General features: G+C 63.5%; 63 protein-coding genes (1 of these 63 running past the window's edge). 23 read left to right on the top strand and 40 right to left on the bottom strand.

Annotation, left to right across the window (positions count from 1 at the left end; all coding sequences use genetic code 11):
- The 4 genes from B3098_RS22910 to B3098_RS22895 all read left to right on the top strand — a co-directional run.
- Window positions 1–145: the 3' portion of an ABC transporter ATP-binding protein gene (locus tag B3098_RS22910; RefSeq protein WP_286899143.1), read on the top strand. The gene continues 761 nt to the left of window position 1, outside the view; the window shows 145 of its 906 coding nt (coding positions 762–906); the start codon falls outside the window, past its left edge; its stop codon occupies window positions 143–145.
- Complete coding sequence (locus B3098_RS22905; protein ID WP_239215712.1) at window positions 142–972, top strand: ABC transporter permease; 831 nt, start codon at window positions 142–144, stop codon at window positions 970–972. Before B3098_RS22910 ends, B3098_RS22905 begins: the two co-directional genes overlap by 4 nt.
- Entirely contained in the window at window positions 969–1478 is a 510-nt protein-coding gene (locus B3098_RS22900; protein ID WP_286899139.1) for a nitrous oxide reductase accessory protein NosL, read from the top strand. Before B3098_RS22905 ends, B3098_RS22900 begins: the two co-directional genes overlap by 4 nt.
- Window positions 1479–1542: 64 nt before the next feature.
- A complete protein-coding gene (locus B3098_RS22895; protein WP_286899137.1) occupies window positions 1543–2541 on the top strand; it encodes an FAD:protein FMN transferase in 999 nt (332 codons plus the stop codon).
- Window positions 2542–2674: 133 nt separating this feature from the next.
- Here B3098_RS22895 and B3098_RS22890 read toward each other — a convergent pair whose 3' ends face one another.
- Complete coding sequence (locus B3098_RS22890) at window positions 2675–3460, bottom strand: inositol monophosphatase family protein (RefSeq protein WP_105239790.1); 786 nt, start codon at window positions 3458–3460, stop codon at window positions 2675–2677.
- Window positions 3461–3589: 129 nt separating this feature from the next.
- Here B3098_RS22890 and B3098_RS22885 point away from each other — a divergent pair, with 129 nt between their 5' ends.
- Window positions 3590–4366: an RNA methyltransferase gene (locus B3098_RS22885; RefSeq protein WP_279976018.1), complete on the top strand. Its 777-nt coding sequence runs from the start codon at window positions 3590–3592 to the stop codon at window positions 4364–4366.
- A gap of 116 nt (window positions 4367–4482) precedes the next feature.
- On the opposite strand, the gene B3098_RS22880 is transcribed toward B3098_RS22885, so the two are convergent.
- The gene (locus B3098_RS22880) at window positions 4483–5472 is read right to left on the bottom strand and encodes a Bug family tripartite tricarboxylate transporter substrate binding protein (RefSeq protein ID WP_376784655.1); all 990 of its coding nucleotides are present in this window, start codon (window positions 5470–5472) and stop codon (window positions 4483–4485) included.
- 161 nt (window positions 5473–5633) lie between these two features.
- On the opposite strand from B3098_RS22880, the gene B3098_RS22875 reads away from it, so the two are divergent.
- Window positions 5634–6395 (top strand): IclR family transcriptional regulator, encoded by a 762-nt coding sequence (locus tag B3098_RS22875; RefSeq protein ID WP_105239793.1) that lies wholly within the window; start codon window positions 5634–5636, stop codon window positions 6393–6395.
- A gap of 184 nt (window positions 6396–6579) precedes the next feature.
- Here the strand turns inward: B3098_RS22875 and B3098_RS22870 are convergent, their stop codons facing one another.
- The 5 genes from B3098_RS22870 to B3098_RS22850 all read right to left on the bottom strand — a co-directional run bounded on the left by B3098_RS22870 (window position 6580) and on the right by B3098_RS22850 (window position 12623).
- The gene (locus B3098_RS22870; RefSeq protein WP_175124253.1) at window positions 6580–7416 is read right to left on the bottom strand and encodes a mechanosensitive ion channel family protein; all 837 of its coding nucleotides are present in this window, start codon (window positions 7414–7416) and stop codon (window positions 6580–6582) included.
- Between the two features lie 207 nt (window positions 7417–7623).
- Complete coding sequence (locus B3098_RS22865) at window positions 7624–8733, bottom strand: DUF1513 domain-containing protein (RefSeq protein WP_286899132.1); 1110 nt, start codon at window positions 8731–8733, stop codon at window positions 7624–7626.
- Entirely contained in the window at window positions 8723–9811 is a 1089-nt protein-coding gene (locus tag B3098_RS22860) for an imelysin family protein (RefSeq protein ID WP_414631302.1), read from the bottom strand. Before B3098_RS22860 ends, B3098_RS22865 begins: the two co-directional genes overlap by 11 nt.
- The gene (locus tag B3098_RS22855; RefSeq protein WP_414631301.1) at window positions 9811–11328 is read right to left on the bottom strand and encodes a di-heme oxidoredictase family protein; all 1518 of its coding nucleotides are present in this window, start codon (window positions 11326–11328) and stop codon (window positions 9811–9813) included. Before B3098_RS22855 ends, B3098_RS22860 begins: the two co-directional genes overlap by 1 nt.
- Entirely contained in the window at window positions 11325–12623 is a 1299-nt protein-coding gene (locus tag B3098_RS22850) for an imelysin family protein (RefSeq protein WP_175124257.1), read from the bottom strand. Before B3098_RS22850 ends, B3098_RS22855 begins: the two co-directional genes overlap by 4 nt.
- Window positions 12624–12825: 202 nt before the next feature.
- Between B3098_RS22850 and B3098_RS22845 the strand changes: the two genes are divergently transcribed.
- The 3 genes from B3098_RS22845 to B3098_RS22835 all read left to right on the top strand — a co-directional run bounded on the left by B3098_RS22845 (window position 12826) and on the right by B3098_RS22835 (window position 15717).
- Window positions 12826–13752: a LysR family transcriptional regulator gene (locus B3098_RS22845; protein ID WP_286899130.1), complete on the top strand. Its 927-nt coding sequence runs from the start codon at window positions 12826–12828 to the stop codon at window positions 13750–13752.
- 107 nt (window positions 13753–13859) lie between these two features.
- Window positions 13860–14660: a class II aldolase/adducin family protein gene (locus B3098_RS22840; RefSeq protein WP_175138615.1), complete on the top strand. Its 801-nt coding sequence runs from the start codon at window positions 13860–13862 to the stop codon at window positions 14658–14660.
- 97 nt (window positions 14661–14757) lie between these two features.
- Entirely contained in the window at window positions 14758–15717 is a 960-nt protein-coding gene (locus B3098_RS22835) for a Bug family tripartite tricarboxylate transporter substrate binding protein (protein WP_286899128.1), read from the top strand.
- A gap of 7 nt (window positions 15718–15724) precedes the next feature.
- Here the strand turns inward: B3098_RS22835 and B3098_RS22830 are convergent, their stop codons facing one another.
- Window positions 15725–16636 carry a LysR family transcriptional regulator gene (locus B3098_RS22830; RefSeq protein WP_286899127.1) on the bottom strand — a complete coding sequence of 304 codons (912 nt, stop codon included), beginning with the start codon at window positions 16634–16636 and terminating at the stop codon, window positions 15725–15727.
- Window positions 16637–16893: 257 nt separating this feature from the next.
- Here B3098_RS22830 and B3098_RS22825 point away from each other — a divergent pair, with 257 nt between their 5' ends.
- From B3098_RS22825 to B3098_RS22800, 6 genes are read left to right on the top strand one after another with little or no spacing between them, the layout of a single operon-like run.
- Entirely contained in the window at window positions 16894–17901 is a 1008-nt protein-coding gene (locus B3098_RS22825; protein ID WP_286899125.1) for an ABC transporter substrate-binding protein, read from the top strand.
- A 3-nt stretch (window positions 17902–17904) separates the two neighbouring features.
- Window positions 17905–18774, top strand: coding sequence for an ABC transporter permease (locus B3098_RS22820; RefSeq protein ID WP_376784659.1), 870 nt, complete (start codon window positions 17905–17907; stop codon window positions 18772–18774).
- The gene (locus tag B3098_RS22815) at window positions 18775–19596 is read left to right on the top strand and encodes an ABC transporter ATP-binding protein (protein ID WP_175186462.1); all 822 of its coding nucleotides are present in this window, start codon (window positions 18775–18777) and stop codon (window positions 19594–19596) included.
- A gap of 42 nt (window positions 19597–19638) precedes the next feature.
- Complete coding sequence (locus B3098_RS22810) at window positions 19639–19821, top strand: DUF4089 domain-containing protein (RefSeq protein ID WP_056563598.1); 183 nt, start codon at window positions 19639–19641, stop codon at window positions 19819–19821.
- On the top strand, window positions 19818–21206 hold the full coding sequence (locus B3098_RS22805) for an AtzE family amidohydrolase (protein ID WP_286899122.1): 1389 nt from the start codon (window positions 19818–19820) through the stop codon (window positions 21204–21206). Before B3098_RS22810 ends, B3098_RS22805 begins: the two co-directional genes overlap by 4 nt.
- 33 nt (window positions 21207–21239) lie before the next feature.
- Window positions 21240–21947, top strand: a complete 708-nt coding sequence (locus B3098_RS22800; protein WP_175124264.1) for a GntR family transcriptional regulator — start codon at window positions 21240–21242, stop codon at window positions 21945–21947.
- Between the two features lie 262 nt (window positions 21948–22209).
- Here B3098_RS22800 and B3098_RS22795 read toward each other — a convergent pair whose 3' ends face one another.
- Entirely contained in the window at window positions 22210–22749 is a 540-nt protein-coding gene (locus tag B3098_RS22795) for an antibiotic biosynthesis monooxygenase (RefSeq protein ID WP_191579228.1), read from the bottom strand.
- Between the two features lie 201 nt (window positions 22750–22950).
- On the opposite strand from B3098_RS22795, the gene hpxZ reads away from it, so the two are divergent.
- Complete coding sequence (gene hpxZ / locus B3098_RS22790; RefSeq protein WP_105239804.1) at window positions 22951–23325, top strand: oxalurate catabolism protein HpxZ; 375 nt, start codon at window positions 22951–22953, stop codon at window positions 23323–23325.
- Between the two features lie 127 nt (window positions 23326–23452).
- Complete coding sequence (locus B3098_RS22785) at window positions 23453–24007, top strand: NADPH-dependent FMN reductase (protein WP_286899119.1); 555 nt, start codon at window positions 23453–23455, stop codon at window positions 24005–24007.
- A gap of 50 nt (window positions 24008–24057) precedes the next feature.
- Here the strand turns inward: B3098_RS22785 and B3098_RS22780 are convergent, their stop codons facing one another.
- The 3 genes from B3098_RS22780 to B3098_RS22770 form a co-directional block, all read right to left on the bottom strand.
- Entirely contained in the window at window positions 24058–24882 is an 825-nt protein-coding gene (locus B3098_RS22780; protein WP_286899118.1) for a DUF6708 domain-containing protein, read from the bottom strand.
- 135 nt (window positions 24883–25017) lie between these two features.
- Window positions 25018–28026, bottom strand: a complete 3009-nt coding sequence (locus B3098_RS22775; RefSeq protein ID WP_286899117.1) for a T6SS effector BTH_I2691 family protein — start codon at window positions 28024–28026, stop codon at window positions 25018–25020.
- Window positions 28027–28931: 905 nt separating this feature from the next.
- Entirely contained in the window at window positions 28932–29147 is a 216-nt protein-coding gene (locus B3098_RS22770) for a dodecin (protein ID WP_191579225.1), read from the bottom strand.
- Window positions 29148–29333: 186 nt separating this feature from the next.
- On the opposite strand from B3098_RS22770, the gene B3098_RS22765 reads away from it, so the two are divergent.
- Window positions 29334–29852: a DUF6496 domain-containing protein gene (locus B3098_RS22765; RefSeq protein WP_175138624.1), complete on the top strand. Its 519-nt coding sequence runs from the start codon at window positions 29334–29336 to the stop codon at window positions 29850–29852.
- Between the two features lie 52 nt (window positions 29853–29904).
- Here B3098_RS22765 and B3098_RS22760 read toward each other — a convergent pair whose 3' ends face one another.
- Window positions 29905–30807, bottom strand: coding sequence for a LysR family transcriptional regulator (locus tag B3098_RS22760; RefSeq protein WP_218344540.1), 903 nt, complete (start codon window positions 30805–30807; stop codon window positions 29905–29907).
- A gap of 113 nt (window positions 30808–30920) precedes the next feature.
- Between B3098_RS22760 and B3098_RS22755 the strand changes: the two genes are divergently transcribed.
- Entirely contained in the window at window positions 30921–31715 is a 795-nt protein-coding gene (locus tag B3098_RS22755) for an SDR family NAD(P)-dependent oxidoreductase (RefSeq protein ID WP_279975543.1), read from the top strand.
- A gap of 25 nt (window positions 31716–31740) precedes the next feature.
- Complete coding sequence (locus B3098_RS22750; protein WP_175186469.1) at window positions 31741–32754, top strand: zinc-binding alcohol dehydrogenase family protein; 1014 nt, start codon at window positions 31741–31743, stop codon at window positions 32752–32754.
- Between the two features lie 64 nt (window positions 32755–32818).
- On the opposite strand, the gene B3098_RS22745 is transcribed toward B3098_RS22750, so the two are convergent.
- From B3098_RS22745 to B3098_RS22730, 4 genes are all read right to left on the bottom strand, one after another.
- Window positions 32819–33175 (bottom strand): hypothetical protein, encoded by a 357-nt coding sequence (locus B3098_RS22745; RefSeq protein ID WP_279975540.1) that lies wholly within the window; start codon window positions 33173–33175, stop codon window positions 32819–32821.
- 67 nt (window positions 33176–33242) lie between these two features.
- Window positions 33243–34145 carry an aldose 1-epimerase gene (locus tag B3098_RS22740; protein WP_286899116.1) on the bottom strand — a complete coding sequence of 301 codons (903 nt, stop codon included), beginning with the start codon at window positions 34143–34145 and terminating at the stop codon, window positions 33243–33245.
- A 99-nt stretch (window positions 34146–34244) separates the two neighbouring features.
- Window positions 34245–34637: a YkvA family protein gene (locus B3098_RS22735; RefSeq protein WP_286899115.1), complete on the bottom strand. Its 393-nt coding sequence runs from the start codon at window positions 34635–34637 to the stop codon at window positions 34245–34247.
- 163 nt (window positions 34638–34800) lie between these two features.
- The gene (locus B3098_RS22730; protein ID WP_279975537.1) at window positions 34801–35046 is read right to left on the bottom strand and encodes a hypothetical protein; all 246 of its coding nucleotides are present in this window, start codon (window positions 35044–35046) and stop codon (window positions 34801–34803) included.
- A gap of 570 nt (window positions 35047–35616) precedes the next feature.
- Between B3098_RS22730 and B3098_RS22725 the strand changes: the two genes are divergently transcribed.
- The 3 genes from B3098_RS22725 (at window position 35617) to B3098_RS22715 (ending at window position 37559) form a co-directional block, all read left to right on the top strand.
- On the top strand, window positions 35617–36405 hold the full coding sequence (locus B3098_RS22725; protein WP_286899114.1) for a hypothetical protein: 789 nt from the start codon (window positions 35617–35619) through the stop codon (window positions 36403–36405).
- A complete protein-coding gene (locus tag B3098_RS22720; protein ID WP_286899113.1) occupies window positions 36395–36772 on the top strand; it encodes a hypothetical protein in 378 nt (125 codons plus the stop codon). Before B3098_RS22725 ends, B3098_RS22720 begins: the two co-directional genes overlap by 11 nt.
- A 214-nt stretch (window positions 36773–36986) precedes the next feature.
- Window positions 36987–37559 (top strand): hypothetical protein, encoded by a 573-nt coding sequence (locus B3098_RS22715; protein ID WP_286899112.1) that lies wholly within the window; start codon window positions 36987–36989, stop codon window positions 37557–37559.
- Between the two features lie 3 nt (window positions 37560–37562).
- On the opposite strand, the gene B3098_RS22710 is transcribed toward B3098_RS22715, so the two are convergent.
- The 23 genes from B3098_RS22710 to B3098_RS22600 all read right to left on the bottom strand — a co-directional run bounded on the left by B3098_RS22710 (window position 37563) and on the right by B3098_RS22600 (window position 54596).
- Window positions 37563–38003: a hypothetical protein gene (locus tag B3098_RS22710; RefSeq protein WP_286899110.1), complete on the bottom strand. Its 441-nt coding sequence runs from the start codon at window positions 38001–38003 to the stop codon at window positions 37563–37565.
- A 171-nt stretch (window positions 38004–38174) separates the two neighbouring features.
- Window positions 38175–38441: a hypothetical protein gene (locus B3098_RS22705; protein WP_286899108.1), complete on the bottom strand. Its 267-nt coding sequence runs from the start codon at window positions 38439–38441 to the stop codon at window positions 38175–38177.
- The gene (locus B3098_RS22700; protein WP_286899106.1) at window positions 38425–38967 is read right to left on the bottom strand and encodes a hypothetical protein; all 543 of its coding nucleotides are present in this window, start codon (window positions 38965–38967) and stop codon (window positions 38425–38427) included. Before B3098_RS22700 ends, B3098_RS22705 begins: the two co-directional genes overlap by 17 nt.
- Window positions 38964–39242, bottom strand: coding sequence for a hypothetical protein (locus tag B3098_RS22695; RefSeq protein WP_286899105.1), 279 nt, complete (start codon window positions 39240–39242; stop codon window positions 38964–38966). Before B3098_RS22695 ends, B3098_RS22700 begins: the two co-directional genes overlap by 4 nt.
- A gap of 1 nt (window position 39243) precedes the next feature.
- Complete coding sequence (locus B3098_RS22690; protein WP_286899103.1) at window positions 39244–39552, bottom strand: hypothetical protein; 309 nt, start codon at window positions 39550–39552, stop codon at window positions 39244–39246.
- A 66-nt stretch (window positions 39553–39618) separates the two neighbouring features.
- Entirely contained in the window at window positions 39619–40287 is a 669-nt protein-coding gene (locus tag B3098_RS22685) for a hypothetical protein (protein WP_286899102.1), read from the bottom strand.
- Entirely contained in the window at window positions 40287–40574 is a 288-nt protein-coding gene (locus B3098_RS22680) for a hypothetical protein (RefSeq protein WP_286899100.1), read from the bottom strand. Before B3098_RS22680 ends, B3098_RS22685 begins: the two co-directional genes overlap by 1 nt.
- A gap of 1 nt (window position 40575) precedes the next feature.
- Window positions 40576–43764 carry a host specificity protein J gene (locus tag B3098_RS22675; protein WP_286899098.1) on the bottom strand — a complete coding sequence of 1063 codons (3189 nt, stop codon included), beginning with the start codon at window positions 43762–43764 and terminating at the stop codon, window positions 40576–40578.
- Between the two features lie 8 nt (window positions 43765–43772).
- Window positions 43773–44375, bottom strand: a complete 603-nt coding sequence (locus B3098_RS22670; protein WP_286899096.1) for a tail assembly protein — start codon at window positions 44373–44375, stop codon at window positions 43773–43775.
- The gene (locus tag B3098_RS22665; RefSeq protein ID WP_286899094.1) at window positions 44368–45171 is read right to left on the bottom strand and encodes a C40 family peptidase; all 804 of its coding nucleotides are present in this window, start codon (window positions 45169–45171) and stop codon (window positions 44368–44370) included. The genes B3098_RS22670 and B3098_RS22665 overlap by 8 nt, the downstream gene beginning before the upstream one ends.
- Window position 45172: 1 nt before the next feature.
- On the bottom strand, window positions 45173–45919 hold the full coding sequence (locus tag B3098_RS22660; RefSeq protein ID WP_286899093.1) for a phage minor tail protein L: 747 nt from the start codon (window positions 45917–45919) through the stop codon (window positions 45173–45175).
- Window positions 45920–45948: 29 nt separating this feature from the next.
- Entirely contained in the window at window positions 45949–46380 is a 432-nt protein-coding gene (locus B3098_RS22655; protein WP_286899091.1) for a hypothetical protein, read from the bottom strand.
- A complete protein-coding gene (locus B3098_RS22650) occupies window positions 46380–48143 on the bottom strand; it encodes a hypothetical protein (RefSeq protein WP_286899089.1) in 1764 nt (587 codons plus the stop codon). Before B3098_RS22650 ends, B3098_RS22655 begins: the two co-directional genes overlap by 1 nt.
- Before the next feature lie 20 nt (window positions 48144–48163).
- Window positions 48164–48499: a phage tail protein gene (locus tag B3098_RS22645; protein WP_286899086.1), complete on the bottom strand. Its 336-nt coding sequence runs from the start codon at window positions 48497–48499 to the stop codon at window positions 48164–48166.
- Window positions 48499–51306 carry a phage tail tape measure protein gene (locus B3098_RS22640; RefSeq protein ID WP_286899084.1) on the bottom strand — a complete coding sequence of 936 codons (2808 nt, stop codon included), beginning with the start codon at window positions 51304–51306 and terminating at the stop codon, window positions 48499–48501. The genes B3098_RS22645 and B3098_RS22640 overlap by 1 nt, the downstream gene beginning before the upstream one ends.
- A gap of 2 nt (window positions 51307–51308) precedes the next feature.
- On the bottom strand, window positions 51309–51563 hold the full coding sequence (locus B3098_RS22635; RefSeq protein ID WP_286899083.1) for a DUF1799 domain-containing protein: 255 nt from the start codon (window positions 51561–51563) through the stop codon (window positions 51309–51311).
- 53 nt (window positions 51564–51616) lie between these two features.
- Entirely contained in the window at window positions 51617–51928 is a 312-nt protein-coding gene (locus B3098_RS22630; RefSeq protein WP_286899081.1) for a phage tail assembly chaperone, read from the bottom strand.
- The gene (locus tag B3098_RS22625; RefSeq protein ID WP_286899080.1) at window positions 51928–52581 is read right to left on the bottom strand and encodes a phage tail protein; all 654 of its coding nucleotides are present in this window, start codon (window positions 52579–52581) and stop codon (window positions 51928–51930) included. The genes B3098_RS22630 and B3098_RS22625 overlap by 1 nt, the downstream gene beginning before the upstream one ends.
- Before the next feature lie 62 nt (window positions 52582–52643).
- The gene (locus B3098_RS22620; protein WP_286899078.1) at window positions 52644–53003 is read right to left on the bottom strand and encodes a DUF3168 domain-containing protein; all 360 of its coding nucleotides are present in this window, start codon (window positions 53001–53003) and stop codon (window positions 52644–52646) included.
- Window positions 52993–53424, bottom strand: coding sequence for an HK97 gp10 family phage protein (locus B3098_RS22615; protein WP_286899076.1), 432 nt, complete (start codon window positions 53422–53424; stop codon window positions 52993–52995). The genes B3098_RS22620 and B3098_RS22615 overlap by 11 nt, the downstream gene beginning before the upstream one ends.
- A gap of 88 nt (window positions 53425–53512) precedes the next feature.
- Complete coding sequence (locus tag B3098_RS22610) at window positions 53513–53866, bottom strand: head-tail adaptor protein (RefSeq protein ID WP_286899073.1); 354 nt, start codon at window positions 53864–53866, stop codon at window positions 53513–53515.
- Window positions 53863–54339: a hypothetical protein gene (locus B3098_RS22605; RefSeq protein ID WP_286899071.1), complete on the bottom strand. Its 477-nt coding sequence runs from the start codon at window positions 54337–54339 to the stop codon at window positions 53863–53865. The genes B3098_RS22610 and B3098_RS22605 overlap by 4 nt, the downstream gene beginning before the upstream one ends.
- Before the next feature lie 2 nt (window positions 54340–54341).
- On the bottom strand, window positions 54342–54596 hold the full coding sequence (locus tag B3098_RS22600; protein ID WP_286899069.1) for a hypothetical protein: 255 nt from the start codon (window positions 54594–54596) through the stop codon (window positions 54342–54344).
- Between the last annotated feature and the right edge of the window lie 44 nt (window positions 54597–54640).

Raw genomic sequence — 54640 nt, 5'->3', positions numbered from 1 at the left:
CTACGAACGCCTGTGCCACGAATCGGACAAGGTCGAGACCATCCGTAGCATCGGCGCCATCGGGGCGCCCATCAGCGACCTGGACATCCAGGTCCCGGGGCTGGACGACATCTACGCCCATTTGCTTGAACGGGAAGACGCATGAACGCCGTAAGCACAATCATCGGCAAGGAAATCCGCGACGGCCTGCGCAATCGCTGGGTCCTTGCCACATCGCTCCTGTTGGCCGCACTGGCGCTCGCGCTCGGCCTCTTGGGCAGCGCCCCCACCGGTGCGGTCAAGGTCGATCCGCTGACCGTCACGGTGGTCAGCCTGTCCAGCCTCTCCATCTTCCTGGTGCCGCTCATCGCCATGTTGCTGGCGTATGACGCCATCGTGGGCGAGGTCGACCGAGGCACCATGGCGCTGCTGCTCAGTTATCCGGTGTCGCGCTGGCAGGTCATCATGGGCAAGTTCATCGGGCACCTGGCCATCCTGGCCATCGCGACCGGTGCGGGATATGGGTCGGCAGGGCTGGCTTTGCAATGGGTCTACGGGGGCATGGACGCAGGCGCCTGGCGGCCCTTCGCGATGCTGATCGGGGCCAGCGTCCTGCTGGGCGCCAGCTTTCTGGCAATGGGCTACCTCATCAGCACGCTGGTGCGGGAACGCGCCACGGCAGCGGGCATCGCGCTGGGCGTCTGGCTGTTCTTTGTCGTCATCTACGACATGGGCCTCCTGGGCGTGCTGGCCGCGGACCAGGGTCGCCACGTCACACCGGGCATGCTCAATGCCCTGCTGCTGGCCAATCCGTCCGACGTCTACCGCCTGCTGAACCTGACCGGGTTCGAGAACATTTCCATGTATGCGGGCATGGCCGGCGTCAGCGATCAGGCCCACCTGCCCGTGCCGCTGCTGGTGGCGGCGCAATTGCTGTGGATCGCGGTGCCGTTTCTGCTGGCCGCCTTCTGCTTTCGGAGGAAACAGCTATGACGCTGAAACGTTGGGCCGCAAGGGCGGCCTTCTCCGCCATCGTGCTGGCGGTCTCGGCTTGCAGCGGCGACGACCCCGCCGCACCGCCACCCGCGCCGCAGGCCGTCTCCGCCGACGCCGTCGGCCACTACTGCGGCATGATGCTGCTGGACCATGCCGGGCCGAAGGGCCAGATATTCGTAAAGGGCCGCGCCGCGCCGGTGTGGTTCTCGTCCATCAAGCAGGTCTTCGCCTACACGCTGCTGCCCGAAGAACCTAAAGGCCTGGCCGCCATCTACGTCAACGACATGGCAGCCGCCGGTCCCGATGGCGCGGCGGATCTGAAAGCGTGGGTCGACGCACGGCAAGCCTTCTACGTCATCAACTCCAGCTTCATCGGCGGCATGGGCGCCGAAGACGCCATTCCGTTCTCGGATCAAACGCGCGCGCTGGCCTTCGCCCAGACCCACGGCGGGCGTGTCGTGCGTTTTGCCGACGTGCCCGAGGACTATGTGTTTGCGCAATAGCGCCAAGCCCTCCGACCTGCCTCATGTGCCCGCGCCAATCGCGCCTTAATCAGTTGATATCGCCATGAACCCTCCCGCCCGCCGCCGCTTCCTCGGCATCATCGCCGCGTCTTCCGCGCTGGCCCTCGCTCCCAGCTTCCTGCGCCGCGCGCACGCGGCCATCTCGCCGACGCGTTGGCAAGGCGTGGCGCTAGGCGCGGACGCGGAACTGCGGCTCTACCATCCCGACCGCCAGGCCGCCGAACAGCTCATCGAGCGGGCATTGCAGGAACTGCGTCGCCTCGAGAGCGTGTTCAGCCTGTACCGCGACGACAGTGCGCTGTCGATCCTGAACCGCCAGGGGTTTCTGGTCGATCCCCCCTCCGACCTCGTCCGCCTGCTCAGCGAAAGCCGGCACTACGCGGACCTGACGGGAGGCCTCTTTGATCCGTCCGTGCAGCCGCTGTGGCGCGTGTACGCAGATCACTTCGCGCGGCCTGACGCGTCCCGGGATGGTCCGGCCCAGGCGGACATCGCCCGGGCGCTGCGATGCGTGTCGTACCAGGACATCAAGATCGACCCGCAGCGCATCGACCTGCAGCCGGGCATGGCGCTGACGCTCAACGGCATCGCGCAGGGCTACATCACCGACCGCGTGACGGACCTGTTTCGCAACGCCGGGCTGGAACGCGCACTGGTCGACATGGGCGAGATACGCGGACTGGATGCGACGGCCAACGCAACGGGCTGGCGCGTCGGGCTGGCCGACCCCATGTCGCCGGACCAGATCCTGGCGCAGGTGCCGATCAGCAACCAGGCGCTTGCCACTTCCGGCGGCTACGGCACGCCGCTGGATGCCGCGGGACAGTATTCGCACCTGTTCGATCCGCACTCCGGTCGGGCGCGGCCGCTCTATCGCAGCGTGTCGGTCATGGCACCCACCGCCACAACTGCCGATGCCCTGTCCACGGCGTTCTCGAACATGCCGTTGGAACGCACCGCCGCGCTGGTGCGCAGCTTTGGCGTGCAGGCGTGGATGGTGTTGCCAGATGGACAACTGGTAGCGCAGACCGGCGTAGCCTGATTGCGCGCCGCATGAAAAAACCGGCCGCCAGGGCCGGTTTGCTTTGACCATGAAAAACCGGCCTTCACGGCCGGTTTGCATTGACCACGAAAAACCGGCCTTCAAGGCCGGTTTTTACTGCCCGCCGCGCCGATCAGGCCGCCGAGGGCGGGTTCAGCGTCGAGAGCATCTGCGTGAAGATCTTGGGGCTGGCGGCCAGGACGTTGCCGCTGTCCATCCAGCCTTGTTCGCCGTCGAAGTCAGCGACCAGACCGCCCGCTTCCAGCACCATCAGGCTGCCCGCCGCCACATCCCACGGCTTCAGGCCCACGCCGCAGAACCCATCCAGGCGGCCGGTGGCCACGTAGGCGAGATCCAGCACGGTCGAGCCCAGGCGGCGCACGCCGGTGGCGCCTTCGGCCATCTGGCGGAACCGCTGCGAGCCTTGTTCGGGATCGCCGGCGTTGGGCCAGTGCGCGCCCAGCAGCGCGTCGTGGTAGCGGGTGCGGCCCGAAACGCGCACGCGGCGGTCGTTCAGGAACGTGCCGCTGCCACGGCTGGCGGTGAAGAGTTCGTTGCGCGAGGGATCATAGATGACCGCTTGCGTGACCTGGCCGCGCTGCGTCAGCGCGATCGACACGGCATAGTTGGGCAGGCCGTGGATGAAGTTCGTGGTGCCGTCCAGCGGGTCGATGATCCACTGGAATTCCGCCTGGTCCGGACCCTGCAGACCGAACTCCTCGCCCAGGACGGCGTGGTCCGGGTAGGCAGCGCGCAGCGTTTCGACGATGGACTCTTCCGCGGCCCGATCGACTTCCGTGACATAATCGCGCGGCCCCTTGCGAGCCACGCTGAGTCGTTCCAAATCCATGCTGGCACGGTTGATAATGGTGCCGGCACGCCGGGCCGCCTTGATGGCGATGTTGAGCATCGGGTGCATAAAATTCCGTACGTATGCGATGAGTTGGCTTGATGATAGGCCGCTTGCCGCCCCCCGGCACGCCGTCGCCCCCGCGGGGAAATCGACTCAAAAAACCAGGAAGGCACGAAGCCAAACGTGCCATTTTAAATGACTCAAGCATTTTCACGTGTTCGCTTCGTAATGGTGAACCCCAGCCACCCCGGAAACGTCGGTTCCGCGGCCCGTGCGATCAAGACGATGGGCTTCTCGGAACTGGTTCTGGTGGACCCCAAATTCCCGGATGTAACAAGCCAGCCGGAGGCCGTGGCGCTGGCCAGCGGCGCGCTGGACGTGCTTGAGAACGCCCGCATCTATCCGTCGCTGGAAGAAGCCCTGGCGCCCGTCACGCTGGCATTCGCGCTAACCGCGCGGGTTCGCGACCTGGGTCCCCCGCCCTGCGACATCCGGCAGGCAGCCGACCTCGCCTGCGCCCACCTCGCGGACACGGCCGAGGGCGTGACCGCCGTTGTGCTGGGCACTGAGCGCGCCGGTCTGACGAACGCGCAGATCGCGCTGTGCCACCGCATCTGCCACATCCCTGCCAATCCCGAGTACAGCTCGCTGAACGTCGCCCAGGCGCTGCAATTGGCCGCCTGGGAGTTGCGTTATGCGCTGCTGGTGGACCAGGGCGCCGAACTCCTGCCGCGTTCCACCGCGCAGGAGCCTTCGCGGGGCGCGGAGCCGGCTTCCAGCGAGGCGGTCCAGGCGTTTCTGGCGCACTGGGAGGAAGCGCTGGTCGGCGTGCAGTTCCTCGACCCGGCCCATCCCAAAAAACTGATGCCGCGCATGCGCCACCTGTACTCCCGCCTGGCGCTGACCCGCGACGAAGTCGACATGATGCGCGGGGTCTGCACGGCGATGCTGAACGCGGCCAAGAAGAAATAGCGGGTCCGAAAAACCGGCAGATTCGCCCTTCACGGGCAACGCATGAAAAAGGGACGGTCCATGACCGTCCCTTTTTACTGTGCCAACTGCCGGCGTGTAACCGGCAGAGACGCCGATCAGTCCACCGTGGCGCCCGAAGCCTTGATCACGGGTGCCCAGCCTTCGACTTCCGACTTGATGAATTGGCCGAATTCGGCCGGCGTGGTCTTCACGCCCACGGCGCCCAGCTTTTCAAAGCTGGTCTGCACGGAAGGCTTGTCCAGCGCCTGCTGCATGGCGGCGTTGAGCTTGTTGATGACTTCCGGCGGCGTGCCGGCCGGGGCCAGCAGGCCGAACCACGACGACACGTCGAAGTCCGTGAAGCCCGTTTCCTTCATGGTCGGCAGATCCGGCGCGCTCTTGGAGCGGTCGGCGGTGGTCACGGCCAGCGCCTTCAGCTTGCCCGATTGCGCGTGCGGCCAAGCCGACGGCATGTTGTCGAACATGAACTGCACCTGGCCGCCGATCAGGTCGGTCATGGCCGGGGCGCTGCCCTTGTACGGCACGTGCAGGACGTCGATGCCCGCCTTCATCTTGAAGAGCTCACCCGCCATATGGATGGAGGTGCCGCTGCCGGACGAGGCGAAAGCCAGCTTGCCCGGGTTCTTCTTGGCGTAGTCGACCAGCTCTTGCACGGACTTGACCGGCACCTGGGGATTGACCACCAGGATGTTCGGGACCTTGGCGCCCAGAGCGACCGGAGCAAAGTCCTTCGTCAGGTCGAACGAAACGTTCTTGTACAGGGTCTGGTTGATCGCGCTGGTCACGGCGACGAACAGCAGCGTGTAGCCGTCCGGCGTGGCGCGCTGGACCTGGTCGGTCGCGATGTTGCTGCCGGCGCCCGGCTTGTTTTCAACCACGAAGGACTGGCCGAGCGACTCGGTCAGTTCCTTGGCCATGATGCGGGCGATCACGTCGGTGGTGCCGCCGGCCGAGAAACCGACCACGATGCGGACGGGCTTGTCGGGATAGGCGGCGTGGGCGGAACCCATTGCAAATGCGCTTGCGGCGGTGGCCAGAAGGGTGACGGCCAAACGCCGCATGCCAGGCTTGTGACCTGTAGTCATAGTGTCTCCGTGCAGGTACTGTCCATTAAATGGACGATTTGAATTATTGGATGAACGCATTCTGCGCTATACATGCGGTGGCCATCAAGGTAGAGTCCACCCTACGGACGATGGTTTTCCCTCGTCCGTACATTGATAACCCTTAGTTTTCAGAGATCTGCATGCAAGACAGCGATGCCGCGGCCGCCGGCCCACGTACTCTGCGACGCGGCCTCGCCGTACTGGCCGCCCTGCGCGACCAGGGTCCGGACGGCCTGAGCGTCACCGATATCGCCCGGTTGACCGGCATACAGCGGCCCACCATCTACCGGCTGCTGGCCGCCCTGCTCGACGCGGGTCTCGTGCTGCCGGTTGCGGGCACCAAGAAGTATCGTGCCCAGCTTGCCGTCGATCCGGACACGCGTTCCCGCGATCCGCGGGTGCGCCAACTGCTCCCCGTGCTGCGCCGCCTGGCCGACCGCACCGGCGACGCCGTGTTCCTGGTGGTGCGCGAGGAAGACGATTCGATCAGCCTGCATCGCGAAATCGGCAGTTATCCCGTGCAGATCCTTGCCACCTATGCGGGCAAGCGCCAGCCGCTGGGTGTTGGTTCGGGCGGGATGGCGCTGCTGGCTGCCCTGCCCGACGACATCGCGCGCGGCATCGTCGAACGTAATTCGGGCAGGCTGGACGAGTACGGCGGCATGACGCCCCAGGAAATGTTCCGCCTCATCGAAAACACGCGCGCGCGCGGTTATTCGGTGGTGGGCAACCACGCGGTGCGTGGCGCGCTGGGCGTGGGTTGCGCGCTGCTGGACGCGCAGGGCGCGCCTCTGCTGGCCGTCAGCGTCACCGCCATCATCGACCGCATGCCCGCGCAGCGACAGCGCGAGATCGCGGGCTGGATCAAGACGGAACTGGCGCGGCTTGCGATGCCGGCCTGATTGGCAAGGTGCCGGGGCGCGGCTAGTCGTGGTCACGCATCCAGGCCGTTAAGCCGGGAAGCCGAAGGATCCAGAAGCGGTCATGCCGTCACGCCTTGCTGGTGCACGCCATCTCGCCGCCACATAAAAATGGGCGCCTCCAACGAGGCGCCCATTTTCATGACTGACAAAACAAGGCCCGCAATCAGGTAGCGGCCGCGCCCGTCTTGGGGTTCTGGATCTCGCGCAGCGGGATCGGGGCCTGGAAACCGGCCTCTTCGAGCGAGCGGCGGATCTCCTGGTACAGGCTCCAGCGCAGCTCCCAATACTTGCTCGACTCGGCCCACACGCGCACGTTCACCGTGACGCCGTTTTCCTTGTAGTCGAACACCTTCACCTGCGGCGCCGGGTCCTTCAACGCATCGGGACGCGCGTCCACGATCTGTTGCAGTTTGGCGACCACCGCATCCAGGTCATCGCCATAACGAACCGGCACCGGAATATCCAGGCGGCGCGTCTTGTTGCGGCTGTAGTTGGTGATCGTGGCGTTCCAGACCGTGCTGTTGGGCAGCGTCATGTGGATGCCGTCACCCTGCACGAGGCGCGTCAGAAACAGGCCCACTTCCTCGACCGTGCCGTCCGCGCCGGAGCTGAGCGCGATGTACTCGCCGGCGCGGATCGGACGCAGGATCAGCAGCATGATGCCGGCCGCAATGTTCTGCAGCGTGCCCTGCAAGGCCAGACCGACGGCAAGACCCGCGGCGCCCAGCACGGCGATCAAGCTGGCCGTCTGCACGCCAAAGCGCGCCAGCACCGCGATCACCGTGAAGATGCGCACCGCCCACATCACGGTCGTGGAGAACATGGGCACGATCGTGGGATCGATCTTCGGCGACCGCGTGGCGGCCCGGCGAACCCAGTTGCCCAGCAACGACGACACCCACCAGCCAATACCGAGAATGAGCAAGGCGACGAGCAGATTGATGCCCATATCCATCAGCCTCGGGGCCCAGATATAGAACTCTTTTACGGCCTCATCCATGGAACCTCCTGCGAAAAAAATCGACGGCAGAATGTATCAGAAGCGGCTGGCACAAAGCGGCGCAGCGCCCGACGGGAGTGTCAGGCTTTGTAAAGCGGAGCAGCGCGTGCCGCCGCGGCGTACGGCGTAAGACTGATTCCGGTGTCTGACACCCGAATCGGTCAGACATGCAGCATAGGTCTTGCCGCGCCGGCAGGCAAAGCGGCGTTACGCCGGCACGATGCGGAAATGGTTGTCCCAGGACATGTCATGCGATGGCGGCAGGACCGGCCTTTCCTTGCCTTGCGCGTCAACGCGGATCATCGCGCCCAATCCGCTACTGACCAGAAAGCCCCCTTGCGCGGCGGGCGCGACGCCGCAGCCGTCGGCGAGCGCGGTGACGCCCAGGCATTTGCCGCTGGCGGCGTCCCAGTAGATCACCTGCCCGCCAACCGGGCTGGACGTGGCCACAATGCCGCCGGCGGCGTCGACCGTGACGGAGCCGACGTAGTTGCGCATGTTGCGCAGCGTCTCGGCCGGGCCGTCGAACAGTTCCAGCGCCGCGCCGCGGCGATGGCGGCCGACCAGCGCCGGACGATCCGCGGCCGGGCCCATGTATTGGCAACCGAACCACACCGCGCCATCGGCCGCCAGCGCCAGGTGCCGGATCGACAGCCGATGCAGTGCCGGCGCAAGTTCGACCTTCTCCAGCAGTTGCCCGGAGGCCGCGTCGATATACGCGAGCGACGGCCGCATGGTGTCCAGGTTCAGTTCCAGCTTGCCGTAGTCAGGGTGTGTCAGGATGCCGCCGTTGGCCACGCACAGCGTCTTGCCATCCGGCATCAACACGACCTCGTGCGGTCCGATGCCGCCGGAATCGAACTCGCCCACGCGCCGGTAGCCGCCGCCGGGCGTGGCGTCGTACAGACCCAGCACGCCGCGTCCGCCTTCGAAGTCGTTTTCCGTGGCGGCCAGCAGGCGGCCGCCTTCCACGAAGGCGCCGTGACCGAAAAAATGCCGGTCATCGGGCAGCGGCAAGGCGGCGGGCTCGCCGCCTTCCAGCGAAAAGCCCAGCGCAAAAAAGCCGGGTTGGCGGCCGAACACCACGGCGCGCTGCGCGGTGGCGTCGATCGCAAAGCTGTGGCCGCGCGCAGGCATGGGGATCGAGAGGCGATCGCGGCCCGTCCCGTCCAGCACCACAGCTTCATCGCGGCCGCCGCGCTTGCGCGCGGTCAGGTACAGCGGCCCGCCATCAGCCGGCAGCGCGGCACGCGCCGCAGAAGGCGACAAGCCCAGCGCCGCGGCCAGCGCCAGGAAGCGGCGCCGGTCAATCTCCATCGAGCGCGTTAAAGCCGATGGTGACGCCCAGGGCAGGCGCCAGGTTCTCGTCAACGATGGCCTTGGCGTTCTTGAGCGTCAGCGACGCCAGGACCAGCAGGCGGCGCCCTTCTTCGCCCGCCAGCGCCTGGTCCAGCGGCGCAGGCACCGCACGCAGCGTCTCTGCGGCGCTGGACAATTCGCCGCGCACCGACGCATCCATCCATTCCTCGCCCGCGGGCAAGGGATAGCCGCCTGCCACATAGAACGCCTTCAGCGCGTCCAGGTTGGCCGCCAGCAGGCTCATCGACAGGCCGCTGCGCCAGAACGCCGCGCGCTTCGGACGGGCGGCCTGCGGCGAATCGCCCAACACCGGCTCGATCTTCACGTCGCGCGCGAACTGCAGGCCGGTGGACAGGGCCTTCATGGCTTCGGCGGCAACTTCCTGCGAACTGCGATAGAGGTCATTGCCCGGTTGGGGCTTGGCAAACTGCCGCCCGAATTCGCCCTGCGCATCCCAGGCCTCGCCCAGCTCGCGCGAGATCGTGGCGACATTGGCGGATACGGCCGTGGCGTAGCCGCAGGCATACGCAAAGCTGGGCTCGCCGGTCTGCTTGAGCAGGTCGGGCTCGCCGTACAGCACGTATTCCAGAGCGGGAAGACCCTGCACCGCGACGCTGCGGCCGGCCAGCGCGCCGGGCTTGAGCAGCGCGTCATCCTTGGCCGCGATCAGCGCCTGCACCTGGCGGGGCATCACCCCGCGCGTGTCGGGCCAGAAGGCCAAACGTTCAAAGCGGTTGGCCTGCACCAGCGGGCCGAAGCGCAGGATCTCGACGCCCGACCATGCGTGCGCCAGCGTCTTGAACGCATCGCCGACGCGCCCGGCGCCGGCCGCATCGGGCTTGGCGCACCAGCCGCCCAGCGCGCGTTCCAACGCGGCAGCGGCGTCCGTCATCTTGGCGACCGCCGGCCGGGCGTAATCACGCGCCAGGCGTTCGCCCAGGTCAGCGGGCAACGCGGCCTGTGCCGCAACCACGGCAATCGGCGCCGTCAGCATCAACGCTGCAGCCGCGGCGCGCATGAACAAAAGGCGGGCCATCACAGGGACTCCAGGAAGCGGATCAGGTCCGCGCGTTCGTCGGGCGTCATGTCCACGACGCGGTCGCGCGCGGGCTTGGCCGCGCCGCCATGCCACAGCACGGCTTCCAGCAACGTGCGGGCGCGCCCGTCGTGCAGCCAGGTCGCATTGGGATTGACGGTCTTGGTCAGGCCAATGCCCCACAACGGCGGGGTGCGCCATTCGCGGCCGGTGGCCATGCCGTCGCTCACGCCGTCGGCCAGGTCGTCGCCCATGTCGTGCACCAGCATGTCGGTGTACGGCCAGATCAGCTGGAAACGGTGTTCCGGCTGCTTGGCGTTGCGGCTGGTCACGTATTTGGGCACGTGGCAGGCCACGCAATTGGCCTCGTAGAACAGCTTCTTGCCCGCCAGCACGCGCGCGTCGTCCGCATCGCGCCGCATGGGTACGGCAAGGTTGGTCGAATAGATGGTGACGAAGTCCATCAGCTTGCCCGGCACTTCCTCTGGCCCAAAGCGCGGCTGCGCGCCGTGCGGCATGTCCAGGCATTGCGTCTGCGCAGGCGTGCATTCGCCGGAATGCTTGGGGAACAGCGGCGTGGACAGGCCCATGTCGTTGGAGAACGCGGCAGCGCTCTGCTGCTCGACCGTCGGCTGGCCTGCCTTCAGATTGAAGCGGCCCAGCACGCGCGCGCCGGTGCGCGCATCGGTGACCCAGTTGGCCTTGCCGACGATGCCGTCGCGCTTGTCCGCGCCAACGTTCGCCAGGATGTCGGACTCGTGAATCGATTCCAGCAGGCCCAGCCCGATCATCGGCGGCGCCAGCCGCGGCGAGATCTGCGTGTCCGCGCGCATCGGCCCGTAACCCAGGTTCTCGATGCGATACGTGGGCTTCATCAGCGTGGCGGTCTCGCCGCCGCGCAGCGCCACGGGCACCGCTTCGTATTCGATTTCCATGCGGCCTTCGGCCGGCAGGCCCGCGACCGCGAAATTCTGAAGCTGCACGCCGTAGACGGGTTCGGGCAAGGCCGCGATCTCGTCGGCGCCCAACTTGGGATGCCCGCGATCGGCGCCTTCCGGCACGGCCAGGCGCAGCAGCAGCGCGACCGCATCCGTGCGTTCCAACGGATCGAAGCCCGGCACCGTGCCGCGGCCGTCCTTGGTGTGACAGGCCTGACAGGAGCGCGCGTTGAACAGCGGACCCAGGCCGTCGGACGCCTGCGTGGACGAAGGCGCGGACACCCAATCCTTGCGGAACAGGCCGTTGCCGACGATGAACTCCTGGCGGCCTTCAAAGCTCATGTTGGCCGACGGCTGCGAAAAGATGTCGGCGTTGATGAGCTTGTTGGTCGTCGTGGCGCCGGCCTGCATGGTCTCGAAGGATTCGACCTTCGAAAAATCGCTGGTGGGCGCCGTGATGGCGGTGACGCGTTTCCGGTCTTCGGGCGTCAGATCGTCACGCCCGCCGGGAGCGGCGGGCGCGGCGGCGGCGACGGCATGAACCGACGCCGCCAGTACGGCGGCTAATGCGAGTTTCACTTGAATACGGCGTCAGGTTTATCCAGGCTGTCGGACCCTTCGATGGCGACCTTGCCCAGGTCCAGCAGCGCGATCACGCGTTCCAGGCTGCGCGTCTGCGCGACGAGGCTGTCGATGGCAGCCTGCACCACCGCGTTGCCCTCCTTGTTGCCTTCCGCGATCATCTGGTCATAGGTCTCGACCGTCTCGGCGCGCGTCTTCATGGCCTGCATGGCGGCGACGGTGGCGTCCAGCTTGGCGCGCACTTCGGCGTCCAGCTTGGAATCCTTGGCCTTGACCAGTTCGGACAGGCTGGCGCCGGTCACCTTCTTGCCATCGATGCGCGTGTACGAACCCAGATAGACGTTGCGGATGCCGATCTGGTCGTAATAGTGCGAATTGTGCGTGTTGTCCGAGAAGCAATCGTGCTCTTCCTCGGGATCGTGCAACATCAGGCCCAGCTTCATGCGTTCGCCCGCCAGTTCGCCGTACGACAGGCTGCCCAGCCCGGTCAGCATGGCGATGAGGCCGGCCTTCGGATCCTCTTCAACCGCCTTGCGCGCCGCGCCGTCCTTCTTCCAGTTGCCCACCATTTCTTCGAGATCAGTCACCAGCAAATCCGTTACCGCCTTCAAAAACTCAATGCGGCGTTCGCAATTGCCGCCGGTGCACTGTTTCGGATCGAAATCCGTATGCGGGCGATTGCCCGAGTGACGCTCCTGCGGCGTGCCCTTGCGGTCCGCGGGCGCGGCGCCGGTGCCGTTCAGGTCCTGGCCCCACAGCAGGAACTCGATCGCGTGATAGCCCGTGGCCACGTTGGCCTCGTTGCCGTCGGCCTCGTGCAGCACGTCGGACAGCAGCTCGGGCGTGATCTTGCTGACGTCGACCGTCTTGCCGCCCACCGAGATCTTGGAATTGGCGATGACGTTCACGGCGTAGAACGCGTTCTGGTCGTTTTCCGTGCCGTAGGAGGCGTCGACATAGTCGATCAGGCCTTCATCCAACGGCCACGCGTTCACGCGGCCTTCCCAGTCGTCGACGATGGGGTTGCCGAAGCGGTAGGCCTCGGTCTGCTGATACGGCACGCGCGCCACGATCCATGCCTCGCGCGCGGCCTTCAGGGTTTCCGCGCTGGGCTTGGCGACCAGCGCGTCGATGGCGTCGCGCAGCTTCTTGGCGGCCGTCAGCGAATCCTCGTAGCCGGCCAGCGCCAGGTCGGAGTACGTGGCGACCACGGCCTTGGGTTCGACGGCGGCCTGCGCCACTCCGCCATACACCGCGGCGGCCAGCACCGCACCCAAAAGCAACTTGCGCATCGTCTTTCTCCCGTAATTCGGACGGCCCGCCCCCGCGGCGGCCCGTTCCGGCTTGAATTTTGTGGATGCGAGTGTAAACAATTTTCGTTTGATATTCAGGCGTTGTTCAGATAGCTGACATATTTTTGAACGAAAAAAGTATGCTCCGGCAGGTCACTCGGGGCGCCGCCGGCCCCGTTTTCTTCAGCCTGGAAATCGCCTCATGGAACTGCGCCAACTCCGTTACTTCGTCCGCGTCGCCGAGCTGGGCAGCATCGGCCGCGCCGCGCGCGACCTCGGGGTGGTCGCGTCCGCGCTCAGTCAGCAGATCAGCCGGTTGGAGAGCGAGCTGGCGACGCGGCTGCTGACCCGCAGCCCCACCGGCGTGACCACCACCCCGGCCGGCGCCGCTTTCCTGCGCCAGGCCCAACTGACCCTGCGCCACGCGGAAAGCGCCGTGGCGGCCGCGCGCGAGGCGCGATTGGCCGGCACCGTCAGCGTCGGCTTTGCGCCCACCACCGCGTCGCTGCTGGCCCGCCCGTTCTACGCCGCCATGACCGAGCGCTATCCCAACGTGCGCCTGCATCTGGTCGAGGGGCTGTCGGGCAATCTGGGCGACCTGCTTAACGCCCGCCGACTGGACCTGGCCGTGCTGTTCCAGAACGACACCGCGCAGGGCCGCAGCGTGGTGCCCGTGCTGGACGAGCGTCTGTTCCTGCTGGCGCCGCGCGGCATGGTGGAGCGACCCGATGGCGAGCCGGTCCGTATGACCGATCTGGCCGGATTGCCGCTCGCCGTCACCAGCAAGGCGCATGGGCTGCGCGCCTGGGTCGAAGCGGCCTTCGAGCGGGCCGGCATCGAACCCTGGATCGGCGTCGAGGTCGACGGCCTGACGACGCTGATGGACCTGGTGCAGGCCCATCCGATCGCGACCGTCCAGCCCGGCGCGGCCGTGGCCCGCGTCGAGACCGGCCTGCTCAGCATGCACCCCATCGATGATCCCTATCTGTTCCGCCGCAACCACATCTACTGCATCAGTGACGACGAGCTGTCGCCCGCCGCGCTGGCCGCGCGGGTGGTGCTGCTGGACGCCATGCGCGGACTGGTCCGGCACGGCGGCTGGCCGGGGGCAACCCTTCTGGATTCGTGATGCCCCCATAGCCTCGGGATGCCTAGGCGGTCGGATTTTCTGAAGATAAATTGATCCACATCAAGTCGCAGCGCGGTGCATGCGACCATCAACCTTCACGAAATCCGATGACCACTTCCCCCTCTCGTCCCGGCCGGCTGGGCATTTCCTCCATGCGGGCGCACTGCTCCGAAGCGGAATGGCAGGCCCGGGTGGACCTTGCCGCCTGTTATCGCCTGGTCGAGCTCTACGGCATGGCCGACATGATGGCCAACCATATCTCGTCCCGCGTGCCCGGCGAGGACAACGCCTTCCTCATCAACCCCTACGGGATGATGTACGAGGAAATCACCGCGTCCAGCCTCATCAAGGTCGACGTGGACGGCACCATTCTGTCCAAGCCCGATTTCGGCGATCTGGACTACGGCATCAACAAGGCCGGCTACGTGATCCACAGCGCGGTCCACGCCCACCGCCACGAGGTCGACTGCGTCATCCACACGCACAGCTGGGCATCGATGGCCGTGTCGTCGCTAGAGTGCGGCCTGCTGCCGCTGACGCAAACGGCCATGCGCTTCCTGAAGATCGGTTACCACGACTACCAGGGCGTGGTGCTGGGCACCGAGGAACAGGCGTCGCTGCTCGAGGACCTGGGCCAGGGCGAGGCGCTGATCCTGCGCAATCACGGCGCGCTGACCGTGGGACGCACCGTGGGCGAGGCCTTCAACTGGATGCACCGTCTGGAACTGGCCTGCCGCTCGCAGTTGGCGGCGATGGCGACGGGCGCCCCGCTGCAAGCCGTGCCGCCGCCCGTCCTGGAGGCCACCTGGAACAACTACCAGCCTGGCACGCGCCGCCCGTATGGCGTCATGGAGTGGCCCGCGCTGCTGCGCAAGCTGGACCGCATAGACCCCGGCTACCGGGACTGAGGCCGCGCCCGGAATCCCCCTGAACATTTCCAGCGCCGGCCGGCGTGGCGGCACGGCGCGATATCCCACGCGACAACGACCACGCGAGGAGACATTCATGAACACTGCCCAAGCCCTGCTGGCTTGCGCGGCGCTGGCGGGCGCCTGTATCGCGCCCGCCGCCAGCGCCGCCGGCTACCCCGACAAGCCGGTCAAGGTCATCGTGGCGTTCTCGCCCGGCGGCACCACCGACACGCTTACGCGCAGCGTCACGAACACGCTGACGCAGAAGCTGGGCCAGCCCTTCGTCGTGGAAAACAAGCCCGGCGCGGGCGGCAACATCGGCACTGAATACGTGGTGCGCGCCGCGCCCGACGGGCACACGCTGATCGTGAACTCGGTCGGCCCCATCGCCGTCAATCCCACGCTGAACAAGCTGAACTACGACCCGCTGACCGACCTGATCCCGATGGTGCAGATCGCCACCGTTCCCAACGTGCTGGTAGTGCCACCCTCCTCGCCCGCCAAGGACATCCAGGGCTTCCTGAAATACGTCAAGGGCGCACGGGAACTGAACTACAGTTCGACCGGCGTGGGCACGTCTTCGCACCTGTCCAGCTACATGCTGATGGACGAACTGAAGGTGAACGCCACGCACGTGCCCTACAAGGGCGCGGACGCGGTCAACGATCTGCTGGCCGGCCGCATCGACTTCATGTTCGCCACCATTCCGTCCGTGATCGGCCACATCCGTTCGGGCAAGCTGCGCGCGCTGGCGGTCAGCACGTTGCAGCGGTCCGCCACCCTGCCCGAACTGCCGACCATCGCCGAATCGGGGTATCCAGGCTTTGACGCCGGCTCGTGGTTTGGTTTCTTTGCGCCCAAGGGCACGCCGCAGCAGGTGGTGGAATTGGTCAACCGCGAAGTCAACGCGTCGTTGCCCGCATTGAACGAGCAGATGATTCGCGAAGGCGCCGAGCCTGTCGGCGGCACGCCAGCGCAATTCGCCACGTTCATCAAGGGCGAGCACGACAAGTGGGCCGTGCTGGTACGCAAGTTCGACCCGCAGGCGCATTGACGCTCGGTTAATGGGCTGATCCCATACCCGGGGCCACGACGGCGGCCGTGAACTGATCCGAGGCGCGGCACGCCAGTTCCGCCACCAGCCGGATCGCGTCCGAGCCGCCGCTTTCCAGATAGCTCACCACCAACAGCTGCGGCGGCACCGGCAGATCGGTGCGGATGACCTGGATCTCGCCGCGCGCAACGTACTCGTACATGGGCGGCAACGGCACGAGCGCACGGCCGAAGCCGCTGCGCACCAGCCGCGCCAGCGCCGAGATCGAACTGACGAAATGCACCTTGCCCTGCGGCATGCCGACCTCGCGGTACAGGGCCTTCAGCGCCTCGTGCGGCTGCGATCCCGGGCTCATCGTCAGCACCGGCTCGCCGAGCAGATCGTGCGCCGTCATCGTCTCCTCGCTGCCTGGCGACCCAACCCAGCCCATCTCCATCGGCAGACAGGGCATGCTGATGATGCCCGTGTCGTTCAGCACGTCGGTCTGGAACGCGATATCCAGCGTGCCTTCGCGCAACCCGCGATGCAGGGCGCGCACCGTCTCGGACGTCAGCTGGACCTCGATGCCGGGATACGTGGACCGCAGGTTCGACAGAAAGCCGATCAGCCACGTATGCACCACGGTCTCGATGGCGCCGATCCGCACCAAACCGGCGACCTCGTCGCCGCGCTTGCCCAGCGACAGGATCTGCTGGCGGATCTCGAGCAGACGCTCGCCGTAATCCAGCAGCCGCGTACCGACCGCCGTGAGCTTCAGTTCCTTGGCGTCACGTTCGAACAGGCGCGCGCCGATGTCCTCTTCCAGCGATGCGATGCGGTTGGCCACGGCCGCCTGCGTGATATGCAGGCGATCGCTCGCGGCGCGAAAACTTCCCAGCCGCGCGGACCACAGAAAGGCTTCGACAAAACGCGTGTTCATGCGCCGATGCTACTGCCAACGCGGCCGCGGCGGGACGCGTCGTTGCCGGCGAGCGGACACGGCGAGAGGACACGTTATGTCCCCTTATGTGGTGCGCCCTGCACCAACTTGGTTCACGCCGGGCACCAGCCTGAGGCGGCGTGACCCGGCGTCATGGGAGAAGCCGCCCCGCGCAAAACCTGGCACGGCTATTGCTTGATGACTGGTATGCAAGCTTGTCTACAAGCGCCCCCAATCAAGCAGCCCAGGAGCCTTACATGATCCATCGCAATGCACCCTTCGCCTTCAACGCCACCCGCCGCCGCCTGATCCAGGGCGCCGCCATGGGCGCGGCGGCGCTCGCCGCCCCGGCGCTGGTGCGCGCGCAATCGGGTCCGGTCATCCGCATCGGCTTCTGGCCCGTGGCCGCTGGCCTGCCGTTCTACGCCGCGATCGAGAAAGGCTATTTCAAGGAGGCCGGCCTGAACGTCGAGGCGCTGAAGTTCGCGGGCGCGCAGCAGGTCATGGAAGCCATGCTTGCGGGCCGCGCCGATGGCAGCGCCAACGGCACGGGCTCGGCCAACCTGGCCATCGGCGAGATCGCTTCGCCTGGCCTGTTCAAGATTTTTGCGTCCAATCCCAGCAACGCCAAGAACGTGCTGGATGAGTTCATCGTCGCAAAAGACAGTCCCATCAAATCCATCGCAGACCTCAAGGGGAAAAAGGTCGGTTCTGGTCCCGGCATCCAGAATTCCACGCTGGCCAAAGCAGTCCTGGAGCGCGCCGGCGCAACGGGGGCAACCGTGGTCGAGTTGGCGATCAGCCAGCACGTCGCCGCGGTTGCCGCCGGCCAGTTGGACGCGTGCTACACGCTGGAACCCACGGGCACGGTGGGCCGCCTGAACGGCACGACCCGCGTCCTGGAGACCGGCGTCATCGCCAAATACGTCCTGGGCGATCCGATGGCGCCGTGGTTCGGCGGTTCGGCTTCGCTGACCACCGCCTTCCTGAAGAAGCATCCCGAGGAAAGCAAGAAATTCATCGCCGCGTATGCGCGCGGCATTGAACTGATCCGCACCAAGCCTGAAGAGGCGCGCCCCTTCCTGAAGGGCTACACCGCCATCGAAGGCCCGATGACCGAGGAAGTGCCGCTGGCCGCCTACACGCTGCACAACGAGTTCACGCCCAGCGACGTGCAGTACTTCCAGAAGTTCTTCGACCTGTTCACCGACAAGGGCGTCTTCGCGCAGAAGGTCGACGTCTCGACCATGCTCTACAAGGGTTGATCCATGACCGCAACCACGGCTACGGGCGCCACGCCCGCCCCCTCCCAGGCCTCTGCCCCCGCGTCGGCGAAGACGCAGCCCGCCAAGGCGCAACCGGTTATGTCCAAGCCGCCGCGCAAGTTCGACACCTCGCGCCTGCTGCCGCTGATCGGCCCGCTCGCGCTCTTTGTGGTGTGGGACCTGGTGGTCCGCCTGCAGCTTGTCAGTCCGGTGTTGCTGCCCACGCCCAGCGCGACCATCGTGGCGCTGGTCAAGGGCATGGCGGGCGGCCCGCTGCTGGCTGACTTTCTGTCGTCGCTGAACCGCACCGTCCAGGCCTTCCTGATGGCCGGCGTGATCGGCGTGCCGCTGGGCGTGCTGCTCGGCAGCAATGAAAAGGCCTACCGCAGCGTCGAGTTCCTGGTGGACTTCTTCCGGTCCACGCCGTCCTCCGCCCTGATCCCGCTGTTCCTGATGATCTTCGGCGTGACCGACATGAACAAAATCGCCATCGCCGCCTTCGCGGCCGTGCTGGTGATCCTGTTCAACAGCGCGTACGGCGTCATCAACGCCCGCAAGCAGCGCGTGATGGCAGCGCGCGTGATGGGCGCGTCACGCTGGCAGATCTTCAAGGACGTGCTGATCTGGGAAAGCCTGCAGCCCACGTTTGTCGGCCTGCGCAGCGGCGTGTCGATGGCGCTGGTCATCGTGATCGTGGCCGAGATGTTCATCGGTTCGGACAGCGGCCTGGGCAATCGCATCATCAATGCGCAGCAGGTGCTGAACGTGCGCGAAATGTACGCCGCAATCCTGGCGGCCGGCGCGCTCGGCTATGTGCTCAACATCCTTTTTCTCGTGCTGGAAAAGCGCGTGGTTCATTGGAGCGGCCGATAAATGTCCACCGTCATCAACCCCGTCATCGCCCCCGCGCCAGCCGCCGCGCCCTTCCAGCCCGGCCCGCTGGGCACGCACATCACCATCCGCGGCCTGACCAAGTATTTCGCCGGCTGGCCGCTCTATGAAGACTTCAACCTCGACATCCCCAAGGGCAAGATCGTCTCAGTCTTCGGCCCCAACGGCTGCGGCAAGTCCACGCTGATCAACATGATCGCCGGCCTGATCCCCATCGATGCCGGCGAGATCCTGTTCGACGGCAAATCGCTGGCGCAGACCAAGATCGGCTACGTGTTCCAGAACTACCGCGAAGCCATGTTCCCGTGGCTGCGCACCATCGACAACATCGCCTACCCGCTGCGCCTGGAAGGCCGCAGCAAGGCCCAGGTCGATGCGCGGGTCGAAGAACTGGTGGCGTCGTTCGACGTGAAGTTCGACCTGAACCGCTATCCGTACGAGCTGTCGGGCGGACAGCAGCAGACCGCGTCCATCATGCGCGCGCTGGCCCCCGGACCCGAGGTGCTGTTCCTGGACGAACCGTTTTCCGCGTTGGATTTCGAGATGACGCTGTTCATCCGAGAAAAGCTGCAGGAAGTCTTCCTGCAGACCGGCACGACCATGCTGCTTGTCTCGCATGACCTGGAGGAAGCGGTGTACCTGGCGGATCAGGTACTGCTCTTGACCAAGCGCCCCACGCGCGTCGCGGAGATCCTGGACTACACGGACGCGCGGCCGCGCACGGTCGAGACGCTGTCCGAGCCAAGCTTCATCCAGATGAAGAAACTGAGCCTGGAAATCTTCCAGCGCGAAGTGCGCAAGTGATTCCACGCTATTAATCCCAAGCCAATACCGGGAGCATTCGCCATGACACAGGAAACCATCGACCAATACGTGCGCAGCGCGCTGGCGCTGTCGGGATATGCGTTGCGCGAGTCCGCCGCCGAGCAGGTCGTGCAGCAGTTCTCGCGCATCCACGACATCGCGTCGACCTTCGCCGACGAGCCGCTGCCCGTGGAACTGGAATCCGCTTCGGTGTTCCGTCCGTGACCGGCCCCGCTCACGACATCGCCCGCCAGGTCCGCAGCGGCGAACGCAGCGCCGCCGCCGTGCTGGACGCCACGCTTGCCCGCGTGCGCGAGCGCGATCCCCGCTACAACTGCTTCACGGCCGTCACGGAAAGCCGCGCGCGGCAGGAAGCCCTGGCCATCGACGCGCGCCGCGCACGCGGCGAAACGTTGCCGCCCTTGGCGGGCGTGCCGTACGCCGTGAAGAATCTCTTCGATATCGCCGACGAGGTCACGCTGGCCGGCGGGCGCGTCAACGCCTCCAACCCGCCCGCTCGGCGCGACGCGCTGCTGGTCGAGCGCATGCGTGAGGCGGGCGCCGTGCTGATCGGCGCGCTCAACATGGACGAGCACGCCTACGGCTTCACCACGGAAAACACCCATTACGGCGCCTGCCGCAATCCGCACGACACCTCGCGCATCGCGGGCGGCTCGTCCGGCGGCAGCGCCGCCGCCGTCGCCGGCGGGCTGGTGCCGCTGACCCTGGGATCGGACACCAACGGTTCGATCCGCGTGCCTGCCTCGCTGTGCGGCGTCTTTGGCTTGAAGCCCACCTTTGGCCGCCTGCCGCGCACGGGTTCCTTCCCGTTCGTGGGCAGCCTGGATCATCTGGGTCCGTTTGCAAACAGCGCCAGCGACCTGGCCGCCGCCTACGACGCACTGCAAGGCCCCGATGCCGCGGACGTCGCCTGCGCGCAGCGCCCGGCGGCGCCCACGTTGCCGGCCATCGCGGAAGGCAATGGACGGCTGCGCGTCGCGGTGCTGGGCGGCTACTTTTCGGAATGGGCGGGTCCCCAGGCGCGCCGCGCCGTGGAAATCGCCGCGCGCGCCCTGGGCGCGACCGACGTGGTCGACATGCCGGCCGCCGTGCAGGCGCGCTCCGCCGCCTTCATCATCACCGCGGCGGAAGGCGGCGCGCTGCACCGCCGCCGGCTCGTCACGCATTACGACTACTACGAACCGCACTCGCGCGACCGCCTGGTCGCCGGCAGCCTCGTCCCAGCAGCCTGGGTGCAGCAGGCGCAGCGCGTGCGCCATCGCGCCTACCTCGAGGCGCTGGCCCTTTTCGACCAATACGATGTGCTGATCGCGCCAGCCACGCCCGTCAGCGCCACACCCATCGGCGCGGATTGGCTAACACTCGCGGGCAAGCAACTGCCCGCCCGCGCCAGCATGGGGCTATTGACGCAACCCATTTCCGCCATCGGTCTGCCGGTCTGCACGGCGCCCACGTGGCCGGAACTGGACGAAGACGGCCACCTGCCGCTCGGCGTGCAACTGATCGCCGCGCCCTGGCGCGAAGCCGATTGCCTGCGCGCGGCCTACACGCTGGAGCAGGCTGGCGCGGCACGCACACGGCCAGTCTGACGTTTTCTACACCGCAACGCCTGGAGCTTCGACATGGAATCCGCATTCGCCGCCATCGACATGCCACGCACGCTGGCCGACTCCGCTTACACCACGCTCAAGCGCGACATCCTGGAGTTCCGGCTGGCGCCGGGCGACCGCTTCACCGAAACGGAGATCGCGGACCGGCTTCAGGTCAGCCGGACGCCGGTCCGTGAGGCGCTGTTCCGGCTAGAGCGCGAAGGCTATCTGGAGGTGCGGCAACGCAATGGGTGGCTGGTCAAGCCGCTGGATTTTGAAACGCTGGATCATTTCTATGAGCTGCGCAGCGTGCTGGAAGCGGCAGCGGTTCATGCGCTGTGCACGCCCGGGCAATCGCCCGATCCGCTGCTGGCGCTGCGCCCGCTCGTGGAGACGTGGCTGGTGGATGAGAGCGAGCGGTCCAGCGATTGCGAATGGCTGGCCGACCTGGACGAGCGCTTTCACATCGAATTGGTGGCGGCCGCCGGCAACCCAGAGATCGCACGGGTGCATCGGGCGGCAACCGAGCGGATCCGCATCGTGCGCCGGCTCGACTTCACCCAGCCCGATCGAATCGGCACCACCTACCGGGAACACGCCGCGATCCTGTCCGCCGTACTGGCGCGCGACGGCGCGAGCGCCGCGGCGCTGCTGCGCGCGCATATCAAGGACAGTCAGGAGGCCGTGCGCAAGATTACGTTGCACCGGCTGTACGCGACACGCCGCGCAAAGGCGGCGTGAAGGCGGGCGGGGGGCCTGGGAAGTTGCCAATATTCGGGCTTCGGGCGCGCGGGCTTTCGGGCTTTTGGGCTTTGGAACCTTCGCGCTTTTGGGCTTTTGGGCTCTCGGGCTTTTGGGCTCTCGGGCTTTTGGGCTTTCGCGCTTTTGGGCTTTCGCGCTTTCGGGCTTTCGCGCTTTCGGGCTTTCGCGCTTTCGGGCTTTCACGCTTTCGGGCTTTCGCGCTTTCAGGCCGCGCGTCGGGCGGCCGCCACGCCGGCCCGGTTCAGCTGGCGCGCAACCAGCGGTGCAGCACGCGCGTGATGACGGGTATGCAGACAAACACCATGATGGGCGTCAATATCACGCTCGTGATCAACACACGCCAGAACACCGGCAGGATGCTCAAGTGCTCGCTCACCAACACCGAGAACACCAGCAGCACCGGAAAGTAGGCCAGCCAGATGCTGACCGCCTGCTTCCAGCGCGGCGGCGTGCTGGCTTTCGGCGCAAACCACCCAGCCGTGCCGCTCACCCGATGCTCGTGACTCGCGCGCACCAGCGTTGCGCCGCGCTCCAGCCACATGCGGCGTGGCAAGGACTTTTCCCATCGGTTCAGGCTGGCCTCGTCGGTGAAGCGCAGCACGATCTGATACTCATCGCCGCCTTCCGGCGGCTGCAGCACGCCAGATCCGAGAAACCCCGGAAAACCCGCCGCCAGGATTTCGCCCTGACGCATCCAGGACAGGAAATCGCTATAGCGCTCGGGCGCGATGTGGCGCGTCACCAGCATGGTGACCGGACCGGAAACGGCAGAATGAGACATGGCGGAACTCCTGGGCAGCGTGCAGCGTGTTATGCACGTTAACCCTAGCAATCCGTGTGCCAGCCTTGCGGCGCAGCATTTGCCCCCTTGGCGGTGTCATTCAGCCAGATGGCCCGAGTAATTGCGCACCGCAACACACCCCATATTGGTGATAACCCCTACTCGACGCACCAGTTCGGTGCATATCGGAGATAAGCAGCAATGGACATCAACCTACCCGACGTCTTGGCCGAAGTCACGGCCGCGGTTGAACGCTACGAAGCCGCACTGGTTTCCAACGACGTGCAAGTGCTCGACACCCTGTTCTGGAACAGCCCTCACACCCTGCGTTACGGCGCCGGCGAAAACCTCTACGGTTACGACGAGATCCGCGCCTTCCGCGCACAGCGTTCCCCGCAAGGCCTTGCAAGAGAGGTCCTGCGCACCGCCATCACCACCTATGGCCAGGACTTCGCCACCGCGAACCTGGAATTCCAGCGCGAAGGCAGCACGCGCATCGGACGCCAAAGCCAGACCTGGATGCGCACGCCGCAAGGCTGGCGCGTGGTGGCGGCGCATGTCAGTTTGATGACCTGACGCGGCCATAGGCCTTGGCATGACTCGCGACCGACGACGCCATATGAATATGCGCAATCGGCATTGAGCCTGGCCCCGTGCAGGTCTACACTGGCTGTTCCTTTTTCCCTCGTTGGAGCACACGCTCATGAGCACATACAAGATTGCAGTCTTTGTCGGAAGCCTTCGAGCCGCCTCGATCAATCTGCGCCTGGCGCGTGCGCTGGAAAAGCTGGTTCCGGCCGACTTCAAGTTCGAGTATGTGAGCCTGGGCGACATCCCGCTCTACAACCAGGACAACGAAAACAACCTCCCCGCGCCCGCCGCCAAGCTCAAGCAGCAGATCGCCGACGCGCAAGGCATCCTCTTCGTCTCGCCCGAGCACAACCGCTCGGTCCCGGCCGCCATCAAGAACGGCATCGACTGGGGCTCGCGCCCGTGGGGCCAGAACTCGTGGCCCGGCAAGGCCATCGGCATCGTGGGCGCATCGCCCAGCGCCGCTGGCACCGCCATGATGCAGCAACACCTGCGCAACATCCTGGCCGCCGAAGGCGCCAACGCCCTCACCACGCCGGAAGTCTTCCTGCAGTATTCCGAAGGCCTGGTCGACGACCAGTTCAACATCACCAACGAAGGCACCCGCAAGTTCCTGCAGGGCTGGGTGGACCGCTACGTCGACTGGGTCAAAAAATTCAACAGCTGATCTGCCGCCGACGCCGGCGACGCGCAGCGTGCCGGCGCCGATCGCCCGACCTACCTCCGGGCGATCAAGCCCCTCGATTCGTCGAGGGGTTTTTTTTGGTCAGAAATCCGACTTGAATCGGGATTTTCAGACCCCGCGAAGTGCATCGGTGGCGGCATTCCTTGGACCTTCATCACTCGGCACACCACGTACCAACACAGTGCGCAGAACATGTTGTAGGGGAAAAACACGAGCCACAGAGGCAAGAGCCAATTGCTCTTTCCTTGCATCTCATTGGGCTCCCCCGTGCGCCAAGGCAAGTAATGGCACAACGCTTCGGCGGGAGTCAGGCAGATGCGAACGTTCGGACTGTTCCACCAGCTAGATTTACCAGGTTCAGGCAGTTCATCTGGACCTTTATCCATGAAAATTCGAACGAACTCCCATACTTGCGCGACATATATCTCGAACGGCTCGGTCGGCTCATTGCTTTCGATCGAAACGAACAGTGAAACCGGCTTCGTTACAGCATTGCCAATACTGGTTGATTCGGCCTGCATTCTGATTATCAAAGAATGTACTACGACTACTGCCCTGCCGGTAAATTCCACCTCTGACTGATGACCGGCTGTCGCTGAACTCCAGTCGCCAGAAATTACCTGCCCGCGTTGTCTGTAGTAGACCTTTTTACTAGACCGGTCAAATACGAAGTCGGATGAATTTTTTATCATCCGAACCCTCATCACCAGCACCAGAAGCATAAAGATCCAGACAGAGGCAACAGTAATCAGAAGACCGTAACTAAACCAGGCATATCCAAGCGCCGCCGCCATGAAATAGCACGCCGCCGCTACCCCGCACCCAATAACGGCCGACGCGTGCAGCTTTCCCATCATCGCGGAATCTGCTATCCATGGGTTGCGTATCCGCAAGAAGCCGCGGTCCATACTTACCAATTGGTCCCCAATTGCGGGAAGTTCACCCGCGCTATCCTTACTCAACCAAATCCAATCTATCGCCATAAGTAGTCCTCAATCCGTTAGCGGAAAGTTGGCTTCAGCAACTGCGGCTTCATCCAGCCCTTGGTTAGGTCGGTATTCAACTGCCAACGACATGTTGGCAAAACCCCCGCTTGTAATTTTGTAGTTCAACACCAATCCGGCGGAAGTCGCGAAGCACTCCGGATCCACACCAAAGACAGTAAGCAAAGGAAGTTCGAAAATTGCTCTTTGTGCGTTGCGGCTAGGGGACTCGACACTTCCAACCGAGCCTTCCCAAGTACTGAGCCCGAGGATAAACCCTGGTAGAAGTACGACGAACTCAATCTCATCTTCGGAAAACCAATTGTCTCGCCATCCGCTTCCCATGCCATTCAAACCTAGAGACTTGGCCTGATCCGAATCTAGCGCCACGGGCGCAAAAAATGCTTGATACCATGCCTTCATTTCGCTTTCCAGATCTACGTACCTGGGAAGCTTGCGATCTTTATCAAGCTCAAGATCATCCCGCTGCTCACCATCATTTTTCCGATTTCCAAACTGGCATCGCGCAGCCCAAAGTTCCATAGGTGAATGCAGTTCTGCAGCAGCTTTCGAATGAAGCCACATACCTCCTATCACAAAGGCCGTACCAGCAAGAATCACGGCGACCCCAATCCAGCCAGCAACCGGGACCGTCGCCGAAACTCCTGCGACCGGCAACGCTCTTAACAACGCCACTGCGAGTGCCTTCCGTCCCAGAATCGTCCCAGAGCCGAGTGCAATACTGCCCCCGCCAGCGTAAGTGAAGTATTCTGCTGTCTCGTTTCCGCCTTGGCCCAGACGAGCGCCCTTTAGTATGTCTGCTAGCAAACCTATAAAAATGGCAGGACCACCGGCAACCCTCGAGTAGAGTTTGGACTGCACGATGTTCTTTATTGCCACCGAATATGCGAGGCCAGGAATTCTATATCCGAATCTTGCCATCACAGCGGAGTAAGCGGTTCGCGTGCTCATCGCTGCCGCACCTATGGAACTTATGACCCCCAGAAGCGCCGAAGCGAAATTCACAGCAGCTTCGTGCGAATATTTACTTTCCAGCGTCTTTAGCGCATATCCGATATTTATAACGTTGAAATAAACCATTCCATAGTTGAAGCCAGCTCCAAATGCGGTGGCGCTCAAGGACTTGAGCTTCGGTTTGACCGTGGAAGTCTGGGTTTGCTCGAGCAGTACCGTTCTATTTCCTTTAACTTTGACAGGACTGCTTGTACGTTCCACCTCGGCCATACCTTTATCCACCAACTCCTGCAATTCCTTGGAAAGCTCGTGTTTCTTAATCAGCTCATCCAGACTGCTATAGCGCCCCCCCATCAACCCAACCAATTTCTCGAGATTTGCCTCACGTGCAGCCGCGAGAACTTGTTGGCGCAGATTGCGGCTTGCGTCCCAGCGAGTTTTCCCCTTGAGCCGCTTTAGTACTACAGTGGTAACGGTTTGGGATGTCAAATCGGTGACGCCGTCGATGGCGGGAAATTTGAGGCCGAGCTCGGAGATGATGGAATCCGCGGCACCGAGTATGGATCCCACCGTATCCGCTTTATCTTTAAACGGATTAAATGCGGCCAATGAAACATAAACGGCGCTTTCAGGATCATCACACCACTTCTCGAGCCGGTCATAGCGAGAGTCTCCATCCTCTTTAATGGCGAGCGATTGCGTCATGCTCTGCAGCATCAACGCGATAGACAACTCCAATGCTGCCGCAGACTGACGATTATTCCTGTCAAATGCTTGGAACGCTGCAGCCAAACTCTTCGGGTCGACCTTATGCTTCGATTCCGCGGTGGATATCCAGTAGTCATGATCTGAACTCGCCTGTTCCAATTCATGCATCATCACGCGCAGTTGCGCGTCTGCTTCTTTGCGTTGCCGTAAAAAGTTGAAATACCGCTCTTTATCTATTCTTTTAGCCAGGCGCGCCCCCGACGAAGACATTCTTTCTTCGGTCAAAACTTCGTATTCAAGCTCTTCTTGCGATGGTATCGACCGATTCGTCGGCTGATTCCGATGCCACTCGCCTCTTCTTGACGCAATGTTCGCTGGGTCGCCGCGGTCGGCCGGAAACATTGACTTCAAGGTACGAATCAGCAGCAAGGCGGTCAGATTCTTGTGATGAAACTCTGAACTGGCCAGGTGGATTTGTTCGACGTCCAAGCTGAGACAGTCGGGCAGGTGATGCTGACTGGCGCGGTCTGCCCTCTGGCCAGGCTTGCGCTTTAGATCCGTGATCTGATGCTGATACGCAGCGGCGATCAAACCCAAATCAAGGCTGATCCCCTCGGCGTCATTGAGCGCGACCACCGCAGGGACGCGCGGTCGCGTGAAGCGGTAATGGTTGCCCTGAGCGACAAAGGTCGCGACCGACAGGTCATCCTCGCTGGCGTGGCAACTCCATTCAAGCGGCATGCGCTGCCCAAGGGGCTTGAAGTCTTCCACCCAATCCGTCAATGCATCGGCCGGCAGTATGTGGGCTTGATCAGACGGCGATTTGACGCCGGAGGTCAGTTCGACCATGTCCAAGGGTCGCATGTGAAGCTGGCGCGCTTCAGGATCTTCGGCAATCCTGCCCGTCATGGCATTCGTCCAAAGATGTGTGCTGTAGCCGATCCACACCTCTTTGGCGGTGTCCGGGCTGGTGTCTGCCCACACCCAGCCCATGCGCGCTCCCGTCCTGTACCTGTTCGTCTTGTCGTAGTCCTCCAGACCTGTGTACGTCAGTTCCTGATAATGTCCCTCACCGTCGTACTCATGGATAACGAGCTTTTCGCCCTTGGGACCCTTCATGAACACGTAGACGTATCCCGGACGAAGCGCGCGCAAGGTGTAGGACGAAAGCTGCAGACGCTGGAAACCCGCTTCCAGATTGAAGCCGGACTTGGCGTACCGATACAAGGCAGATCCATCCGCATTCGGGACGATCGCATACCGAATAGGGAGAATGGGGATGCGCGGGCAGCAGGCCGGCGCCGACGTTGCTCCGCCGGCCGTTGTCTTGGACATAGGTGGTTTCCTTTGCGTGCAGACCTATCTCCACCTTCGGGGAGGATCCAGGCCGCCAATAGGAACGCGTCCACCGCAAATGGGAAGTCGCGATGGACGCGCATGGAGTGCGCTTGCATTACCCCATACCTACCCACCATCGGATATCAGACAAAAACTATTTTTCGCCGCAAACAGCCTGAATGTTCACAAGCTCGCCGGCCTGCAAGCCGTGACGACATTTCGTCAACTTCAAGCGAGCTAGAACCGGCGTTGCACCACACCGCCCTTGATAGTTCCGGACCGAGCCTCCGGAGGTTCTTCCAGTCGGCCGCACTTATCCCCTTCAACTGTGGAGAAAGGTGAGGAAAGCCTTGGGGCAGGTGCAAAATTCCCTGACGCGCCAAGCACTTGCAGGGCGCGGTCAATAAATGCGCAATCATCCTTATGGACGATTTCTGATGGAGTTATCCCCGGTTTCCGGCGCTAATGTCCTAGAAAGCCAGGTGTCGCGCACTCCAATGTGGATTTGTCCCCGCCTTCTGTGGAAAAGCATGAGGACAGTGTGCGCACAGGTTGAAAATCCTGTTGCATATCAACGCCCTGCGGGGCGTGGTCACGAAAGGCCCAAACGCAGTTTGTTTGGGGCTGTGTTGTCCCCGGCAAATGTGGATAAGCCTGAGGACAGCCTAGGGGGAGTCTGCAAAAAGCCTTGCAGGTCATGGACTTGCAGGCCGCGGGCAAGAAACGCTCACTAGGCAACCGAGATGCGGGCCGCATCGTGAAGGACAGGCCTCTTGCAATGAGCAGACAGGCTTGTCCCCATGGAATGTGGACAAGCCTCTGAACAGTCGCACAACAAGTACAGAAACCCGTTATGTGACAGTCACTTGCGAGGTGCGATCAAGGAATGACCAGCACCGAGATCAGGAATCGCCTTCGAGGCGCATGCCGATCTTCAATCCCACCTGCCAGTGCGCCACCTTGCCGTCCTTGATGTGACCGCGCACTTCGGTCACTTCAAACCAATCCAGGTTGCGCAAGGTTTCGGACGCGCGCTCAATGGCTTTCGCGATCGCATCGTCGGAGGAAATGGTGGAAGAGCCCACCAACTCGATCTGCTTATACACATGATTCGACATAGCTCGTCTCCGCTGTGAGGTGAGTCGTGAATCGTCGGTGCTTGGCCGTGTTCCGGCGCTTACGACCGGCAATCCATTCGAACACACAGGATACCTGCGCAGCGATAGAGTGGTGTTACGAGTTCCGTCGCGCGGTCTCGACCGGCGACGGAATCGCTTTTGCAACGCGAAGCAAAGGAGATCACCATGCCTGAACGAAAGACCATCGAACGCGCCAAGCGCGACAAGCGCGAAGGCAAGTCCGCATCGACGCAGGCCGGCGAATTTGTGCGCGAAGAAATCGACAACGTGCGCGAGGGCAAACACGGCGTGCGATCCAGCAAGCAAGCCATCGCGATCGGCCTGTCCAAGGCGCGCCGCGCAGGTGTGAAGCTTGGCACGCCCAAAAAGGCCAGCGCCGAAACCAAACGCAAGGCAGAGCAGGACACGCGCGCGGCACACGACGGCCATGCGAAGTCGAGTACGCGCTCCAAGGCGGCGACCAAGGCCCTGAAGAAGGAAAGCACCAAGCCCGCATCGAAGTCGGCGCTGTCACGCAACGCGACCAAGACGGCGAGCAAGCGCACGGCTGCGGACCGCTCGGCTGCGGCGCGCAAGGCCGCGGCGACCAAGGGTGCGGCCGGCCGCTCGGCTGCAGCCAAGAAGGCGGCGCGCACGCGTGCGGCGAACAAGCAGGCAGCGGGCGGGCATCACGCGGCGCATTGATTTGGCGAACGGCTGCGGCGTATCCCTGCCGCAGCACCCCATCAACGCGCAGCTATCCGGCCTCGAACGCCTTGAAGCGTTCCTGCAAGAACTCCCGTAGCCGCCGCACCGCAGGCGATAGCAGCATGCGGTGCACGCACAGCAGGTACAGCGGTGACGGTTCGCTGACGTAGCCGGTCAGCAGTTCGACAAGCCGGCCCGCACGCAGATCCGTCAGCACGTCGTAGCGTGATTTGTACGCCACGCCGTGCCCGGCCAGCGCCCAGCGCCGCACCAGGTCGCCGTCATCGCCGACGCGATCGCCCTTGACCGGAATGGTAAGGCTGGTGCCGTCATGCTCGAATGTCCAGCGGTCATGCAGGGTTTCGCCGAGCACGAACGACAAGCAGTTGTGCCGCCGCAGATCCGCCGGCGTTTGCGGCACGCCATGTCGCGCCAGATAGGCGGGCGCGGCGCACACCACGCGCCGGTTGTGTTCGGCAAGCGGCAGCGCGACAAGGCTTGAGTCGTTCGGGGTGCCGTAACGCACGGCGATGTCGACCGGCTGCCGGTACAGGTCCGCCAGCCGGTCGCTGATGCGCAACTGGAAATTGACGCGGGGATGCTGCCGCTGAAACTCGTCCAGCCACGGCAGCAGCACGTGGCGGCCCAGGTCGGAAGGGATCGACACCGACAAGGTGCCGGCGATGTCCGTCTTGTCGCGCGCCATGGCGTTCTTGCCAGCCTCTAGCGTGGAGATCGCTGACCGCGCGTATTCCAGATAACGCTCGCCGTCGCTGGTCAGCCGCAGGCTGCGCGTGGACCGCACAAAGAGCCGCGTTTCAAGTTCCTGTTCCAGCCGCTTGAGCGCGGCACTGGCCACCGCCGGCGTCAGGTCGAGCTCGCGCGCGGCGGCGGAAAAGCTGCCCAGATCCGTCGCCGCAACAAAGATCCTCAAATCCTCGAATCGGACCAATTCCGGCCTCATTTTCAAAAAATTATTGAAACTGCCTGCGATGCTAGCCGGTTTTTCATCGCTGCGGTGTGGGTATTCATGCACTCATTCCCCGACACGCAAGGAGTCACCGCATGAACATCGAATTGAAGGGCAAGAAGGCATTGGTCACCGGATCGTCCGGTGGCATCGGCTTGGCCATCGCCATCGGATTGGCGCAGGCTGGCGCGCAAGTCGTCCTGCATGGTCGCAATGCAAGCAAGCTGGCGCAGGCCGCGCAGACCATTTCACAGCAGGTGGCAGGCGCACAGGTCACCACCGTGCAGGCGGACCTGGCCACCGCGGACGGCGCGGCGTCGGTCAGCGCCGCGCATCCCGACGTCGACATCCTGGTCAACAACGCCGGCACGTTCACGCCCAAGTCCTTCACCGAAATCACCGACGACGACTGGCAGGCCATGATGGACACTAACGTCATGAGCGGCATCCGCCTGTCGCGCTATTACCTGCCGCGGATGCTGGCGGCCAACTGGGGCCGAATCGTGTTCATCTCCAGCGAATCCGCCGTGCAGATTCCCGCCGAGATGATCCATTACGGCGTCAGCAAGACGGCCCAGCTGGCCGTGTCGCGCGGTCTGGCCGAGCTGACTGCGGGCACCAATGTCACCGTCAACGCCGTGCTGCCGGGCCCGACGCGTTCCGAAGGCGTCTCCGACTTCTTTGCGGAAATGGCCAAGGAGCAAGGCGTTTCGCAGGAACAGATGGAGCAGGACTTCATCGCCCAGCACCGCCCGACCTCGCTGCTGCGCCGCCTTGCCACGGTGGAAGAAGTGGCGAACATGGTCGTCTACACCTGCTCGACGCAGGCGTCAGCCACCAACGGCGCGGCCCTGCGCGTGGACGGCGGCGTGGTCCGCTCCATCATCTGATCCCTTGAATTACCAGAACCCCATCATGAAAGCCATTGCCTACTTCAAGAACCTGCCCGCCGACCACGCCGACGCGCTGCAGGACATCACCGCCCCCGAACCCGTGCCGGGCGACTACGACCTGCTGGTGGACGTGCACGCCATCTCGGTCAACCCGGTCGACGTGAAGATCCGCGCCAACCGCAAGCCGCAGGAAGGCAAACCCGAAATCATCGGCTGGGACGCCGCGGGCGTGGTGCGGGCGGTCGGCGCCCGCACCAGCCTCTTCAAGCCCGGCGACCGCGTCTGGTATGCCGGCGCGTTGACCCGACCAGGCGCCAACAGCGAACGCCACATCGTGGACGAGCGCATCGTCGGCCACATGCCCAAGAGCCTGGACTTTGCACAGGCCGCCGCCCTGCCCCTGACCACCATCACCGCGTGGGAATTGCTGTTCGACCGCCTGCGCGTGCTGGACAACGCCGCGCCCAGCCAGCGCAGCCTGCTCGTCATTGGCGCGGCCGGTGGAGTTGGCTCGATCCTCGTGCAGTTGGCGCGTCAGCTCACCGGCCTGACGGTGATCGGCACGGCCTCGCGTCCCGAAACCCAGGCTTGGGTGCGCGAACTGGGCGCGCATCACGTCATCGATCACACGCGGCCGCTGACCGAGGAGCTCAAGCGCATCGGCATTGAAAACGTCAGCTATATCGCCGGCCTGACGCACACGGACAAGCACTTTGCGCAGATGGCCGAGGCGATTGCGCCGCAGGGCAAGATCGCGCTGATCGACGACCCGGCCGCCGTGGACGTCCGGCTGCTCAAGGGCAAATCGGCGTCGCTGCATTGGGAATTCATGTTTGCGCGGCCGCTGCACAACACGCCCGACCTCATCGCCCAGCACGAGCTGCTGAACCAGGCCGCCCGCCTCATCGACAACGGCACCCTGCGCACGACGCTGGGCGAGCACTACGGCAAGATCAACGCCGAAAACCTGCGGCGCGCGCATGCCTTCATCGAAAGCGGCAAGGCGCGCGGCAAGATCGTGCTGGAGGGGTTCTAGAAACGCGGCGATCCCGAGCGGGATCGCGTGCGCCAGCTCGGCGCGCCGGGCGCGACCAGGCCTGTCAGGCCCGGCCTTCGCGCTTGGCGCGTGCGTGCGGGTCGTTGATTTCGGCTTCCAGCTCGGCAATCAGCCACTGGAACCAGCCGTTTTCCGTGCGGGCATAGACGACGGCCGCCGGCGTCTTGCCTTCGCGCCAACCCGTCTGATGCGCGTCCATCCAGGCGGACAGGCTCTTGTGCGGCGCCAGCAGGCCGGACAACCAGGACCACACGTAATCGGGCACGTTGCGGCGAAAGCCCTTGGCGCTGGCATAGATGGTCGGCTCCAGCGGCAGGTTGCCCGCACGAGCCAGCTTGGCCTGCGTCCGGCGCAGCGTATCGACAGCGGCCTGCAATTGTTCGGTGCTGAGCTTTTTCACGTACGACTCCTGATTCTTGATTTGTGCGGATTATCGCCGCAGGGTGCGGCGGATACCAAGCTGCCATTTACCTTTTGCGAGCCGGCGCAAGGCCTAATAGCAGCGTGGCGGCAAAACGCTCGCCGGGTTCCAGCACCTGCATGCCGGTGCGGGTCTCGCCAGCCGCAGCGAGGTTGAACGCGTCGGCCACGTTGGTGACCGGTTCCACACAAAGAAAATCCGCGCCCGGGGCCGTGTACACCACCAGATGCGCGAATGGCGGATCGGCATGCAGCGCCAGTTCGTGCCCATCGGGCCAATGCAGCGTCGCGCGGCCCTGCCACTGCGACAGGTACGTGTCGCAGCCCTCGGCGGACTGGCGCAATTCGCGCACCGTCGTCGTCTTGCTGCCGGTGGGCAGCCCATTCTCATCCGACGGCCAGATGCGTCGGGCGTGCAGCGACACGCGCTGGGCCGTGAAATACGGATGGATGCCCATACCGCATGGCATCGGGGTGTCGCCTTGGTTGGTGATGGACAGCTTCAGGCTGAGTCCGCGGCTGTCCAGGCGCCATCGCTGCACGCACTCGAACGGCCAGGGCCAGCCCAGTACGCCGGCCGGTTGGTCGAGCACGAGGTCGACGCTGTCGGGTGTCAGATTGCGGACCTGCCAGGACTGGAAGAGCCCGGCACCGTGGATCGCTTGTGGCCGGTTCGGCACGGACTGGAGTGCGTATCGGGCGCCATTGAACGTGAAGACGCCGTCGCGGATGCGGTTGGAATATGGCGCGAGCGGATAGGATCCGGCGCGAGGCCATTTGCCGGCGGGCCATTCTGTGGCGGTCAGGGGCACGATCCAGTCGTGAGCGCCGGTGGAAAGACGCGTCAGACGCCCGCCCCCGCCCGGGGCGAATTCGGCTTGGTGGTCGCCGCTGGAAATGGACACGCGCTCGGTGGCGTCCAGGACGGCGGGAACGGCAATATCGGACATGGGGGTTGAAACTCCTGCGGCGTCCACATGCGCCACGAGGGGGAATTGTGCCCGGCGGGGCAATAAGGCTGCAAGTTGGCGGGATCGTGACGCCGGCGGCTAGTCTTTGGCGGACCACCACAGCCATGCCGCCGCGGCAAAGGCTGCCCAGGCCGCAACAATCAATAGCGCGCCGAGGACGCTCCGGGGCTTTGCACCCTTTTTTCGCATCCATTCATCAGCGTGTTGGCGGCAATCCGAGATGACCTCCGAAGGAAGGAGTTTGATGGTCAGCCAGATCAGGACGGGGAGCAGCAGGACGTCGTCGACGTATCCCAGCACCGGGATGAAATCTGGAATCAGGTCGATCGGGCTCAAGGCGTAAGCCACGACCAGCACGCCAAGCGCCTTCGCGTACCAGGGCGTCCGCGGGTCCTTGCCGGCAAACCATAGCGTGACGCCGTCACGCTTGATTCGTTTGGCCCAGGTCTTCAACTTTTCGCTTGTGGTCACGGATGGGCAGACCGTCTGGATAACGCGCCAATTGTATTAGCCGGCATGCGGATCGGCGGGGCTTGCCAACGGTAAGGGGCGCTGCAGATCACGGCGCGGCCGCTGGCTCGTCTGACGCTTGAATGTGTCTGACACTGGACGGAAATGTTTAACAAGTCGCTTGTCAGATGCTGAGCCAAGTCGCCAGCGGCGACAACGACAGCAGCACACCAGCCCACGCTACCTTGCTGCCATCTCGGTGTATGGCATAGACGCCGGAAGCCACGCCGGGAAGCCCGGGGATCAATTCGAAGATGATGTACGGCCAGAGTCCCTCGTGCATCACCACCCACCAGTGCAACCAGGCAGTACCAATACCGCAAATCAGCGCAAGGATGCTGTAGAAGGACCAACCCAAATCGCGCAGCATGCTGATTCCCTTCTGGTGGTTAATGCTGTTGCCTCGCGCTGTTGCCTCGCTTGGTTAGCGAGCAATCGTACCCGAACAGCGCAAACGCATCCGCGAAGGTGATCGTATCTGCAAGCGTATCGGCTAGATCGCCCGGGATGGTTGTGAACGTACGCTCGATCTCAATCTGGCCCTTCATTGCCCGATGGAGTTCGACGGTGTCAAAAATCGGGGGATTTCTGTTCCAACCACCGAGCAAACGAACCGCCCGCCCCTCCGAAAAATCGCAACCCGCCGCCAAATCGTCCCGCCCCAGCTCAGCACCCCCCTCCCCGCCCCGATACAATCACGGGCATGAATTCCGCACTGCAAAACACCGCCGCCGACGCCCACGCGGGCCATACCCCCATGATGCATAGGTGACTTCCATAGGGGATCGCATCAAAAACAACACGAAGTTACGCCAAAACTTACGCCTTGATGGGTCGAGAGACTTGTAACGCGACCTTTCATGATTTAATACGTTCGCAGTCAGCGGAGTCGGCATTCCGCGCGCTGAACTATCAAAAGAACTACATAAGACGGGAGCGTATGAGCATCCTTGCAGGCGCGGCCGCCACCATCGGCGAAAGCTTGGGCAAAGACATTGGCGACTACATCAGGCACCTGACCCGGTTCAGCCCTGAGGCGGATAGCCAGTATCACCGCTTGTGGGCAGAATGCGAAAAGCTCGCCAGATCGGACGCCGTTCGGGCAATGGCGTACAAGGCAATTCTTTGCATCTCCACGGGGAGCTACGACGATGCACTCTATTACGTTCGGAACATCGCGCTTAACCGTTCTCCCTTGCACGCGCCTACACTGGCCAGTGTGCTAATTAATTTTGGCCGCTTCTCGGAGTCTCTAGAGGCGTATCGGCAAATGATGGCGCCTGATATGTTGACTCCGGATTATTTCCACCTCGGCGTTCCCAACGGCGCATACCGCTCGTACGTGGAAGCCCTGGACTTCGTACGGACAAAAATGCAGCTAGCCACGGTCTTTCCTGAAGCCGAAGCCGACATCCGCGCAGCGGCCGCCATCCTCGAAGAAAACGGCGAAAGCGAGGACCATATTGCTTCGGCGATGGACGTTGCCGGCGAGGTTATGCGCGAACGCTCGCTGGTGTTTTATGGCCTGCATCACACCCTCCGTCCCGTGCAGCATCCGCGCGATGGCGGACCGGCTTATTTTGGGGTCAACATCGGTGTAGAAGTCGACGATGAGACCGCTTTTGAAATGACTTGCGAGTACGCCGAGAGACTCTCCGCGTCCGACAAGTTCATCCCGGTGTCGATGGTGCTCAAGTTCGTGAGTCTCGGAGAACGGAATGGCCAGTAATTCCGCACAGCTCTGGACCTACGCACAGACTCTCGAGACTCCCTGTGAAGAGTCAAGGCGTGCAAAGATCAGCCGAGCGTATTACGCGCTTTATCACCATGCTCGGGACTTCCACGACGCATTGCCGGAGGATGCCCGCGGGCAGGAACTGGCCGTCGGCGGTGGGGTTCACAAGAAGCTCATTCAGAAGCTGACGAACCCGACTTTGAAGGACGAATCTGCGAAGAAGCGTTCGCGCTCGATCGGCACGTTTCTCGGGTTGGCTCGCGACCTGCGCGACCAAGCGGATTACGACAATCAATGCAGCATAGGCAACGTCCAAGTGAGCCAGTGCCTCGGCTTCGTGAAGAAAGGGCTGGACTCATAGATCTCGCACCTTCGTAGAGGAGTATCTACGCGCGAGATGCATGATCGACATGGCTTCGGCACAACCGAGGCCATTTTTCTGGATGCGTACTGCCGCATGAGTGACTTCCATAGGCGCGGCATCCACGGAGTCACTAAAGTTGCGCCATAACTTACGCCGACTCGCCATAGTGTCCATACCGCCCCACCCTGCGCCTCCCTTCTCCGCCGATGACATGCGTCATCTTCACAAGCTCGACAGTCTGGTGCCAGGACGCTATAGCACCGTTTTGCTCGAAGACTTGGCGCTTATCCACGCTGAGGGTGGCAGCTCCGGCGCAATAGTGGCGGAGATTGAGCATCTCGAAAGCCCATCGCTTGTGCTGAGCCATACGAAGCCGGCCGCACCCCTGACCAAGAAGCTTCTGTGCGGCCTTTGGCACAAGCACTACCAGCTCACCACCAGCCCCTCATTTCTCCTGAATCTGCAAAACGAAGTCCGGCTTCATGAGCCCGAACTCGAAGAGATGGTGCGCGCCGCCCTGTCCGCGCGGGAGCGTTCGGATTTCGTTGGCGTCCGCCAGGCTGCAGCAGAAATCGCCAGCGCCCTCGTAAGCGAGCCATATGATCGCCGCCGGGCCGATAGACGACTTACGGGCGAGTGGATTGTGTACGTCCCTCACAACGGGCAGAACTTCTACCTTTGTCTCGCTGTGCACCGCGAGGACAAATTAACCAGACAGAAAGTAGAGCGGGCCATTGACCAAGAATGGCCTTTTCTCGGAAGCGTCTTAACGTGGCCAGGCTAAGATCTACGGCCGCGTCACCGGCGACAGATCAAGATCGCCACTCGTGACCACACTCATCCGGAAGTAGCGCTCTTGCCCTGGCTCAAATTGCGCCTCGCGTTCGCGCATAACTTCCGAACCGACGAGCGAACACAAACCCCTGCCATTTGCCGCGGGGCCAACTCCGAGAATCCTCTGGCCCGACTTCACATGCACGGTGACCATTTCCTTTGGCTCCAGGTCTGCCACCCTTTTGCCGTCCACGAACAATCCGACGCGGCAGCCGCCGCCGGCAAACCCCGAATCACGGACGACCGTGAGTTTCGCTCCGTCTTGTGGGACTGCATTCTGGCTCGCGTAGACGAAAGCAGATGGCACGGGTCGCGCTTCCGACATGCTCGTTTGTGTTGTGCCACAGCCGGCCAAGACTGCAGTAATACCGATTGCTAACCAAAGCTTGTGCATGCCACCCTCCGCCAAAGCCGCCAATCATACCGAACTCGCTAGCCGGCGGACTTAACACACAGCCGCCGCCAAGTCTCGTTGACTTCGAGTACCTGGCGGCGGATTGGCGCCGGCGTTGCCTGTACCTGCGCCCCCGAGTCGAAATAGAGCGGGCGTGCGTGGTCGCAATACTCAACGCCGACCCGCTCCCGGGCCGCGCACCCAATCCCGCTCAAGCTCAGCAGCAACAGCGTCATCGCCCATACGGGCCGTTTCCAACTGCACATCACGTACCTCCTTACGGGCTTGCGCGGCCTGTTCATTGACTTCTGCGGTCCGCCGCTCACGTTCTTCCCCTTTTCCAGTGCTGCGCCCCCGCAGGTATGCCCCAAGGGCGAGCGCCAAGGCGGCGCCCAGCGCCACCAGGATTCCTTTGAATCGCTCAAGCAGCGCCAGCATGGCCTACCTCCCTCACCGCCGAGGAGTAATTCGCGGCCCATTTAGCTCGAAGCTCCGCGCGCTTTTCCGGAGAGCCGCGCTCGTACGCGCCCGGCCGCCAGGTGCGCAGGTACAGGTTCCAGGCGCCCTGCTCATCACCGATCGCAGGCAGGCGGCCGGGGTCACTCCACAGCAGCAGCCGCGCCAAGCCTGCCGCCAGCACGTCGTCGTACTCGATGGCGTCCCAAATGGCGGCGTCGCGTGCCGGCACGCCCCGGGCTTGGTACAGGCGCGCGGCCGCGCCGCTGGTTGCGACGTGCAGCCGGACGCCGTGCACCATGCCGCCGCCCAGCTCCGCCTGCCAGAAGCTCTTCGCTGGCCCGATCGGGCGCGCCGGATTGCCCACGAGCTGGCGGCGATGTTCGAACCTGGATTCCTGCAATCCGATCGTCAGCAGCATGATGCGAGCCTCGGGCGTGTCCATTTTGCCGGGCAGCAGCGCCAGCGCCGGATTGATGGCCGTCTTAATGATCTCGGATAGGGTCATGGCTTCGGAGTCCTGATGTGTTTGGCCGTCACGGCGGCCACGTAGAAGGCGGCGGAGGCAGCCAGCGCGGCGTCCCCGGCGCTGGCCCAGCCCGCCACGAAGATGCGGCAAGCGGCGCCCGTGGCCGTCAGGCAGATGGCCGACAGGCCGATCCGTTCCAGCGTTGTGTCCTTGATCGCTCGAGCGAAAACAGCCAAGCCTGCGCCGCCGGCAACCACCAGCCAGCAGACGAACGCGAGAACGGCCCACAGCGTCAGATAGATGGTGCTGTCCATGTCATGCCCCCTTACCGCGCACGCGGTCGATGACTGCCTGCCAAAGCGCGGCGATAGGCGCGGCCTGGACCGCTTCCCAGGCGCGCGAGACGATGGCCATGCCGAACATGCCCATCAAGAAACCCGCCAGACCTTCCGGGATACCCAGCGCCAGCGACAGATACGGGGAGGCGTAATAGGCCACCAGCGAGCCGCTAATTGCCATACTGATGCGAGCAGGCCAACTGCCCTGCAGATAGCGCATGGACACAGCCGCGCCAAGTACCCCGGCAAACTTTGCCGCGAAGGCGTCGAAATCTTGAATGTTCAATCGCGTCTCCTTGAGACGAAAAAAAGCCCGCCGAAGCGGGCAGAACTTGAATGCGATGGACAGCAGCTATTGCCACCCGGTAACGTCGATTACAGCAATATCGTTTTCCTCCGCATCGCTAACAAACCGGGTGTTGTAGAGCGGCGCCCAGCCGTAGAACGCGCCCACCTGATCCTGGATCTTTGAAAACACGCCGGTGCTGGTCGCTGCGTAGTTCTCGCCCCATAGAATCGAACTCCAGCCGCCTCCCGGGACGGGATAGCATTGGAAGCCGCGCCGCTGGAACGACGGACAGTAGGCCCATTTGCGTGCCGGCAGGCCGCCCACCTCCATCCCGTTGATGTACCCGCTGCCGGTGCCGTCCGAGTTCCAGTACCGGGGGATGCGCAGATTTCCGTAGACGTTCATGGGCCGCGCCGTACTCATGAAGATGTGCCGGCCGTCCTGCGCCCATATATCCATCGGGCCGCCTGTGACCCACGGCCAATCGAATATGTAGTATTCGACAGCCACGCCCGTGAAGGTGACAGTAAAGGTCCCGTTCCCGTTGTTCACTAGGCTGCGCATGGTGGCGAAGCCGCCGCCAGTGGGCACGAAGAAAACCACGGGCCGGACCGCGGCAAACGAGAAGGCCCCGCTCGCCGTGCCCATGTACCGCAGGAACATGTTGACGTTGCGGCTATCGCACAGCAGATTCCCCGCCGTGTCCCATAGCTCAAACGCGGCGTCTGCCATTACTTCACCCCCCAAAGAACCAGCATGTTTGCCCGCTGTGTGTTTGGGGCATCGGTAAAGGACCAGGAGATAACCGACCCGTTTCGGCGGACGGTCGGGTAATTGGTCCCGCCACTCGCCGCCGTCACCAAAAACCAGGAGTTTGCTGTATCAGCGAGCTGCGCGATGTTGACGCTGCCGTTGGACGTTCCGGTGTAGAACTCGCCCAACTGGCGCGCAATGCGCATGCCTGCGCTGAACAGCAGGACGCCCGAGGACGACCACAATTCAAGGGGCATCACAGCCATGTCAGCCCCCGAATCGCGCGCCCAGCACGCCGTTAGGGTAGTAGTAGCGCATTCCCCGGTTGGTGATCTCTGTTCTGGATCCGTCCGCCTCAGTTCCGTTAAACGACATAAGGCCAGACCGCATATTCAGATTAAAGACTGGCACACCGTTCGGATTAAGCGCATCGGAGCTGAGGTTGTCCTTGAGGTTGAGGGCTCCGATAGTGGCGCGACCGATGATTGCCTCGTTCATGAAGACCTGCCCGCCCTGCACCACAAAAGGCGCTTTCACCGATCCTGTGGATTCGTCCAGGATGGCCACGCGCGCCGCAGCCAGCAGAATCTGCGACGTGATGACGCCCTGGTTGTTCTCGACGCCTACGCCGATGCCGGCGAGGTACGGCACACCGCCCACCGTGAGCTGGGTTTTGATGGTGTACATGGCCGCCAAGGAATTCACGATCGCGTCGATCTGCACCTGAGCATCGCCGGCTTCGTCAATCCGATCCAGCAGCGCCTGGGCGAGCTGGGTTTCGGTGATCTGGCCCGTAAGATATTCCAGGATCTCGTCCGCGCTATTGCTGGAAGTGCCAATGACGCCCGGATTGCCCACGGGGAAAAAGTCCCCGGGGATGCCGGTGCGGTCCACCAGCCTGGCCCAAAAATACAGGCGCTTGCCGGCGGACAACCCCATCAGGTCATGGGTGTTTTGCGGGAACGCGAATTCGCCCATCTTGATCGCGCTGCCCTGGTTCTGCGATTCCGAATACCAGATTTCCGTCCGCTCGATAATGTAGTTGCCGGCCGGAAACCCCCAATTGAGCCGGATGCCGAACACCATCCCTTGGGCGGTCAAGTGCGTCACCTGCGGCGGCGGCAGAACGTTCCCCTCCAAGTCGGTGGACGCCGACATTCCCCATGCCGAAGGGATGTTCGCAGCGTTAATCGCGCGCACCCGCGCAAGGTATCGGCCGGTACTGATGCCCCGGATCTCGACGGACGCGGACGCCGTGCGCCCCGCTTCAATCCAGTCCGAACTATTACGCCGCCACTGGACTTGATACTCCACCGCGTCCTGCACCTTTTCCCAGGTGATGAGGGCATTGTGGGTTGCTATCGTCTGATCCAGCGTCGAATAGGATGACAACGCCACGTTTTGCGGCGCCGGCATGACCATGGGCGGTATGACCGTGATCGGCGGATTCTCCAGACGCGTGCCATAGTCCACGGCTTCGTACTTGCCCGGCACGTGTTGCACGGCCGTGATCGTGGCATTGAGGACGTTTTCCCGCGTGATACTCACGACTCGGAAAAGCTGGGTTGAAAGCTCCTCGGACTCGATGGTCCACACTGCCTCAGCCTCCGGAACCTCGGTAAAGGGCTGGGTGACTGTGATTTCCAGGGTTGCGCCCTGGATCCCGATCATGTCTGCGGTGATCTCGGTACTATCGGCAGTCCATATCGTCTGGTCTGCCGTAATCATCGTGCCCACCGCGCCCTGGATGATCCTCGTTTGCGTGAGCCCGTCAGGCATGTTCAGGATCAGGCGATCTCCGGACCGCACGCCCACGGCCAGATCCACCACGATAGTTGTGGCAGTTGCAGAATGAATCCGACCGCCGATACGGCGCCCGGCGCGGTTCTTGTCCGCGATGCGGATGACAGAGCCAGGTTTCACGACGGCCTGCTCCAGCCCCACGCCGAACGTCACGCCCTGCGTCTCGCGCTGTGAAGAGACGAGAGCCCACTTTCCGGCGCGCACGGCCTGGCCGCGGGACGTGCAACCGAACGCCGTCATCTGGTACATGCGAACGCCATAGCGGGAAATTGCATCCCGGTCTTCTACCGCCTCCATCTTGGCGATGCCCTGATTGCTGCTGTCGTTCCAGGACACCTGCACCACCGTATACCGGGTTCGGCGCGGGCTGCCGGCGTAGCCGAACCGACCATCCAGCACATTCGCATTGGTGAAGTTGTAGACAGGGTCCGAAGGAATGTCGGCGGACGCGGCAATGGAGCCATTCATCTCGTAGACGATTCCGCGGAACACGCTGGCGAGATCCGACATTACGCGGTAGGCGTCCGCCGCCTGCTGGATGTAGACGTTGCAGGTAAACCGAGGCTCCATGCCGCCGAAGCCGTCGGGCACCTGTTCATCGCAATATTGGGAGATAGGGTAGAGCTGCCATTTGGCCATGGACAGCCGCGCTGGATCCAAGAACGCCCCGGCGCCATAGCGCTGATTCGTCACCATGTCATACCAGATCCACACGGGGTTATTGGTCCACGCCTGCTTAAACGTCCCATCCCAAACGCCGGTATAGGTCCGCGTCTCCGGATCGTAGTTGCTGGGCACTGCGATGATGCGGCCGCGGAATCGGTACGCGCGTGTCGGAATCGCCGAAAACTGGCTGGCATCAATTTGGATGCCAACCGCGGCGGACATCGGCATGCGCAGCTTCGCATCCAGCACGTTGGTGATGGATTGGATCCAGGTAGCGTTTGTTAGCGTATCCGTGGCGGAGTCGATGGAGAGCCGGCGCACGCGAACAACCCACCCCGTCTGCGCGCCCTGCGGCAAGTCAATGCGGTGGGTCCGCGCGTAGGTCTGCGTCGTCTTCCCATCGAATGCCGACACGACAACCTCCTGGAACGGCCCGCCATCCGTCTGCAGGTCAATGGCGTAATCCACGCGCGCTCCCCCGCGGTCCCCATTGCCGGTATCCACCTGGAGGAGCCCCCTCACCTCCAGGGTGATTCGGATGGCCGACAGCGTGCGATCCGTGACCGTCTGCACCCAGGGGACGCCATATTTCAGTTCGACGCCCAGGCCGATGGTGCTTTCTGCGGCCGGGAAACCCTGGATGTAGTCCTGGGCCTGCGTGCCGTTTCGAAAATCCACGCGGACGCCCTCGAAGTTGAGCGAACCGTCTTCGTTCTCGATGGGCGTTCCATCCAAGTAGATGCTGCGCAGGATGGAGTTCAGGCCCGTCACAGGGCCCACAATGGGCCCCTCGCTGATCAGGTCCAGGACCTTGGCGTAAGAGATGCTGTGCAGGCTGTCAGGAGCCTCCACGGGAGAGCGAGCGCCGCCTCCGCCCTTGCCTCCCTTGCGGCCCACGATCGTGATCCCGCCTTGGCGCGCAATGTGCCGCATGGGCCCATCAATAGAAAACCCGCCGGCTTCGGCGGGTGAAAGAAGACGTTGCATGGTTGCCTCTACGCTTTGTCTTCGGCATAAATGCCGGCGGAAACGACCGCACTCCCCGCCCAGCATTCGCCGTAGTGGAGAGGTGCGCAATTCCCTTGCGCGGTGGTGTTGACCGCGCCATTGAAGTTGTAGGACGCGCCATTGTTGGGGCTATCCTTAGTCGAAAGCCCGGTCTGCGTGGGACTCAGCAGCTGGATAGCCCCACCCAACCCAATGACGGCGCCCATTTTCATGAGCGAAGTTCCGAACGCGGCCATCGTGCCCGAGCTGAGAACGTTGATCACTGCGCCCACAGCCACCATTGCCGCGCCTAAGATGGTCTGGAACACGCCCCCGCGCTTCGCCCCCTGGATGACAGGCGCGAATCGGATCTCTTCACCGTCAGCGGGCGCGTGCTGCAGATCCTGCTCCGCGATGTTGCGTCGCCCCAGAAACACCGCATATCGAACGCCACGGCTGCCGGAGGAAATCAGCTCCTTTTCGAATCCCGGAAGGATCGCGCAGAGAGCCTGTACGGCCTCGGCCGCACTTCGCACAGCCAACCGGTGGACGCGGCCGAATCGCGTGCCCAGCAGGCCGTACAGCCGGATGGTACGGAGCTGATTATCCATTCGGCACCTCCCGATGCCGCAACACCAGGCGCGTGATCTCCTGCCAGTAGCCGCCATACACTTCGCGAGTGGACAGCCGGCCGTACAAGTGATGGAGCATGGTCCCTTGCATAGGGAACAGGTCCGGGCGCTCGGAAAGCCGACCGTCACCCAGGAAGACGGCGCCGTGGTTGGTGCGCTTAGCCAAGTGGTTCATCAGGATCACATCCCCCCGCTGGATGGTCTCGCCGGCTACCAGCGGCCGGAAGCCGGCGGCGGCGAAGTTGTCCAGGTAGACCTCCTCATCGCCCTCCCACCAGCCATCTGCTCGCTGGAAGTCGGGAATGGAGATCCCCATCTCCCTCGCGTGAAAGTCGCGGATTACGCTGTAGCAGTCCAGGACGCCGTGATGGAACGTGCGCCCCAGCAGCGGCGCTCGATAACCCGTGGGGGAAAACGCCTCGATGGCGAGCGCTTGGGGCGCTTCCTGACCAATGTCCTTGCGCACCTCGACGATGTACCAGGGCATCGCCCCTACCCTCTCGGCCATGGCCTCGCAGGCCACCAGATCCGCCTCCGATGGCGAGGCCGTGTTATCCGGGTGCGAATGGACAAAGGCCACCACTGCGCCGACATCCTCGGCCGCGGCCCAATCGTCGGGGCGCGTCACAAAGCCGGCATCCGGCGCATCGGCCACGTTCTGGCCGCGCAAATAGATTTCTCGGCCGTCGGAATCGGACACGACGAAGCCGACACATTCCGCGGGATATGCCTCTTCGGCGTGGCGGCGCATGGCTGCGAAAGTTGCTTTCTTCATGCTATCGAACCCGATCAGCAGCGGGGAACCCGCCAAAGTTGATAACAGCCGCCACCGGCTCCACGCCCTGCTCAGCACCGAAACGAAGCTGACACGAGCGCACCAGACCGGGGCAGTTGTCCTGGTCAGGGCTCGACACGGGCCGGTCCTGTCCGTCGAAATATGCGGCCCCCGTGTACTGGCAGTACGGGCCGCGATAGCCCCCGATCCATTTCCACGGGCAGATGGTCGCGACGATCTGGCGCCCCGGTAGCTGGCGCCCATCGAACGCCAGGCCCGTCGCAAGCTCGAACTCGACCACCTCCGGCGTTTCGTTCAGCTTCTGTTCGACCAGCCACACCTCAAGGGGCAACTCCTCGCCGGGGTCATAGTTAGGGTTACCGTCCGGAAAGTTCGCAGGGTCAAGATACTTGGCCAGCGTCTCGCGCACGGTCAGCACGCAGCCCACCAGATCGTCCATGGCAATGCACAGCGAAGAGATCACGCCCGCAACGGGCTCGCCGTTCTCGTCCTCGCCGATGTTGCCCACGGAGAGAGTCGGCGACGGCTGGGACGCTTCGCCGGTGCGTTGGAAATCACGGGCTTCTAACGCCCAAGGCGTGTACTCCCGTCCCTTCCAGAAGATCGGGCCGCTTTGGTTGTGGTTGTGAAAGCGGAGGATGGGTCCGCCCTGGTTGCTGGTATCCAGCTCGAACAGGCGCACCGCATCCCCCGGCTCCAGTTTCTGGATGTCGGTAATGATGCTCATGAGGGGATTTCCTACAGAGATTTGCCCGGTCAGGCTTTGATGCTGCCGGCGAGGATAAAAAGTGCGTCTAGGTCGCGCGGCGCGAGGCCGAGACTGCCCGCCACGGCCAGGAGCATTTCGCTGTCGCGTCGGAATTCCTGCAAGTCGTCCCAGGCCCGACGGTACATGGCCGGCGTGTCCTCGCGTGACAGCACCGCCTCGGCCGCGTCGAATAGCGTACTGTCGCCGTGCGCCGTGCGGTGCATAGCCTCGCGGCCCTGGAAGCGCGAGACGACGGCCTGCGGGATCGGGTCGGGCGGGTCTGCGGGAGGAGGCAGTTCCGTGACGATCATCGTGGATGGAACATCGAGGGGCGCGCCATTTGGGGCATGGAAAAGGCGCGCGCCATCCACGCCAGTGACCAGCACGTCATCTTCGAATTGCCAGAACTGGCCGGAATCAAGGTCTTTGAATGTCTGCATTACCGGTACTCCCGCCAACTAGGGCCTGACACGTTATAAGTAATCACCCGGTAGGTTTGCCCCGGAGGAATCGACGCATTTACGGAAATGACTGACCCGTTCAGACTCCCATCCGGCGGTGTAAACGAGGATGCGGCGTCGGTTCCCCCCACTTCAATCCGAGTGTTAGCGAGTCCGCCGGTGGCCGTCGCCGCAAAAAATACGTGGATTGGCCGTCCGGTTGAATTCGTATAAAGCACTCCGGTCGTTCGAGAACCCGTGACATTCTGGAAAGTTTGGCCCACCCCGTATGACTGCTGAATTTGGCCATTCAGAGTTTGCACGGCCGCGTTCATGACGGCATAGTCACTCGCCAATTGCGCGGCATCGATAGACCCCGGGTTGACCACCGCGCCGAACGCATGGACCGTCCAAACACCCGTGGCGTTCAGGGCGCGGGTTTCTGCCGCCACTCGGGCACCCGATGGGATGCCCTCGGTACCGTACTGGGCACCTGAACCTCCGTACGGTGCATACCCATACCCCTCGCTACCCGCTGAAGACTTCAGATTAACGGCGTGCCCGTGATTCTGAAGGGCGTCCGGCTGAATAGCCCCGTTGACACCTGCGGAAAGGGCGCCGTCCCCGCGAAGAAACACTGCTCCCAGCGATCCCGCCGACTTTCCGTTCAAGTCAGGCAGGCGGATGGTCGTGGACCCGTCGCCCAGCGTGTACTTGCCGCGCTGGGTAGGGTCGCTTTGCCACGTCGCCTCTACCCCTACGGGCAGCGTCCCGGCCAGGACCATCGCAGTCAGTTCAGGATACGTGGCACGCGAAACGGTTTGGCCGTCCAGGGGGATCTGCCCTGCTGGGATAGATGACCGGAGCGGCCACCAGCTGGGGGTGCCAACGGCCGGCCCGCTGGGAATGGGCGGGAGCTGGCTTTCAGGCACCAGGCCATCCCCATCCAATGACGCAAGACCGCCAGCGCCACCAACGGGCAGTTGCGTCAATGGAACTTTCGCCCCCGCGTCCAGCGTGGCCACGCCGCTGGCGACTCCCAACAGCGATGAGCGCACGACCTCATCCCAGGCAGACCACACCCCGCCCACCAGCGAGCGGAAATACTGCCGATTGGAGTTGCTGGCGATGTAGACCTGATTTGCGCCCGTCGCGGCCGTGCCGCCCGGGTAGCCGGCGGAATAGACCACCAGCACGCCGGACTGACCAATGGGAAAGTTGGTTCCGCCCTGCGCGACGCTGGACGCGGCAACGATCCACGCCCCGCGCTGCGTGTAGGTGTTCAGATCCTGAGCGGCCGCCATCACGCCCTGGAACGTCAGCGCCGTGGTGGCGTCCGCCATTTCTTTCCACGCAGACCACGCATTTGCGCTGGTGCCGGTCTTGATGCGCCAAAACTGTTGATAGGGCGCGACTCGGGTATTGAACTGCTGTAGCGTGGCCGTCCCGAAGGTGTCCACAAGCAGAAACCCGGTAACGCTGGCGACCGGGTAGTTATTGGCGAGCGTCGCGGCGGAGACAGCCCCCTGGTAGTACGTTCCTGGCGACGTGTACGTGTTCAAGTCATGCGCCGTAGTGGGCAGCAGCAGGCCGGCAGGAGTTTGGCCAATCGGGAGCCGGCCGTCCGCGCCCAGCGTGGCAATGCCGCCGGCCGCGCCCAGGGCGTTGGCGATGCTGTCCATGTTCTTGTTGTGCTTCATGAACGCATCACGGGCCGGCTCTCCGGTCCCATCATTCGGCGCTGCGCCGACGTTGATTTTCACAAGTGAATCCACGATTCCCCCTACGGTTTAAATACTTGTTGGAAGGTGGCGGACACCCTGTAAACATCCCCTCCGATGTGAGCAAGGCTGAGGCTCGGAGCCTCATACAGCCCTTCCTCCCCCAGCGGTGGAGTCCAGAAGAAGGACCGGACACCGGCATGCCTGCGCAAAAACGCCGCCACGGCTTGCATTTCCTGCTTGCCGCCTGCGAACGTGACCGGCCACGACTGAACCTCAGTGTTGATGCCGTCGCCGACAACCTGGCGATATCCGTCTCCGAACTGTGCGGTCAGCCTTCTGAACATCACTGTGCCGGTAGGCTCACCCGTGGCCCGCCATGAAAATCGTTCAGTCATCAGGCCCTCCCATTCCTTGCGTTCCAAGCCGCACCGCCCTGCCGATGTGAGCGGTCCACGACACGCTGCGCGACCACTTCCATCTGCCTGAGCATTTCGCGCCCGAGGGCATCGTCCTGATCCGACTCGCGCGATTCGCGCCCCCCGTCGTTGAAAATGACTTGGTTTGTGATCTGATAGTTGGCGCCCCCTGACCCACCGCCGGCCGCCACGCTGCTGCGCAGCGGCGTGACGTAGCCACCATTGGCGCCGCTCATCAGGTACGTTTCTCCGCCTTCCGAGTACAACTCGGGGCCAAGCTCGTTGACGCGATAGAGCGAATTCGCAGCGGTCGGGCCACCGGACGCGCGAGCGCCGGCCACCGCCCCCCAACTGCCTGCCATCCCATCGGTACTACCGACAGCCGCCATGCCGGAACCCTGATACCCGGCGCCGGCGGATATTCCGCTCACCGCCGCCCCGGCAACTGTGCCAAAGATGCCGTTCAGAACGCCGGCCGCGGCCTGACGGGCTGCGATACGCGTCATGTCAGCGATGATCGACGTTGCGAAGTCCTTGAACGACAGCTTGCCGGTGGTGGCAAACCGCACGATCGCGTCCTCCATCCCTTGGAAGGCGTTGGAGAACAAGGTCTTCGTCTGGACGGCGACGTTCGCTGTGGACTCCAGATAGTTACCCAGCGCCGAAGTGGCGCCGTTCTTCCAGTTGCCCTGCGCTTCGCGCACCTGATCGAAATACTGCTGCTGCATCGACAGGCGCAGATCCAGATGCTCCTTAAGCAGAGCACTTTGGCTCTGGTACGTCTCCGGCAACATCTGCCCCGACGCCATTGAGCGGTCGAACTGCGCCTGCTGGCGCTGATAATCCCGCAAGATCCCCTGACGCGCGCGAAGCTCCTCCTGCGCGCGATCGCCCAGGCCCACACCGGCCACCTGGTCGGCATACTGCTGTTGCTCCAGATCTCGCGTAGAGGCCAGGCTGACGCGCAGCGCTTCGACCTTCGCGGTTTCCTGCTTCGTGCGAAGTTCCTTCTCCGCCGCGACGTTCAGGTCAAGCTGATGGCGCAGCAGGTCTTCTTGGGCTAGTAGGCTCTTCTGGTCGGCCGTCAGGACCTTCTTGTCCTTCAGGTCGGCGATCTGCTGCTCAAACTCAGCCCTCTTTTGCCCCCAGGTGGCAAGCTTTCCCTCGCTGGTGATTTGCGCCTGCAGAGACGCCTCGGCTTCACGATACTGCTGCAACAGCTTGGCTGCGGCGTCGTCCTTGAACGCCCCCCCGGCCCCCTTAGGATCCTTGTACTTCTCGATGATCGCCGCGCGTGCCGCCTCCACCTTGTCGGCAGCCCAGCCGTATTTCTGAGCGTCGGCGTCGAGCTTCTTCAGTTCGTCCTGCTGGATCTGACTGCGGGCGCGCCCGGCCTTGATGATTTCGTCCAGCCGGGCGTCGGCAGCGATCTTCTCCTGGGTAAGTTGTCCCTTGAGTCCCTGTGCCCGCGCGTCCGCCTGTTCCTTCTCCTGCCGCTGTATCTCGGCAGTGATCGTGGCCAGCTCCTGCTTTTTCAGCTTGAGCGCCTGCTGCGCACGGTTGCGGCCACCGCCGGTAGCCGCGCCCCCTTCAGTGGTGGTAAAGCCCTGATTGTTCTCCAGGCTTTCGACCGTTTTGGTCAATTCCTCGGCCTGCTTGCGAAGCTCGGCAATCGGCGTGGGTCGCCCAATGTTGAGCATCGCATCCCATGCCTGGCGCGCGGCCAATCCCAGGCTATTCCAGCCCCGCTCCAACGTGCCGGCGCTGGCGCGAACGCGGTCAGCGGCGCGGTTCGTGGCGTCGGCCAGGGTGGACTGGGCCAACGCTACGGCCTGTTCCTTCTGTCCTTGGGCTTCAAGCGTGCGGATGCGGTCATAGGTGGCCGCATCCAGGAATTTCATGGACTCGTTGATCTTGGCGATCGCCTCGCTCGGGCTCTCGCCCAGCCGCCCGAACTCCGCGACCAGGTCGTCTACCGACCTCGCACCCGTCTCGCTCATGTTGACGATGGCGCCAGCCACCGTCTCCAAGGAACTGCCCGTCACGCGGCCCGAGGCAACCAGCTTATTCAGCACATCAGCCGACCGGCCGACGGTGCTATGAGCCTCGCCAACGCGCCGAGACATGTCGACCAGGCCTTGGGCCGTCTGTCCGGCCGCGTTGCCCGTGAGGATCAGTGTCTTGGTGAACTCGGACTGTTCCCCTTTCCCCGAAACGACAGCGGCGGTGAAAAGAGCTACAGCACCTGCCGCGAGCGTCCACGGCCCCACCAATCCCAGAATCGTGCTGCCGAGGGCACGCGCCGCCGGCACGATGCCGCCGAACATATCCTTCAGTTGACCGCCTTGCTGCAGCAACACCGTAAGGGGCTGCTGGCCGCCCTGCAACGAAACCACGATGTCCGTGAGCTGCGCCGGTACGCCGCGGAGCGCTGCTGCCTGCTGTGCGGCGCTCACGCCGTACTGATTCATCTGCTTGGTGGCGCCAGCCGCGGCAGCGCCCGTAGCCGACAGCTTCGTCTTCAACTCATCCAGGATCGAAGTCGGCACCCCGCGCAAGGCGGCGTTGTAAAGGATCTGCTCCTTTCGCGTCATGCCAATCGTGTTGGCCTGGTTCACCAGGGAGTCAACCCGGCGGCGCTCAGCGGCGGCCAGCTTCGTGTAGTCCGCCTGCGCGGACTGAGACATGTCGCTGGTGCCGCGCTTGGCCGAAGCAATCGCGGCGTCAAACTGCGAGGTATCGACGACGATATCTAGCCGCGCGGTGCCAATGCTTTCCTGTGCCATGTTCAACTCTTATGGAAGATTTCCAGGGCCGCCCGCTCGATGATCCGAAGAACGTCCATGATTTCCTGCTGCTCCGCCTTGGGAAGCTCTTGACGGTCCAGATCGTGATACAGGACCCCGTAATCCAGCCCTATCGGCCCTCCCGCCCCCACACGCCACTGCGTGTAATTGCGCGTGAACAGGTTGAACGCCGGAACGTGGTCCGGCCAGAGTTCGGCGCAAGGCCGGGGAAAGTCGCTGAGCTTTAACCCGGCCATCGCCAACGTTGCGGCTGATGGCGGCTCCCAAAGGAACGCCGCCACAGCCTCCGTCAGTTTTTTTTGCGCTCGACCCGAATGGCGTCGTTGAACGCGCTCGCGATCGCCAAGTCGGCGCCCGGCTGATGCTCGCAGAGCAAGTCGATCGACTCCTCGCTCACGGGCATGTCCGCGTCCCACTTGTCGATCAGCAGAAGCAGCAGGTCGGCGGTCGAGATTTCCCCCGCCGCCAGTTGCTTCATCAACGCGTCGTACTCTTTACCGGTCTTGTGGCGGTACGTGACGTTCAGTTGCTGCTCGCGCCCCTGGCCCACGATGGTGATGCAGGCGTCGATGGTCGGGCTGGATTTGATCTTGAACGTCATTACGCGGCCTCGTAGCGGATGGGGTCGGCGATGAGGGAGAAGACCGCCGTGTTCTGCAGGTTCTCGTTCACCTGGCCGACGGGGACCTTGTTGAACGACGGATAGGCGTAGTAGAAGAGCGTCGAGCCGTTGGGCAGCACGCCGCGCACGACGACGGGCTCGCGCAGGCGGTCAGCCTCGATCAGCGCCGCATACCAAGGCTTGTCCGGGTCGTAGTCCAGCGAGACCGTCATGGTCATCGCGTTCTTGAAGGTCGGCTTCTGGCGCTGGCGGCTATTCGGATCTTCGACGTACTGATAGTTGAAGAACTGCTGATCGCCACCGGCCATCACCACGTCGCGCACCTGGTCCAGGTCTACCCAGGAACTGACTTCCTGATAGGAGCCAGCGCCCCCGCCTGCCGGGAACAGGACTGTGCTCGTGGTGTCCACGCCTTCCAGCTCGAAGCTGTCGGTGTCTGCATTGGCGCTGCGCGCCACGGTCTCGCTCAGATTGGTCCACGCCGATTTCAGAACCAGGATGGAGCCGTCTTCCGGCGGGGCGACTGCGGAGGCAACAGCCGGATTCGCATTGGAGATGGCCGAGATGGCGGCGGCCGCGGCGAGCGCCGTCGAGATGGAATACCGCGTGCCGTTGATGAAGATGGAAGACATTTGTGTTCCTCAAATGAAAAAACCCGGCGCGTGGCCGGGTTCGATGTAGAAGCGGGGAAAGGTCAGGAGGGAAGGAACCAGATACCGAAGTCCTGGCGGGTGCCATACTTCTTGATTGCCTCTTCGTAGAGGCTGGTGGGCGAGCCATACGGCTCAACAGCAGGAAAGTCGCTTTCACACAAGGCGGTGCCGATCTGGTCCGCGATGTCACTTGCCTGGGCCCGCGTGGCGGCCCACACGAACACCTGCACGCGCTGATGCCGCTTCTCGCGGCGTTTGCGCTCCACGTACCACTGTTCTTGCCCGCCTGCGCCTTGGTAGACGATCAGCGGGAACTCCGGCTTGTCGGGGGTGACATCCGCATAAGCCCGTCCGCCGACCAAAGGCCCCAATAGCGCTTTCAACTGAGCCTCAAGGGTCATTGTTCACCTCCTGCCCAGCCAGAAGCTCGGGCATACGTTGCCGCCCGCGCTGGATCATTGCAGACTGCGCGCGAGTCGATGCGGCTTCATACGCCGGCCGGAGGAATGGCGAGGCTGGAACCCATTTCGGGGTTGCAAGCTTGCGGCGCTTGTCGGTCACATAAGTTCCGTCGGCCTTCTTGATCACCGGATAGATCTGCCAGTGCCCGAACTCCACAAGGTGCCCGTGCGGCGCCTTACGCTTGTTCCAGGTGACGGCATACTTAACTTCCTTGGCGCCCGAGTATCTTTCGCGGAAAGCCAAATAGATTGTCTCCGCCAGGGGAATTCTCGGCCCCGACTCGCCGACTGCCCCCTGGCCGCTGCGCGGCGCCCGCGCTTTTGCCTCATCCCGCAGCACCTCGCCGCCAGCAACGGCCATGGAACGCGCCAAGCTGACCCGTGCGGGTCCCAGCAACCGATCCAAGCCCACCGCCCAGCCCGATGTGTCGAAACTTGCCTGAAGCCCCCTAGCCATCGCTGCCCCCCTGCTCGCAGATCAAGTCCGTCCACTGCCGCCGGGCAAGGTCCATCCGCACATTCTTGATGTCAAAGGGTTCGCCCACCGGCTGCCCGTCGTAAAGCTCCAGGACGCGCATCCCCTGGTCGATGCCGCGGCGGAACCGGATCCGGAAACTGTATGCGTTGATAGACGCGCCAATGTTTTCCTGATTGCGGGTGATGGCCCCCATACCGGTCTGACCGCGAGGATCTGCCGGTACTGTTGCAACTTCCACCCAGGATCCATTCGGCTGCCCCGCGTTGTCTTGCCCATCTTCCCGCCTTTCGATCCGAACCCAAGTGCGCAGCGTCCCAGCCCTCATGGCATCATCTCCCGCCTGTCAGCGCGCAGGAGTTCCGGCACCCCTTGGGGAAGCCGAGCGGCGCTTGCACCGACAACCACCTCTTCGCGGTTGGCGTACAGGTTGCCGAGCGTCAGCCGCACCGCGGCCCTGACACGAGGTGTTGCCACAATGCCGAACAGCACGCGCTGAAAGCCGATCTGCGCTTCCTTCAGCCTCTCCGTCGCAAGTGCAATTGCCATTTGGCGCGCAGCCGCGTTGCTAAGTTCAGCCGCGGCGGTCAGGGCTGCCTCATGTGCGTCTTGCGCATCTCCAGCAGCCTGCGGCAGCGCGTCCTGCGCGGCGATGAGGTCAGATTGAGCCGAGAAGAACGCCCGGTTGAGATGGCCTGCCACTGCGCTTTCGGCAGCGGCGAGCAAGTCGGCCAGCAATGGCGCGTCCGCCGGATCGGCGTTGCAATGAGCAATGCACTCTTCAGGCGTCAACAGCGGCATGATCAGTCCTTCTGGCCTTCAGCCAGGGCTGCACGGAGCTTGTCGATGCCCCAGCGTCTGTCATACTTAATCTGCGCGGCGTCCAGTTGCGCCATCAAGTCTTTCTTCTCGTCCGAATCCTCCGCGCTCGCTTCCAGCGCCCCCAAATCGCGCGCTCCGGCTTCGAGCTCGGGAGGGCATTCCTGACCGGCCGCAAATTCAACCGGGTAGATAGCGCCCTTCGGAACACCCCGAAACGCCTTGGTCAGCTTCGCCATATCACTCTCCTGAAATAAGGAAAGACGCCGGCCGGCGCCTTCCC

The sequence above is a fragment of the Achromobacter sp. UBA2119 genome (assembly GCF_002331005.1).
Lineage (GTDB): Bacteria > Pseudomonadota > Gammaproteobacteria > Burkholderiales > Burkholderiaceae_B > Achromobacter > Achromobacter animicus.
Note: the sequence above shows the minus strand (reverse complement) of the source record. Positions and strands in the feature narration are given on the sequence as shown.

Bases quoted from the DNA above. Each gene is read 5' to 3' on its own strand.
- B3098_RS22905 (WP_239215712.1), top strand. From the start codon at position 142: ATGAACGCCGTAAGCACAATCATCGGCAAGGAAATCCGCGACGGCCTG.
- B3098_RS22900 (WP_286899139.1), top strand. From the start codon at position 969: ATGACGCTGAAACGTTGGGCCGCAAGGGCGGCCTTCTCCGCCATCGTG.
- B3098_RS22895 (WP_286899137.1), top strand. From the start codon at position 1,543: ATGAACCCTCCCGCCCGCCGCCGCTTCCTCGGCATCATCGCCGCGTCT.
- B3098_RS22890 (WP_105239790.1), bottom strand. From the start codon at position 3,460: ATGCACCCGATGCTCAACATCGCCATCAAGGCGGCCCGGCGTGCCGGC.
- B3098_RS22885 (WP_279976018.1), top strand. From the start codon at position 3,590: ATGACTCAAGCATTTTCACGTGTTCGCTTCGTAATGGTGAACCCCAGC.
- B3098_RS22880 (WP_376784655.1), bottom strand. From the start codon at position 5,472: ATGACTACAGGTCACAAGCCTGGCATGCGGCGTTTGGCCGTCACCCTT.
- B3098_RS22875 (WP_105239793.1), top strand. From the start codon at position 5,634: ATGCAAGACAGCGATGCCGCGGCCGCCGGCCCACGTACTCTGCGACGC.
- B3098_RS22870 (WP_175124253.1), bottom strand. From the start codon at position 7,416: ATGGATGAGGCCGTAAAAGAGTTCTATATCTGGGCCCCGAGGCTGATG.
- B3098_RS22865 (WP_286899132.1), bottom strand. From the start codon at position 8,733: ATGGAGATTGACCGGCGCCGCTTCCTGGCGCTGGCCGCGGCGCTGGGC.
- B3098_RS22860 (WP_414631302.1), bottom strand. From the start codon at position 9,811: ATGGCCCGCCTTTTGTTCATGCGCGCCGCGGCTGCAGCGTTGATGCTG.
- B3098_RS22850 (WP_175124257.1), bottom strand. From the start codon at position 12,623: ATGCGCAAGTTGCTTTTGGGTGCGGTGCTGGCCGCCGCGGTGTATGGC.
- B3098_RS22845 (WP_286899130.1), top strand. From the start codon at position 12,826: ATGGAACTGCGCCAACTCCGTTACTTCGTCCGCGTCGCCGAGCTGGGC.
- B3098_RS22840 (WP_175138615.1), top strand. From the start codon at position 13,860: ATGACCACTTCCCCCTCTCGTCCCGGCCGGCTGGGCATTTCCTCCATG.
- B3098_RS22835 (WP_286899128.1), top strand. From the start codon at position 14,758: ATGAACACTGCCCAAGCCCTGCTGGCTTGCGCGGCGCTGGCGGGCGCC.
- B3098_RS22830 (WP_286899127.1), bottom strand. From the start codon at position 16,636: ATGAACACGCGTTTTGTCGAAGCCTTTCTGTGGTCCGCGCGGCTGGGA.
- B3098_RS22825 (WP_286899125.1), top strand. From the start codon at position 16,894: ATGATCCATCGCAATGCACCCTTCGCCTTCAACGCCACCCGCCGCCGC.
- B3098_RS22820 (WP_376784659.1), top strand. From the start codon at position 17,905: ATGACCGCAACCACGGCTACGGGCGCCACGCCCGCCCCCTCCCAGGCC.
- B3098_RS22815 (WP_175186462.1), top strand. From the start codon at position 18,775: ATGTCCACCGTCATCAACCCCGTCATCGCCCCCGCGCCAGCCGCCGCG.
- B3098_RS22810 (WP_056563598.1), top strand. From the start codon at position 19,639: ATGACACAGGAAACCATCGACCAATACGTGCGCAGCGCGCTGGCGCTG.
- B3098_RS22800 (WP_175124264.1), top strand. From the start codon at position 21,240: ATGGAATCCGCATTCGCCGCCATCGACATGCCACGCACGCTGGCCGAC.
- B3098_RS22795 (WP_191579228.1), bottom strand. From the start codon at position 22,749: ATGTCTCATTCTGCCGTTTCCGGTCCGGTCACCATGCTGGTGACGCGC.
- hpxZ (WP_105239804.1), top strand. From the start codon at position 22,951: ATGGACATCAACCTACCCGACGTCTTGGCCGAAGTCACGGCCGCGGTT.
- B3098_RS22785 (WP_286899119.1), top strand. From the start codon at position 23,453: ATGAGCACATACAAGATTGCAGTCTTTGTCGGAAGCCTTCGAGCCGCC.
- B3098_RS22780 (WP_286899118.1), bottom strand. From the start codon at position 24,882: ATGATGGGAAAGCTGCACGCGTCGGCCGTTATTGGGTGCGGGGTAGCG.
- B3098_RS22775 (WP_286899117.1), bottom strand. From the start codon at position 28,026: ATGTCCAAGACAACGGCCGGCGGAGCAACGTCGGCGCCGGCCTGCTGC.
- B3098_RS22770 (WP_191579225.1), bottom strand. From the start codon at position 29,147: ATGTCGAATCATGTGTATAAGCAGATCGAGTTGGTGGGCTCTTCCACC.
- B3098_RS22765 (WP_175138624.1), top strand. From the start codon at position 29,334: ATGCCTGAACGAAAGACCATCGAACGCGCCAAGCGCGACAAGCGCGAA.
- B3098_RS22755 (WP_279975543.1), top strand. From the start codon at position 30,921: ATGAACATCGAATTGAAGGGCAAGAAGGCATTGGTCACCGGATCGTCC.
- B3098_RS22750 (WP_175186469.1), top strand. From the start codon at position 31,741: ATGAAAGCCATTGCCTACTTCAAGAACCTGCCCGCCGACCACGCCGAC.
- B3098_RS22740 (WP_286899116.1), bottom strand. From the start codon at position 34,145: ATGTCCGATATTGCCGTTCCCGCCGTCCTGGACGCCACCGAGCGCGTG.
- B3098_RS22730 (WP_279975537.1), bottom strand. From the start codon at position 35,046: ATGCTGCGCGATTTGGGTTGGTCCTTCTACAGCATCCTTGCGCTGATT.
- B3098_RS22725 (WP_286899114.1), top strand. From the start codon at position 35,617: ATGAGCATCCTTGCAGGCGCGGCCGCCACCATCGGCGAAAGCTTGGGC.
- B3098_RS22720 (WP_286899113.1), top strand. From the start codon at position 36,395: ATGGCCAGTAATTCCGCACAGCTCTGGACCTACGCACAGACTCTCGAG.
- B3098_RS22715 (WP_286899112.1), top strand. From the start codon at position 36,987: ATGCGTCATCTTCACAAGCTCGACAGTCTGGTGCCAGGACGCTATAGC.
- B3098_RS22710 (WP_286899110.1), bottom strand. From the start codon at position 38,003: ATGCACAAGCTTTGGTTAGCAATCGGTATTACTGCAGTCTTGGCCGGC.
- B3098_RS22705 (WP_286899108.1), bottom strand. From the start codon at position 38,441: ATGCTGGCGCTGCTTGAGCGATTCAAAGGAATCCTGGTGGCGCTGGGC.
- B3098_RS22700 (WP_286899106.1), bottom strand. From the start codon at position 38,967: ATGACCCTATCCGAGATCATTAAGACGGCCATCAATCCGGCGCTGGCG.
- B3098_RS22695 (WP_286899105.1), bottom strand. From the start codon at position 39,242: ATGGACAGCACCATCTATCTGACGCTGTGGGCCGTTCTCGCGTTCGTC.
- B3098_RS22685 (WP_286899102.1), bottom strand. From the start codon at position 40,287: ATGGCAGACGCCGCGTTTGAGCTATGGGACACGGCGGGGAATCTGCTG.
- B3098_RS22680 (WP_286899100.1), bottom strand. From the start codon at position 40,574: ATGGCTGTGATGCCCCTTGAATTGTGGTCGTCCTCGGGCGTCCTGCTG.
- B3098_RS22675 (WP_286899098.1), bottom strand. From the start codon at position 43,764: ATGCAACGTCTTCTTTCACCCGCCGAAGCCGGCGGGTTTTCTATTGAT.
- B3098_RS22670 (WP_286899096.1), bottom strand. From the start codon at position 44,375: ATGGATAATCAGCTCCGTACCATCCGGCTGTACGGCCTGCTGGGCACG.
- B3098_RS22665 (WP_286899094.1), bottom strand. From the start codon at position 45,171: ATGAAGAAAGCAACTTTCGCAGCCATGCGCCGCCACGCCGAAGAGGCA.
- B3098_RS22660 (WP_286899093.1), bottom strand. From the start codon at position 45,919: ATGAGCATCATTACCGACATCCAGAAACTGGAGCCGGGGGATGCGGTG.
- B3098_RS22655 (WP_286899091.1), bottom strand. From the start codon at position 46,380: ATGCAGACATTCAAAGACCTTGATTCCGGCCAGTTCTGGCAATTCGAA.
- B3098_RS22645 (WP_286899086.1), bottom strand. From the start codon at position 48,499: ATGACTGAACGATTTTCATGGCGGGCCACGGGTGAGCCTACCGGCACA.
- B3098_RS22640 (WP_286899084.1), bottom strand. From the start codon at position 51,306: ATGGCACAGGAAAGCATTGGCACCGCGCGGCTAGATATCGTCGTCGAT.
- B3098_RS22635 (WP_286899083.1), bottom strand. From the start codon at position 51,563: ATGGCCGGGTTAAAGCTCAGCGACTTTCCCCGGCCTTGCGCCGAACTC.
- B3098_RS22630 (WP_286899081.1), bottom strand. From the start codon at position 51,928: ATGACGTTCAAGATCAAATCCAGCCCGACCATCGACGCCTGCATCACC.
- B3098_RS22625 (WP_286899080.1), bottom strand. From the start codon at position 52,581: ATGTCTTCCATCTTCATCAACGGCACGCGGTATTCCATCTCGACGGCG.
- B3098_RS22620 (WP_286899078.1), bottom strand. From the start codon at position 53,003: ATGACCCTTGAGGCTCAGTTGAAAGCGCTATTGGGGCCTTTGGTCGGC.
- B3098_RS22615 (WP_286899076.1), bottom strand. From the start codon at position 53,424: ATGGCCGTTGCTGGCGGCGAGGTGCTGCGGGATGAGGCAAAAGCGCGG.
- B3098_RS22610 (WP_286899073.1), bottom strand. From the start codon at position 53,866: ATGAGGGCTGGGACGCTGCGCACTTGGGTTCGGATCGAAAGGCGGGAA.
- B3098_RS22605 (WP_286899071.1), bottom strand. From the start codon at position 54,339: ATGCCGCTGTTGACGCCTGAAGAGTGCATTGCTCATTGCAACGCCGAT.
- B3098_RS22600 (WP_286899069.1), bottom strand. From the start codon at position 54,596: ATGGCGAAGCTGACCAAGGCGTTTCGGGGTGTTCCGAAGGGCGCTATC.